This window comes from Pseudomonas defluvii (assembly GCF_001695625.1).
Lineage (GTDB): Bacteria > Pseudomonadota > Gammaproteobacteria > Pseudomonadales > Pseudomonadaceae > Aquipseudomonas > Aquipseudomonas defluvii.
The window spans coordinates 1-57,671 of record NZ_MBPN01000015.1 but is presented as its reverse complement, the minus strand read 5'-3'; the positions used below and the strand labels follow the sequence as shown (position 1 = coordinate 57,671).

Annotated in this window: 47 protein-coding genes and 4 tRNA genes (1 of these 51 running past the window's edge); 21 read left to right on the top strand and 30 right to left on the bottom strand. The window is 61.5% G+C overall.

From position 1 onward, the window contains the following. Window positions 1–2,439, bottom strand: partial view of an NAD-glutamate dehydrogenase gene (locus EKA13_RS06595; protein ID WP_065758601.1) — the 5' portion only. It extends 2,418 nt beyond the left edge of the window; the window shows 2,439 of its 4,857 coding nt (coding positions 1–2,439); its start codon is at window positions 2,437–2,439; the stop codon falls past the left edge of the window. Between the two features lie 328 nt (window positions 2,440–2,767). Between EKA13_RS06595 and EKA13_RS06590 the strand changes: the two genes are divergently transcribed. From EKA13_RS06590 to EKA13_RS06510, 17 genes are all read left to right on the top strand, one after another. Then, window positions 2,768–3,121, top strand: a complete 354-nt coding sequence (locus tag EKA13_RS06590; protein ID WP_065758600.1) for a hypothetical protein — start codon at window positions 2,768–2,770, stop codon at window positions 3,119–3,121. Window positions 3,122–3,220: 99 nt separating this feature from the next. Next, window positions 3,221–4,180 (top strand): AAA family ATPase, encoded by a 960-nt coding sequence (locus EKA13_RS06585; protein ID WP_065758599.1) that lies wholly within the window; start codon window positions 3,221–3,223, stop codon window positions 4,178–4,180. A 4-nt stretch (window positions 4,181–4,184) separates the two neighbouring features. After that, entirely contained in the window at window positions 4,185–5,129 is a 945-nt protein-coding gene (locus tag EKA13_RS06580; RefSeq protein WP_065758598.1) for a DUF58 domain-containing protein, read from the top strand. Continuing rightward, window positions 5,126–5,620 (top strand): DUF4381 domain-containing protein, encoded by a 495-nt coding sequence (locus EKA13_RS06575; protein ID WP_065758597.1) that lies wholly within the window; start codon window positions 5,126–5,128, stop codon window positions 5,618–5,620. Before EKA13_RS06580 ends, EKA13_RS06575 begins: the two co-directional genes overlap by 4 nt. Continuing rightward, window positions 5,613–6,689 (top strand): vWA domain-containing protein, encoded by a 1,077-nt coding sequence (locus EKA13_RS06570; RefSeq protein WP_065758596.1) that lies wholly within the window; start codon window positions 5,613–5,615, stop codon window positions 6,687–6,689. Before EKA13_RS06575 ends, EKA13_RS06570 begins: the two co-directional genes overlap by 8 nt. After that, window positions 6,686–8,413 carry a vWA domain-containing protein gene (locus EKA13_RS06565; protein WP_065758595.1) on the top strand — a complete coding sequence of 576 codons (1,728 nt, stop codon included), beginning with the start codon at window positions 6,686–6,688 and terminating at the stop codon, window positions 8,411–8,413. The genes EKA13_RS06570 and EKA13_RS06565 overlap by 4 nt, the downstream gene beginning before the upstream one ends. Further along, a complete protein-coding gene (locus EKA13_RS06560; protein ID WP_065758594.1) occupies window positions 8,413–10,035 on the top strand; it encodes a BatD family protein in 1,623 nt (540 codons plus the stop codon). Before EKA13_RS06565 ends, EKA13_RS06560 begins: the two co-directional genes overlap by 1 nt. A gap of 85 nt (window positions 10,036–10,120) precedes the next feature. Continuing rightward, on the top strand, window positions 10,121–10,807 hold the full coding sequence (locus EKA13_RS06555) for a thermostable hemolysin (RefSeq protein ID WP_065758593.1): 687 nt from the start codon (window positions 10,121–10,123) through the stop codon (window positions 10,805–10,807). Beyond that, window positions 10,797–12,278 carry an AMP-binding protein gene (locus EKA13_RS06550; protein WP_065758592.1) on the top strand — a complete coding sequence of 494 codons (1,482 nt, stop codon included), beginning with the start codon at window positions 10,797–10,799 and terminating at the stop codon, window positions 12,276–12,278. The genes EKA13_RS06555 and EKA13_RS06550 overlap by 11 nt, the downstream gene beginning before the upstream one ends. Then, window positions 12,275–12,967 (top strand): iron-containing redox enzyme family protein, encoded by a 693-nt coding sequence (locus EKA13_RS06545; protein WP_065758591.1) that lies wholly within the window; start codon window positions 12,275–12,277, stop codon window positions 12,965–12,967. The genes EKA13_RS06550 and EKA13_RS06545 overlap by 4 nt, the downstream gene beginning before the upstream one ends. Continuing rightward, window positions 12,954–13,763 carry an SDR family oxidoreductase gene (locus EKA13_RS06540; RefSeq protein ID WP_065758590.1) on the top strand — a complete coding sequence of 270 codons (810 nt, stop codon included), beginning with the start codon at window positions 12,954–12,956 and terminating at the stop codon, window positions 13,761–13,763. Before EKA13_RS06545 ends, EKA13_RS06540 begins: the two co-directional genes overlap by 14 nt. After that, window positions 13,760–14,404, top strand: a complete 645-nt coding sequence (locus tag EKA13_RS06535) for a hypothetical protein (protein ID WP_065758589.1) — start codon at window positions 13,760–13,762, stop codon at window positions 14,402–14,404. Before EKA13_RS06540 ends, EKA13_RS06535 begins: the two co-directional genes overlap by 4 nt. Window positions 14,405–14,417: 13 nt before the next feature. Then, window positions 14,418–15,080 carry a response regulator gene (locus tag EKA13_RS06530; RefSeq protein ID WP_065758588.1) on the top strand — a complete coding sequence of 221 codons (663 nt, stop codon included), beginning with the start codon at window positions 14,418–14,420 and terminating at the stop codon, window positions 15,078–15,080. Beyond that, window positions 15,077–16,450, top strand: a complete 1,374-nt coding sequence (locus tag EKA13_RS06525; protein ID WP_065758587.1) for an ATP-binding protein — start codon at window positions 15,077–15,079, stop codon at window positions 16,448–16,450. The genes EKA13_RS06530 and EKA13_RS06525 overlap by 4 nt, the downstream gene beginning before the upstream one ends. Window positions 16,451–16,591: 141 nt before the next feature. Next, on the top strand, window positions 16,592–17,830 hold the full coding sequence (locus EKA13_RS06520) for an exonuclease SbcCD subunit D C-terminal domain-containing protein (RefSeq protein WP_065758586.1): 1,239 nt from the start codon (window positions 16,592–16,594) through the stop codon (window positions 17,828–17,830). Next, window positions 17,827–21,474: an AAA family ATPase gene (locus tag EKA13_RS06515; protein WP_065758585.1), complete on the top strand. Its 3,648-nt coding sequence runs from the start codon at window positions 17,827–17,829 to the stop codon at window positions 21,472–21,474. The genes EKA13_RS06520 and EKA13_RS06515 overlap by 4 nt, the downstream gene beginning before the upstream one ends. Next, window positions 21,471–22,064: a glutathione S-transferase gene (locus EKA13_RS06510; protein ID WP_065758584.1), complete on the top strand. Its 594-nt coding sequence runs from the start codon at window positions 21,471–21,473 to the stop codon at window positions 22,062–22,064. The genes EKA13_RS06515 and EKA13_RS06510 overlap by 4 nt, the downstream gene beginning before the upstream one ends. Window positions 22,065–22,389: 325 nt before the next feature. Here EKA13_RS06510 and EKA13_RS06505 read toward each other — a convergent pair whose 3' ends face one another. The 10 genes from EKA13_RS06505 to EKA13_RS06460 form a co-directional block, all read right to left on the bottom strand. Further along, window positions 22,390–23,529, bottom strand: coding sequence for a lactonase family protein (locus EKA13_RS06505; RefSeq protein WP_065758583.1), 1,140 nt, complete (start codon window positions 23,527–23,529; stop codon window positions 22,390–22,392). Next, window positions 23,495–23,785 carry a DUF5629 family protein gene (locus EKA13_RS06500; protein WP_065758582.1) on the bottom strand — a complete coding sequence of 97 codons (291 nt, stop codon included), beginning with the start codon at window positions 23,783–23,785 and terminating at the stop codon, window positions 23,495–23,497. The genes EKA13_RS06505 and EKA13_RS06500 overlap by 35 nt, the downstream gene beginning before the upstream one ends. Window positions 23,786–23,890: 105 nt before the next feature. Next, window positions 23,891–26,290: an efflux RND transporter permease subunit gene (locus tag EKA13_RS06495; RefSeq protein ID WP_065758581.1), complete on the bottom strand. Its 2,400-nt coding sequence runs from the start codon at window positions 26,288–26,290 to the stop codon at window positions 23,891–23,893. Continuing rightward, complete coding sequence (locus tag EKA13_RS06490; RefSeq protein ID WP_083199756.1) at window positions 26,287–27,357, bottom strand: WD40/YVTN/BNR-like repeat-containing protein; 1,071 nt, start codon at window positions 27,355–27,357, stop codon at window positions 26,287–26,289. Before EKA13_RS06490 ends, EKA13_RS06495 begins: the two co-directional genes overlap by 4 nt. A gap of 293 nt (window positions 27,358–27,650) precedes the next feature. Beyond that, window positions 27,651–30,308, bottom strand: a complete 2,658-nt coding sequence (gene pepN / locus EKA13_RS06485) for an aminopeptidase N (protein ID WP_065758580.1) — start codon at window positions 30,306–30,308, stop codon at window positions 27,651–27,653. Window positions 30,309–30,320: 12 nt separating this feature from the next. Further along, window positions 30,321–31,151, bottom strand: a complete 831-nt coding sequence (locus tag EKA13_RS06480) for a DUF2797 domain-containing protein (protein ID WP_065758579.1) — start codon at window positions 31,149–31,151, stop codon at window positions 30,321–30,323. Next, entirely contained in the window at window positions 31,148–31,408 is a 261-nt protein-coding gene (locus tag EKA13_RS06475) for a YeaC family protein (RefSeq protein WP_065758578.1), read from the bottom strand. The genes EKA13_RS06480 and EKA13_RS06475 overlap by 4 nt, the downstream gene beginning before the upstream one ends. A 14-nt stretch (window positions 31,409–31,422) precedes the next feature. Then, window positions 31,423–32,292, bottom strand: coding sequence for a rhomboid family intramembrane serine protease (locus EKA13_RS06470; RefSeq protein WP_065758612.1), 870 nt, complete (start codon window positions 32,290–32,292; stop codon window positions 31,423–31,425). A gap of 5 nt (window positions 32,293–32,297) precedes the next feature. Further along, window positions 32,298–33,269 carry a metallophosphoesterase gene (locus EKA13_RS06465; RefSeq protein WP_065758577.1) on the bottom strand — a complete coding sequence of 324 codons (972 nt, stop codon included), beginning with the start codon at window positions 33,267–33,269 and terminating at the stop codon, window positions 32,298–32,300. After that, window positions 33,269–34,159 carry an NAD(+) kinase gene (locus EKA13_RS06460; RefSeq protein ID WP_065758576.1) on the bottom strand — a complete coding sequence of 297 codons (891 nt, stop codon included), beginning with the start codon at window positions 34,157–34,159 and terminating at the stop codon, window positions 33,269–33,271. Before EKA13_RS06460 ends, EKA13_RS06465 begins: the two co-directional genes overlap by 1 nt. Before the next feature lie 135 nt (window positions 34,160–34,294). On the opposite strand from EKA13_RS06460, the gene EKA13_RS06455 reads away from it, so the two are divergent. Continuing rightward, window positions 34,295–35,239, top strand: coding sequence for a DUF1853 family protein (locus EKA13_RS06455; protein ID WP_065758575.1), 945 nt, complete (start codon window positions 34,295–34,297; stop codon window positions 35,237–35,239). A 17-nt stretch (window positions 35,240–35,256) separates the two neighbouring features. Here EKA13_RS06455 and EKA13_RS06450 read toward each other — a convergent pair whose 3' ends face one another. Beyond that, entirely contained in the window at window positions 35,257–36,543 is a 1,287-nt protein-coding gene (locus EKA13_RS06450; protein ID WP_065758574.1) for an arsenic transporter, read from the bottom strand. 177 nt (window positions 36,544–36,720) lie between these two features. Between EKA13_RS06450 and EKA13_RS06445 the strand changes: the two genes are divergently transcribed. Continuing rightward, window positions 36,721–37,269, top strand: coding sequence for a cytochrome b (locus EKA13_RS06445; RefSeq protein WP_065758573.1), 549 nt, complete (start codon window positions 36,721–36,723; stop codon window positions 37,267–37,269). Here the strand turns inward: EKA13_RS06445 and EKA13_RS06440 are convergent. Next, entirely contained in the window at window positions 37,266–38,162 is an 897-nt protein-coding gene (locus tag EKA13_RS06440) for a 1-aminocyclopropane-1-carboxylate deaminase/D-cysteine desulfhydrase (protein WP_065758572.1), read from the bottom strand. The genes EKA13_RS06445 and EKA13_RS06440 overlap by 4 nt on opposite strands. 64 nt (window positions 38,163–38,226) lie before the next feature. Continuing rightward, the gene (locus tag EKA13_RS06435) at window positions 38,227–40,263 is read right to left on the bottom strand and encodes an NADPH-dependent 2,4-dienoyl-CoA reductase (RefSeq protein WP_065758571.1); all 2,037 of its coding nucleotides are present in this window, start codon (window positions 40,261–40,263) and stop codon (window positions 38,227–38,229) included. A 192-nt stretch (window positions 40,264–40,455) separates the two neighbouring features. On the opposite strand from EKA13_RS06435, the gene EKA13_RS06430 reads away from it, so the two are divergent. Continuing rightward, window positions 40,456–41,574 carry a carbon-nitrogen hydrolase family protein gene (locus tag EKA13_RS06430; RefSeq protein WP_065758570.1) on the top strand — a complete coding sequence of 373 codons (1,119 nt, stop codon included), beginning with the start codon at window positions 40,456–40,458 and terminating at the stop codon, window positions 41,572–41,574. A gap of 4 nt (window positions 41,575–41,578) precedes the next feature. Beyond that, window positions 41,579–42,619, top strand: coding sequence for an AraC family transcriptional regulator (locus EKA13_RS06425; RefSeq protein ID WP_065758569.1), 1,041 nt, complete (start codon window positions 41,579–41,581; stop codon window positions 42,617–42,619). Window positions 42,620–42,831: 212 nt separating this feature from the next. Here EKA13_RS06425 and EKA13_RS06420 read toward each other — a convergent pair whose 3' ends face one another. From EKA13_RS06420 to EKA13_RS06345, 16 genes are all read right to left on the bottom strand, one after another. Continuing rightward, on the bottom strand, window positions 42,832–43,743 hold the full coding sequence (locus EKA13_RS06420) for a DUF2242 domain-containing protein (RefSeq protein WP_065758568.1): 912 nt from the start codon (window positions 43,741–43,743) through the stop codon (window positions 42,832–42,834). A gap of 193 nt (window positions 43,744–43,936) precedes the next feature. Next, a tRNA-Asp gene (locus EKA13_RS06415) sits at window positions 43,937–44,013 on the bottom strand. A 99-nt stretch (window positions 44,014–44,112) separates the two neighbouring features. Continuing rightward, window positions 44,113–44,189, bottom strand: a tRNA-Asp gene (locus EKA13_RS06410). A 99-nt stretch (window positions 44,190–44,288) separates the two neighbouring features. Further along, window positions 44,289–44,365 (bottom strand) — tRNA-Asp (locus EKA13_RS06405). A gap of 78 nt (window positions 44,366–44,443) precedes the next feature. Next, window positions 44,444–44,519: transfer RNA gene (locus EKA13_RS06400), tRNA-Val, on the bottom strand. Window positions 44,520–44,688: 169 nt separating this feature from the next. Further along, window positions 44,689–45,462, bottom strand: coding sequence for an SDR family oxidoreductase (locus EKA13_RS06395; protein WP_065758567.1), 774 nt, complete (start codon window positions 45,460–45,462; stop codon window positions 44,689–44,691). Continuing rightward, entirely contained in the window at window positions 45,459–46,670 is a 1,212-nt protein-coding gene (locus EKA13_RS06390; RefSeq protein WP_065758566.1) for an O-succinylhomoserine sulfhydrylase, read from the bottom strand. Before EKA13_RS06390 ends, EKA13_RS06395 begins: the two co-directional genes overlap by 4 nt. Window positions 46,671–46,684: 14 nt before the next feature. Beyond that, on the bottom strand, window positions 46,685–48,190 hold the full coding sequence (gene purF / locus EKA13_RS06385; RefSeq protein WP_065758565.1) for an amidophosphoribosyltransferase: 1,506 nt from the start codon (window positions 48,188–48,190) through the stop codon (window positions 46,685–46,687). Between the two features lie 41 nt (window positions 48,191–48,231). Continuing rightward, window positions 48,232–48,786: a CvpA family protein gene (locus EKA13_RS06380; RefSeq protein WP_065758564.1), complete on the bottom strand. Its 555-nt coding sequence runs from the start codon at window positions 48,784–48,786 to the stop codon at window positions 48,232–48,234. Window positions 48,787–48,884: 98 nt separating this feature from the next. Beyond that, window positions 48,885–49,577: an SPOR domain-containing protein gene (locus tag EKA13_RS06375; protein WP_065758563.1), complete on the bottom strand. Its 693-nt coding sequence runs from the start codon at window positions 49,575–49,577 to the stop codon at window positions 48,885–48,887. Next, complete coding sequence (gene folC, locus EKA13_RS06370) at window positions 49,561–50,868, bottom strand: bifunctional tetrahydrofolate synthase/dihydrofolate synthase (RefSeq protein ID WP_065758562.1); 1,308 nt, start codon at window positions 50,866–50,868, stop codon at window positions 49,561–49,563. The genes EKA13_RS06375 and folC overlap by 17 nt, the downstream gene beginning before the upstream one ends. Beyond that, the gene (accD, locus tag EKA13_RS06365; RefSeq protein WP_065758561.1) at window positions 50,865–51,785 is read right to left on the bottom strand and encodes an acetyl-CoA carboxylase, carboxyltransferase subunit beta; all 921 of its coding nucleotides are present in this window, start codon (window positions 51,783–51,785) and stop codon (window positions 50,865–50,867) included. The genes folC and accD overlap by 4 nt, the downstream gene beginning before the upstream one ends. Window positions 51,786–52,040: 255 nt before the next feature. Next, on the bottom strand, window positions 52,041–52,661 hold the full coding sequence (locus tag EKA13_RS06360) for a phosphoribosylanthranilate isomerase (RefSeq protein WP_065758560.1): 621 nt from the start codon (window positions 52,659–52,661) through the stop codon (window positions 52,041–52,043). A gap of 39 nt (window positions 52,662–52,700) precedes the next feature. Further along, the gene (gene truA, locus EKA13_RS06355) at window positions 52,701–53,582 is read right to left on the bottom strand and encodes a tRNA pseudouridine(38-40) synthase TruA (RefSeq protein ID WP_065758611.1); all 882 of its coding nucleotides are present in this window, start codon (window positions 53,580–53,582) and stop codon (window positions 52,701–52,703) included. Between the two features lie 83 nt (window positions 53,583–53,665). Beyond that, window positions 53,666–56,347, bottom strand: a complete 2,682-nt coding sequence (locus EKA13_RS06350; RefSeq protein ID WP_065758559.1) for a motility hub landmark protein FimV — start codon at window positions 56,345–56,347, stop codon at window positions 53,666–53,668. Between the two features lie 174 nt (window positions 56,348–56,521). Further along, window positions 56,522–57,532: an aspartate-semialdehyde dehydrogenase gene (locus EKA13_RS06345; RefSeq protein ID WP_065758558.1), complete on the bottom strand. Its 1,011-nt coding sequence runs from the start codon at window positions 57,530–57,532 to the stop codon at window positions 56,522–56,524. Window positions 57,533–57,671 lie beyond the last annotated feature (139 nt).

The window sequence follows — 57,671 nt, the reverse complement described above, 5'->3', positions numbered from 1 at the left end:
GTTGCCGAAACGCAGGTGCACACCCTCGACCCGTGGCGAATAGACGAATATCTCGAACTTCGGCACTGGTTTTGGCAGTTCCGGGATCAGCTTCGGATTGAACTTGAAGCTGAAGTAGGACTTGTTATGGCCATTGGCATCGGGCTGGTAGAAGTTGGTCCGCAGGGTGGCCTTGATCAGGTCCAGGTAGCGTCGCAGGATGCGGTCTTCGTTGAGCACCTGAACGTCGTCCAGGGCACTGAGGATCGCCTGCTCCAACCGTTGCTGCTTGTCGTCCAGGTCTTCAACGTTGAGTTTGCGCGCCAGGTAGAAGCGGGTCTTGAACAGTCGCACCAGCTCGCGGGCAATATCCGTGTGGTTGTTCAAGGTGCTGGCGATGTAGCCCAGATCGAAGCCCAGGCGAATTTGCTTGAGGTAGCGGGCATAGGCTCGCAGCAGCGCAACATCGCGCCATGGCAGGCCGGCAGTCAGTACCAGGCGGTTGAACGCATCGTTCTCCGCATCGCCATTGACGATGTGGACAAAGGCATCCTGCAAGGTGTCGTTCAGTTGCTGGATGTCCAGGTTCAGGCCTTCGCTGTAGGTGAAGGCGAAGTCATGGATCCAGAACTCACGACCATTGGCATGACGCAGGCGATACGGGAACTCGCCCAGTACGCGCAGGCCAAGGTTTTCCAGGATCGGCAGCACGTCAGACAGCGCCAACGGCGTATCGGCGTGGTACAGCTTGCAAAACAGTTGATGCTTACCGGTCTGGGTCAGCGGCTGATAAAAACTCATTACCAGCGGCTTGTGCTCGGACAGCGCCAGCAGGTGCTGCATGTCGACCACCGCCGAATGGGCGGCAAAGCGCTCGCGGTAACCGGCCGGGAAGCCTTTCGGGAAGTCCGCCAGGACATTGGTACCCTGAGCTTCACCAAAGCTTTCTACGGTCAGGCTGACGTAGTCGTCCTGCCACGAACGGCAGGCCTGAATGACTTCGTTTTCCAGCTGCTGCGGATCGATTTCGATGCGGTTCTTCGGGTCAACCCGCAAAATCAGCTGCACACGTGCCAGCACAGACTCGGAGAAGAAGGTCCAGAACTCGCAATCGGTGGCTTTCAGGCGATCCATCAGAACCTGCTGGATCTTCTGCCGCACTTCGGTGGAGTAGATGTCACGCGGCACATAGGCCAGGCAGTAGCAGAAGCGACCGTAAGGATCCTTGCGCAGGAAGACGCGGATCTTGTTGCGCTCCTGGATCTGCACAATCGACATGACGGTGCTGAACAACTCGTCGACCGGCGTCTGGAACAGGTCGTCGCGGGGCAGTACTTCCAGCACCTGCGCCAGCTCCTTGCCCAGGTGTGCCTTGGGGTCGAAGAGCGAACGACGCTCGATTTCGGCGACCTTGCCACGAATATAAGGAATTGCCCGCACGCTCTCCCCGTACACCGTCGAGGTGTAGAGGCCCATGAAACGGCATTCCTTGATTACCTTGCCGTCAGCGTCCAACTGGCGAATCGACACGTAATCCGGGTAGGCCGGACGGTGCACCCGGCTCGGATGAGCCGCCTTGGCAAAGGACAGCAGCAACGGTTCCTTGAGGTAGTTGACCGCATAGTCTTCAATGCGCAATTCATCGACGGTCAGGCCAGTGCGCAGCAAGCGGGCCAAGCCCAGGAAGGACTGCTCGTCGTACTGCAGATGAGCGCCTTGGGCATCATTACCAACCACGAACTCCTCGTAGCCAAGGAAGGTGAAGTGGTTGCCCAACAGCCACTCGAGGAAACCCTTGACCTCGGCCTTTTCAGCCTCGGCCGGGGCATAGGCGGTCTGCTCGACCAGCGCGAGCATTTCTCGCACCTTGGCTTTCATCGGCTCGAAATCGGCGACGGCAACCCGCACTTCAGCCAGCACCTGCTCCAACTCGCGGGTCAGCAGGTTCAGCTCGGCAGCGTTGGCGCAGCGATCAATCTCCAGGTACATCAGCGATTCTTGCAGAACGCCCTCTGCCTGGGTGCCCTTGGGCAGAATGTCCAGCAGTTCGCCCTTGGCGCCGCGGCGGACACTCAATACGGTGGTCTGCAGCGTGTGGATGCTGTAGCCGCGCCGGTTAAGCTCGGTGCGTACCGAGTCGACCAGAAACGGCAGATCATGGTGCAGCACTTCGACAGCGGTATGCGTCGACTGCCAGCCATGACGTTCGTAGTCGGGGTTGTAGACACGAACCTGCGGCTGGGCGTGATCGAACCGCTCCAGCATGCGCCAGGCTGAAAGGGTGCAGCCCGCCAGGTCGGAAAGGCGACGCTGGGTCAGTTCGTCCAGAGAGATGATGCCGAAGAATTGCTCGGCGAACAGCGCCACTTGTGGCAGTGCCTGTTCGCTGATGTGCTGCGCCAGGGCCGCTTGCAGTTGATGCTGGAAGTCGGCTTTGCTGGCTGCGGTGAAGAACGCCATCTGTGGTACTCCGCTTGGGCTTTATTATTGAGAGAAGCGTCGTGCGTGTGCGCCTGATACGGGTCAACGATAGCCAACCCTGAGCAGGAAGACGGTAAAACCATTGGTCACATTCACCAACTCCACGGATGAGCATCTGCAAAAACGACTGCCGCTCCAGAGCAAGGCTGTGTCTTTACGGGTGACCATCGACAACGCAGCTTAACGAGGCCCGGGAGGCGCCTGCTTGCGCCGCTGCGACATATTCGGTCATTGACGTGCAGGCTGACGTTTATCCGCCAGCTGAACACTGGCAGAATCATGCCTCACCTTATTGATCGAGCCTTTCATGCAACTGACCACCGCCCAATTGATGGCCACCCCGTGCGACGACGAAGAAGACAACATGGCGACGCTGTGTTGCATCAGTGACAAGGGCGAAATGTTCCTGATGACCCGTTACCCGGATGAAGACGAGGTGGAAATCACCCTCGACGACGAGCCTTCGACCCTCGACGGCCTGAAGATCACCCTCGGCCCGCAACGCCTGTTGATCGAGGTTGCGCCTGGCGACGCGGATGCACTGGGCGGTGACGATCACCTGGAAATCACTCACAGCACGCCGGACAGCGACCTGGCTGAAGTCGAAGAAACCCTGCAGAACATCCTCAAGGGCACCGGCACCTACGTCAGCGAACTGTAAGGAGGTTAGTCGCCGGGCCCCTGGATAGATTAAAGTATCAACCCCTGCCGACGGCTTTTTCAGACTGCACCTCGGCTCTTTATCCAGGAACCCTCGACGATGGAACATCGTGAAGCGCTGATCGCGCTGCGCACCTTTCTTTCAACCCAGATTCTTGGCCAGGAAAAACTGGTCGAGCGCTTGCTGATCGTGCTCCTTGCCGATGGCCATATGCTGGTGGAAGGCGCGCCGGGCCTGGCCAAGACCAAGGCGATCAAGGAACTCGCCGAGGGCATCGAAGCCGAGTTCCACCGGATCCAGTTCACCCCGGACCTGCTGCCGGCCGACATTACCGGCACCGAGATCTACCGTCCGGAAACCGGCAGTTTTGTCTTCCAGCAAGGCCCCATCTTTCACAACCTGGTGTTGGCCGATGAAATCAACCGGGCACCGGCCAAGGTACAGTCGGCCTTGCTTGAAGCCATGGCCGAGCGTCAGGTCAGCGTCGGGCGCAGCACCTATGAGCTCTCACCCCTGTTCCTGGTGATGGCCACCCAGAACCCGATCGAACAGGAAGGCACTTACCCGCTGCCTGAAGCACAGCTCGACCGATTCCTGATGCACGTGAAAATCGGTTTCCCGGATGCCGCCGTCGAGCGACGCATTCTTCAACAGGCTCGTGGCGAAGCCCTCAACGGCGAAACCAAGCCGGAACGTCGCGTCAGTCAGCAGGCCATTTTTGCCGCACGCAAGGAAATCCTCGGCCTGTACATGGCCGATGCGGTGGAGGAATACCTGGTACAACTGGTCATGGCCACCCGCACTCCAGCCAAATTCGACACCGAGATGGCCGACTGGGTCGCCTATGGCGCCAGCCCTCGTGGCTCCATCGCCCTGGACCGTTGCGCACGGGCTCACGCCTGGTTGGCGGGCCGAGACTTTGTCAGCCCCGAAGACATTCAGGCGGTACTGTTCGACGTACTGCGCCACCGCATCATTCTCTCCTTTGAAGCCGAAGCCGCCGGTATTGACCAGGACCGGGTGATCCAGCGCATCCTCGACGTCGTTGCCGTGGCCTGATCCCATGCCCTCTCAACTGCTGGCGGCCCCAGGGATTCGCATCGGTCTTTCAGAACTGATCGAAATGCGGCATCGCGTGCGCGAGGTGCAGCTGTTTGCCGCCCCCGGCCAACGCAGCCCGCTGATCGGCTTGCACCATTCGAAGCTGCGCGGACGTGGCGTGGACTTCGATCAGGTGCGGGTCTATCAAGCCGGAGACGATGTGCGCAATATCGATTGGCGAGTGACGGCACGCACCCAGGAGCCGCACACCAAACTGTTCCACGAAGAGCGCGAGCGCCCCATCTACATCCTGGTGGAGCAGAGCCAGCGGCTGTTCTTCGGCTCCGGCCTGATGTTCAAGTCGGTACTTGCCGCCCAGGCTGCGGCACTGATTGGCTGGGCGGCGCTGGGCCACAATGATCGTATCGGTGGCCTGGTGTTCGGCGACAACGCCTATTACGAGATCAAGCCGCGGCGCAGCAAGCAAAGCCTGCTGCAGTTGCTCAACCGACTGGCCCGCGCCAACCAGGCGTTGCACACCGAAGCGCAACCGCAAGGCGATACCCTGGGCATGGCCTTGCGCCGCGCGCGGGAGGTTCTGCGCCCCGGCAGCCTGGCCATCGTCATCTGTGACGAGCGGGCGCTGAGCACCAGTGTCGAACAACAACTGAGCCTGCTCTCACGCCATTGCGACCTGCTGCTGTTGCCGCTTTCCGATCCACTGGATCATGCCCTGCCGGCAGCCGGTTTGTTGCGCTTCGCCCAACGGGGGGCGCAACTGGAGCTGGACACCCTCGACGCCAACCTGCGCCAGAGCTACCGCAGCCAGGGCGAGGCGCGCATCGAGCGCTGGGAGCTGCTGGCACAGAAGCTGAGGGTGGTACTCATGCCCTTGAGCACCCAGAGTGAAATGATCGAGCAACTGCGCGAGTACCTCAATCCGCAACGTCCAGGGCAAAAACGATGAACGGCCTGGAACAGTTGCAGCCCTTGATCGCGCCGGAGCCGATTGGTCTGTGGCCACCCGCACCTGGCTGGTGGGCCTTGCTCCTGCTCCTGCCGCTGCTCGGCTGGGGCGCCTGGCACCTGCGTCACTGGCGGCCGGGGAAAAAACCCATCGTGCGTGCCGAGCTGCCGCTTGACCCCATACGCCTTGAGGCCCTGGCCGAATTGGCGCGTCTGACCAAACCCTACGACGGCGCGCCTGCCGGTGCCTGGTTGCAGCAGATCAATGCGCTGCTCAAACGGCTCTGCCGCAATCATTACCCAGGCAGCCATAGCCACACCCTCAATGGTCGGCAATGGCTGGCATTTCTCGACAATCGCTGCCCGGCTGCGGGCCTGACGCGTTGGATGGTGCTGGTCGAAGGTGCCTACAAACCCGAGTGCAAGCTCGATGACAAAGCAATCGCCGGGCTGACCCAGGCGGTTGAGATCTGGATCCGCAAACATGTTTGAGCTGGCATGGCCGTGGGTCTTCGCCCTTTTTCCGCTACCCTGGCTGGCGCGCTGGCTGCTGCCCGCCGCCGACAGCGGCGAACCGGTGCTCAAGGTTGCCTTCCTCGATGAACTGGAAGGACTGGCCGGACGCCGCGCCCGGCTGAACCTGCCCACGTGGCGGCAACAGACGCCGTTTATCGTCGTCTGGCTGTTGCTGTTACTGGCCGCCGCGCGGCCCCAATGGCTCGGTGAGCCTGTGCCCGTGGCTGCCAGCGGCCGTGATCTTATGGTCGCCGTGGATGTTTCCGGCTCGATGGACTTTCCCGACATGCGCTGGCAGGACGACGACGTCAGCCGCCTGACCCTGGTAAAGCAGCTATTGGGCGATTTTCTCCAGGCCCGTCAGGGTGACCGAATCGGCCTGATCCTGTTCGGCAGCCAGGCCTACCTTCAGGCCCCCCTGACGTTCGACCGGCGCACCGTGCATACCTTCCTCAATGAAGCGCAGATTGGCATCGCCGGCAAGAACACCGCCATCGGTGATGCCATCGGCCTTGCCGTCAAGCGCTTGCGGCTGCGCCCGGCACAAAGCCGGGTGCTGATTCTGGTCACCGACGGCGCCAACAATGGCGGGCAGATCCATCCGCTGACCGCAGCACGCCTGGCGGCTCAGGAGAGCGTGAAAATCTACACCATCGGCATCGGCGCAGACCCCGAACAGAGCGGTACTGCTGGCCTGCTTGGCATCAACCCAAGCCTGGACCTGGATGAAGCCTCGCTCAAGGAGATTGCCGAGTTGACCCATGGCGCCTATTTCCGCGCGCGCGACGGCAAGGAATTGACGGCTATCGGCGAAACACTCGACCGCCTGGAACCCGTCGCCCAACAACCGACGCAGGCCCGCACCGCCGAGGCGTTGTACAGCTGGCCACTGGCACTGGCGCTGTTGCTGAGCGTGTTGCTGGTGGTGCGTGAGCGCTGGCACGACAATCCACTGCAACGCCTGCTCAGCAACCGACGCTTCCTGCAACCGCACCCTGAATGGCGCGAACGCCTCAAGCGTCTGCGCCTGCGGAGGCGTCGATGATCGAATTCTGGCCACAATGGCTACGCCCTGCCTGGCTGCTGGTACTACCGCTGCTAGGCTGGTTGCTGTGGAAGCTCTGGCATCGCCAAAAGCGTGCCGGTCGCTGGCAGATGATCTTGCCTCCGGCATTCCACGCTGTACTGTTGGGTGGTGGCAGCGGTCGCGACAGCAAGTTGCCGTGGGTGGCATTGGGGGTGGCGTGGCTCGTGACGGTCATCGCCTTGCTTGGACCAAGCTGGCAGCGCCTGGAGGAAACCCGACAGCGCCCAGCCGATCCTCTGGTGGTATTGCTGGAGCTGACACCGCAAATGCTTGCGACTGACAGCCCACCCAATCGCCTGGAGCAGGCACGACGAAAACTGCTCGACCTGCTCGAGCATCGCCGCGACAGCCAGACCGCGATCATCGTCTATGCCGGCAGCGCACATACACTGGTGCCGCTGTCCGACGACCTGGACACCAGCCGCAACCTGCTTGAAGCCCTGGACCCCTCGATCATGCCGCAAACCGGGCAGCGCGCTGACCTGGCCGTACGCAAAGGCCTGGCCCTGCTGTCACAAGCTGGCCTTGGCCAAGGCCGTTTGCTGCTGATTGGCTCCTCGTTGAGCACCGAGGAACGGCAAGGCATCGTCCAGGCGCTGGGCCGCAAGGGACCAAAGCTGCTGATGCTGGGTATTGGCAGCGCAGAAGGCGCACCGGTAAAACAGAGTAATGGGGAATTCCTCAAGGATGCCGAGGGCACGATTCTCATGCCCCGCCTGGACAGCGCAAGCCTGAGGGAGTTTGTCATGGAAACCGGCGGCAAGTACCGCCATGCCCGAATCGACGACCTGGACCTGCGCGGCCTCGGCCTGTTCGCCCCGCCCCGGGCATTGCATGACGATGGCCAGACGGTGCAGTTGGACAGTTGGGCCGATCAGGGCTACTGGCTGCTGCTGCCGCTCTTGTTGCTGGCGGCCTGTGCGGGCCGGCGCGGCTGGCTGTTCTGCCTGCCGTTGCTGTGGGTGCTGCCACAACCCAGCCATGCCTTTGAACTTGATGACCTGTGGCTACGCCCGGACCAACAAGGCCAGCGCCTGCTTGAACAACAACGCCCCGCCGAGGCAGCACAACGCTTCCAGAACCCGCAATGGAAAGCCCTGGCACTGTACGAGGCCGGTGACTATGCCGGCGCGGTGCGCCTGTTCGCTGAAGGCAACACGGCGGCTGCCCACTACAATCGCGGTAACGCCCTCGCACGCAGCGGAGAGTTGGAGGCTGCCGTGGATGCTTATGAACAGGCGCTGGAGCGCCAACCGGAACTTCAGCCGGCCATTACGAACAAAGCACTGGTCGAGCAGCTGCTGCGCCAGCAAAAAGCTGCCGAACAGGAACAGGCGGCGGCCACTGAAACGGAAACCGAACAGAACGCGCCCGGCACAACGACTGACAGCAACACGGATAGCCGCAGTACCGCCGCGGCTGACAGCGAGCAAGACACTCAAAGCGCGCAGGAACAGCAAGGCCAGAACCCGTCGTCGGGAGCAGAACAAACGCCGCAAGGGAACAGCGGCGACCAGGATGATGAAACCACTCATCCGCCGCAACGGCCAAGCGACGCAAGCCTTGGCGCCGAACAGCGCCAGGCCCTTGAGCAGTGGTTGCGGCAGATCCCGGACAACCCTGCCGAACTGCTGCGCCGAAAATTTTGGTATGAACAGCAACAACACCAGGAAACTCATTGATGAGACGCGCCTGCGCCCTCGTTTTCAGCCTTGCCCTCAGCCTGCAGGTACAGGCCGCCGCGTTGCTTGCCAGCGTAGACCGCACACGCCTGAACGCCGGTGAAACGCTCGAATTGACCCTTCAAACGCAGGACATCACCCAGTTTGGCAAGCCAGACCTGGAGCCCCTGCAGGCCAATTTTGAGGTTCGCGACACTCGCCAGGTGAACAACCTGACCACCCTCAATGGCGAAACCCAAGCCAGTACACGCTGGATCATCACCCTGCTTCCGCGCCAAAGTGGCAGCCTGCAAATACCCGCGCTGCAGCTGGGCGAGGTCAGCAGCCAGCCGATTGAGCTTCAGGTGCTGCAAGCACAGGATAACGTGGTCGAGAACCTGGCTCCGGTGTTCATCGAAGCCAGCCTCGACCAGGACAGCATTTATGTGCAGGCCCAAGCCGTTCTGACCCTGAGGATCTACCACTCGGTAGCCCTGTACGATGACAGTAGCCTGAGCCGGCTCCAGCTGGAGGGCGCGAAGGTAGAACCACTGGGCGAATCACGGACCTACGAGAAGGAAATCAACGGTGTACGCCATGGCGTGATCGAAATGCGCTATGCGATCTACCCACAGCAAAGCGGCAACGTGACCATTCCGTCCCTGACCTTCAGTGCCACCACCGTAGAACCGGCGACAGATCAAGACAGCGCCCCGCGCAGTGGCAAACAGACCCACGTGAGCTCTGCACCGATTACCTTGTTGGCCAACCCCATACCAGCCACTTACCCCGCCAACACGCCTTGGCTACCGGCGCGCAACCTGACCCTGGAAGAACACTGGAGCCCGGACCCGACGCAAGCCTCAACCCAGATTGGCGACTCCCTGACCCGTACAGTGACCATCAAGGCCGAAGGCCTGTCCAGCACACAGATACCACCGCTGGCGAACACTGAGGTCATAGGCCTGCGCCACTACCCTGACCAACCGCAACTGCGTAACGAGATCAACGACCGCGGCCTGCTCGGTAGTCGCGAAGAGCGCGAGGCGCTGGTGCCAACGCACGCGGGCACACTGGAGCTGCCCAACCAGGAGGTCATTTGGTGGAACACCCGAGAAGACCATCTGGAACGAAGCAGTCTGCCCGCGCGAACCTTGCAGATTCAGGACAACCCGGCACTCAGCGCTGAAACGCCGAGCACGTCGATCCCCCTTGAAAACGGCCCGCTCTGGCCCTGGCAACTCAGCACACTGATACTGGCCCTGACCACCTTGAGTGGCTTTGCCCTCTGGTGGCGGGCCCGCTCACAACCGGCCGTGCTGCGTGCGGCTCAAAGCGGCCCGAGCCCGCGCACCCTGCTCGACGACCTCAAACGCGCCTGCCAGGCCAACGACCCGCAGGCCACCCGGCAGGCCCTCGACGCCTGGGCGCGCCAGCAACCCGAAACCCTTGCCGAAATGGCGGCTCGCTTCGTTCCATTGTCCGATGCCCTGGATGGTCTGAACGGCGCGCTTTACAGCGAAACCGGACAATACTGGCAAGGCGAAGAGCTGTGGCGGGCCATTGGCACTATCCCAACCGCTGAACAGACTCAACCGACACCCGGCGAAAGTAGTAGCCTGCCACCCCTCTATCCCAAGTAATCAGCCGCTCTAGCCTGCGCACCTTCAGGCTTCCTTAAGAAAACTCGTCGACACTTGCTCCCAACGATATACAGGAGCAAGCACGATGCCTGAGCCCACCGACACCATTTGGCCCTTCGCTTTACCGCTTCGGCTGGCACCTGAGAACAGCGCGATGTTGAGCCTGGCGCACGCATTGCCCAACAGCGATGAGCGCCCACTGTTCGAGGACTTCATCCGCCAGCGTTTTCACTTGGTACATGGCGCCGACATACGTCACTTCATGCCTGAGCTGTTTGGCCTGAAAGACCAGAACAATGCCTTGTGTGCCGTCGCAGGCCTTCGCCGCGCCAGCACCTCACGGTTGTTTCTGGAACAGTATCTGGATGCGCCAATCGAGCACTACATCCCGTCAGAGAACGAGCAACCGACGCAGCGCGACTGCATTGTCGAAGTCGGCAATCTGGCCGCCAGCGATACCGGCAGCGCCCGCCTGAGCATCATCACCATGACCTGGCTGCTAGGTGCTGCAGGCTTTCAGTGGGTCTCGTTTACCGGCAGTACCGGCCTGGTCAACAGTTTCCATCGCCTCGGTTTGAAACCTACCACCCTGTGCGCAGCAGATCCTCAGCGCCTGGGCGATGAGCGCCACACGTGGGGCCAGTATTACGACAGCCGCCCGAGTGTCCACATCGGCAACATCTGCAGTGGTTTCCAACACTTGGCCAAGGCCGGGCTGTTCAAACGACTTGGCCTGCCGCCCGTCGACCGGGAGACCTGCAATGTCGCCTGAACTGAGCCTGTTTGAAAATCAACTGCAACGCCATGCACAGGAGCGCCCTTTTGCTCTGGCCCTATGGGGTGACGAACTGCGCCTGGACTATGAAGCGCTGTGGTCAGAGGTCAATTATCGCCGCCGGTTACTCAGCGAGCAGCCTGAAGGCTGTGTAGTGCTCGCGCTGGACAACAGCCCCGAGGCGATGCTGTGGGACCTGGCCGTGCTCTTTGAAGAGCGCCCATGCCTTACCCTGCCACCCTTTTTCAGCCCTGCGCAACGCCTGCACTGCCTGGAGCAATGCCAGGCACCGCTGGTCGTCGCTGAGACCAGCATGGCAAGCGAACTCGAAGCGGCAGGCTACCGCTTCCAGGGCACCCTGTGGAGCAAGGCCGCGGTCTCAGCCGTAGTACTGCCAGAGGGAACCGCGAAGATCACCTTCACATCGGGCACAACCGGCGCCCCAAAAGGCGTGTGCCTCAGTGCCGACAGTTTCCTGCGGGTGGCCCGAGAGCTGGCGGCGGCCAGTGAGCCTGTAAAGCCTGATCATCACCTGGCACTGCTGCCCTTGGCGATCCTGCTGGAAAACCTCGGTTGCTATGCCGCCCTCTTTGCAGGTGCGGTGCTAAGCCTGCCTAGCCAGGCCCGCCTGGGTATTCGTGGCGCCAGCGGCGTCGATACCCCCACCTTCCTGCGCTGCCTGGCAGAACGCCGCCCACACAGCCTGATTCTGGTCCCCCAATTGCTGCAACTGCTGGTCGGCGCCACGCAAGCGCAGGCATTCGATCCTTCCTGCCTGCGCTTTGCCGCGGTAGGCGGTGCGCGGGTATCCCCAGGCCTGCTTCAAGGTGCACACCAACTCGGCATACCGGCCTATGAAGGCTACGGCTTGTCCGAGTGCGCCTCGGTGGTGTGCTTGAACGTACCTGGCGCTATCAGGCCGGGAAGCGTTGGGCGGCCATTGCCCCATGTAGAGGTCAAGCTGGCTGATGACGGCGAAGTACTGATTCAAGGCTCGACCATGCTCGGCTACCTGGGCAACCCGGCCCAACCGGCAACGTGGCTGGCCAGTGGCGACATCGGTGAGTTCGATGACGAAGGCTTTCTGTACATCAAGGGCCGCAAGAAGCATCAGTTCGTCACCAGCTACGGCCGTAACGTCAATCCCGAGTGGGTGGAAGCAGAACTCACCCAAGGCGGGGTCATTGCCCAGGCATTCGTGCATGGCGAAGCCCTGCCCTACAACGCAGCCCTGCTCTGGCCTCATGACCCGAGCTGCAGCGACCAGGCCCTTGCCGATGCCGTAGCCAAGGCCAATACAGCCCTGCCCGACTACGCACGCGTTCATCACTGGCTGCGTTTGCCTCAACCCTTTACCCCTGCCAATGGCTTGCTGACCGCCAATGGCCGACCACGCCGCGATGCCATCCTTGAGCAATACCACGCGGCACTGGACTCCTTTAATCGTTCTGAGGAACTGTCGTCATGAGTTTTTTTGAAACCCTGCAAGCTGCAACCGCCCAGGAACGCAGCGCGCTGTTTGAAGTGCCGGTCATCCGCAAGGCACTGGCCGGTGAGGTCACACTGGAGAGCTATCGGGCCTTCCTGATTCAGGCCTACTACCATGTTCGCCATACCGTACCGCTGATGATGGCCTGCGGTGCACGCCTGCCCGAGCGACTGGAGTGGTTGCGCCACGCAGTATGCGAATACATCGAAGACGAGTACGGCCATGAGCAGTGGGTACTGAACGATATCGTAGCCTGCGGCGGCGACCGTGAAGCGGTGCGCACCGGCCAACCCGATCAACCCATCGAGCTGATGGTTGCGTTTCTCTATGACCTGATCGCACGTGGCAACCCGGTGGGCCTGTTCGGGATGGTCAACGTGCTTGAAGGCACCAGCATCGCCCTGGCAACCCATGCCGCCGAACGCATTCGCGACCGCCTGGCACTGCCTGAGGAGGCCTTCAGCTACCTGAACTCCCATGGCGCGCTGGATATCGGGCACATGCAGACCTACCGCAAGCTGATGGATCGTCTCGACGACCCAGCTGATCAGGCCGCCGTCATTCATGCCTCGAAAGTGGTCTACCGGTTGTACGCGGACATGTTCCGGGCACTGCCGCAAAACACCCAGGCGCCAACCCTGCTGGAGAGCAATCATGCGGCTCAATGAAGCCCGAGTCGTGCTCACCGGTGCCAGTGGTGGCATTGGTCTGGCAATCACCAATGCGCTGCTCGCCAGCGGCGCTCAGGTACTGGCGGTGTCTCGCCATGAAGACGCCTTGCGCCCAAGCATGACGCGTTACCCCAGCCAGCTGCGCTGGGTGTCGGCAGACCTGACCAGCGCCACAGACCGGCATAAAGTGCAGAATGCCGCCCAGGCCATGGGCGGCATCAACCTGCTGATCAACGCCGCCGGGGTAAACCAGTTCGCCATGCTTGAGCAACTGGAAGACAGCGACATCAGCCACATGCTGGACCTGAACATCATCGCCCCGATTTCGCTGACACGCTTGCTTTTGCCACTTCTCAGAGAGGCCCCAGCAGCAATGGTGGTCAATGTCGGTTCAACCTATGGTTCGATCGGCTACCCCGGGTACTCCCCCTACTGCGCCAGCAAATTCGCCTTGCGCGGCTTTTCCGAAGCACTGCGTCGAGAGCTGGCCGATACCCGGGTGAACGTACTTTATGTGGCCCCTCGAGCGACCCAGACACGCATGAACAGCGCGGCTGCACAGGCGCTCAATGACGCCCTGAAAGCCAATACCGACGACCCGGAAATGGTCGCCAACGCCGTGATCCACGCCATTGCCGGTGACCGCCGCGACCTTTACCTGGGCTGGCCTGAGCGTTTTTTTGTAAGCCTCAATAACCTGCTGCCAAGCCTGGTAGACCGCGCCCTGCGCAAGCAGCTGCCGTTGATCAGACGCTTCAGCCATATTGGCTCCACGGAGAAAAACAAACCATGAAAAAACTGCTGATCGCCCTGCTGGCCACCGTATCAAGCACCTCACTGTGGGCCATGGACGCCACCGACCAACAACGCCTGAGCGATATTCAACAGCAATGGGCAAAAATCCAGTACGAAACACCCGAGGGTAAATGCGCCGATGCCTTCGAGCAGTTGGCCGCCAAGGCCAATGCCTTCTCCAAGGAGCGCCCAACCGCAGCCGAGGCCTGGATCTGGTCTGGCATCGTCACCAGCAGTTGGGCAGGCGCCCAAGGCGGGCTCGGTGCCTTGGGCAAGGTCAAAGAGGCGCGCAGCGACCTGGAAAAAGCCTTGTCGATCGACCCGACGGCGCTGCAGGGTTCCGCCTACGCCAGCCTCGCTGCACTGTATGATCGAGTGCCTGGCTGGCCAGTCGGCTTCGGTGATAGTGACAAGGCCGATACGCTGCTCAAACAAGCACTGCAGATTAACCCCAACGGTATAGACAACCTGTACTTCTGGGGCGACCATCTCTACCGCCAGAAGCACTACGCTGAAGCCAAGGCTGCCTTGCTCAAGGCACAACAGGCTCCTGCTCGTCCGGGTCGAGAAAGCGCCGATAAAGGGCGACACAAGGACATACAGGCGCTGCTGGTTGAAATAGACAAAAAACTCAACTGACCAAGGAGCCGGCATGCGACTGCTGCTGATTGAGGACGATGTTTCGCTGGGTGAAGGTATCTACCAGGCACTGAGCCGCGACGGCTATACCACCGACTGGATCAAAGACGGTAGCAGCGCGTTGCACTCGTTACTGAGTGAAACCTTCGACCTGGCCATCCTCGATCTTGGCCTGCCGCGCATGGACGGGCTGGAGGTGTTGCGGCGTCTGCGCAGCAGCGGCTCGAACCTGCCCGTGCTGATCCTGACCGCGCGTGATGCCACCGAAGACCGCATTGCCGGCCTTGATGCCGGTGCCGACGACTACCTGGTCAAACCTTTCGACCTGGCCGAACTCAAGGCGCGCCTGCGCGCCTTGATGCGACGCAGTGCCGGGCGGGCCCAACTGCGCATCGAACATGCTGGAATCAGCCTGGACCCTGTCAGCCATCAGGTCACCTATCTGGGGCAGCTAGTTTCATTGACCCCCAAAGAGTACCAACTGCTGTACGAGCTGCTGTCCCCCCCCGGCCGGGTCATGACCCGCGAACGGCTGACCCAGTTGCTCTACGGCTGGAACGACGAAGCAGAAAGCAACACGCTTGAGGTGCATATCCACCACTTGCGCAAGAAGCTCTCCAGTGACTTGATCCGGACCATTCGCGGTGTTGGCTACCTGGTGCAAGAAGCACGATGAAATCCATCCGGCGGCGAACCCTGACCCTGATCATTGGCCTGTTGATCGGCGGCCTGATGACCCTGTCTGTGCTCAACCTGCATGACAGCAACCACGAAATTGCCGAAGTCTATGACGCCCAGCTGGCACAAAATGCCCGCTTGCTGCAGGGCATCATGCGCATGCCAATGCACAGCAGCGATCACAGCGAACTGTACCGTGCGTTCAACGAGGCGCTGGGTCAGGCATCCCCTAAGGTCGATGGGCACCCTTACGAAAGCAAAATGGCCTTTCAGGTCTGGAACCTCGATGGCCAGTTACTGGTGCATACCGCCAGTGCACCTAGCTTCACTGCACCGCCGAGCGATGCCGGCTTCAATGATGTGGTCGACCTGAAGAACCAGCAATGGCGTACCTTCGTGCTGGTCGACACCGAGCATTCCCTGCGCATCTGGGTTGGCGAGCGCGACGATGTGCGTAACGACCTGGTCAACCGCATCGTCCGCCACACCCTTGGGCCCAACCTGATTGGCAGCCTGCTGTTAGCGACGATGATCTGGTTTGCCATTGGCTGGGGGCTCAAACCACTGGCCAATATGGCCACGACACTGCGCGCCCGCCACCCCGGGTCGCTGGAGCCCATACAACTGTCACCATTGCCCAATGAGCTGGAGCCGATGCAAGCCGCACTCAATCGGCTGCTGGGACAGATTCAGGAAGTCCTTGGCCGGGAGCGACGTTTCATCGCCGATGCGGCCCACGAGTTGCGTACCCCGCTGGCAGTGCTAAGGGTACACGCGCAGAATCTGCAGGAAGCGCGCAACGACGCGGAACGCCAACAGTCCCTGCACAACCTGATTGCCGGTGTGGACCGAACCTCGCGCCTGGTCAATCAACTCTTGACCATGGCACGCCTGGAGCCACGGCTTGGCAGCGCACCACTACAGCCCATCGACCTGACTGCCAGTGTGCGTGACTCATTGGCACAACTGACCCCCTGGCTGCTCGACAGGGGCCTTGAGGTGAGCCTGGAAGCGCCTGAGGCACCCCTGCGGATACTGGGCGATAGCGCAACCCTCGATATTGCCTTGAACAACCTGGTCACCAATGCCGCGAATTTCTCACCCAAAGGCGGGCTGATCACCGTGCGCCTGGAGGAGACCGCCAGCGAAGTGCTGCTGAGCGTCGAAGACCAAGGCCCTGGCATCGACCCTGAACACCGTGATCGCCTGTTCGAGCGCTTCTTCAGCCGTGGCAACGACCAAGGCGCCGGCCTCGGCCTGGCCATTGTACAAACCATCGCCAAGCGCCTCGGCGCAAAAGTCAGCCTGGACAACCTGCCGCAGGGTGGCCTGTGTGCAAGCGTGCACTTCCCCCAGGCGCATGCCTGAAGTTCGCATGCCGCCGGTTGTCTCGGCCCTGCTGATCCCGGAAACTGGCAACCCCTGGGCGTAGTCGCGCTACCATAGCCGACCGCCCCTGCTGGCCAACGCTGCCCAGAGCGACCCGGTTTCCTCTGCACAGGACTTTCAATGCGTCTGTTTCACACCTCCGACTGGCACCTGGGGCAAACCCTCCACAGCCAGGAACGTGACTTCGAACATGCCTGCTTTCTCGACTGGCTGCTCGGCCAACTGGCCCTGCGTCAACCCGATGCCCTGCTGATTGCCGGCGACATCTTCGATACAGTCAACCCTCCGGTCAAAGCCCAGGAACGCCTGTACGACTTCATCGTCCGCGCTCACGAACAGCAGCCTGCGCTGGATATCGTGATCATTGCCGGCAACCATGACTCCGGTGCCCGTATCGAACTGCCGGCACCGTTGATGCGTCGCCTGCGCACCCATGCCCTGGGCCGTGTGCAGTGGCTGGATGACGGCCAGCTCGACAGTGATCGCTTGCTGATCCCGCTGACCGATGCCAAGGGCAAAACCCGCGCCTGGTGCCTGGCGCTGCCCTTCCTGCGCCCGGCCGAAGTGACCGGCGCACACGTGGGTGACGATTACCTGCACGGCATCACCCAGGTACATGAACGCCTGATCGCTGCCGCTGAAAGCCGACGCAAACCGGGGCAGGCGCTGGTCGCCATCAGCCATGCGCACATGGCTGGCGGGTCGATTTCGGAAGACTCCGAGCGCAGCCTGATCATCGGCAACGCCGAAGCACTGTCGGCCAAGCTGTTCAGCGACTCGGTGGCGTATGTCGCCCTGGGCCACCTGCACAAACCGCAGCGGGTCAACGGCGAGGAACGCATTCGCTACAGCGGCTCGCCGCTGCCGTTGTCGTTCTCGGAAATTGGCTATCAACACCAGATACTCGAGGTGGAACTGGACGGCGCGGCACTGCGCAGCGTCGAGCCACGGCTGGTACCGCGGGCAGTGCACCTGCAACGCCTGGGCCCTGCCTCCCTGAACGAGGTGCTGGAACACCTGGCAGCGCTGCCCGAAGTCGACCTGCTGGCTGACCTGCAACGCCAGCCCTGGCTGGAAGTGCGCGTGCGTCTGGATGAACCACAACCGGACCTGCGCCAGCAAATCGAACTCGCGCTGAACGGCAAGGCCGTGCGCCTGGTACGGATCGCCGTCGAGTATGCCGGCGCTCAACAGGATGACGACGACAGTAGCCCCTTGATTGAACTTGGCCAACTCAGCCCGCAAGACCTGTTCAGCCGCGCCTGGGAGCAGGCCTATGGCAATGCCGTGGACGAGCAGACACTGGCCGACTTCGCCCAACTGCTGCAGGACGTGCAACAGGAGGAGGAGCACCCATGAAAATTCTCGCCATTCGCCTGAAAAACCTTGCGTCCCTGGCCGGCCCTTGCGAAATCGACTTCACCGCCGAGCCCTTGGCCAGTGCTGGCCTGTTTGCGATCACCGGCCCCACCGGCGCGGGCAAGAGCACCTTGCTCGATGCCTTGTGCCTGGCACTGTTCGGCGCTGTACCACGCCTGAACAGCATTGGCCGGGAAACCAAACTGCCAGAAGTCGACAGCGAGATCCTTACCAGCGACCCGCGCACGCTGCTACGCCGGGGCACCGGCAGCGGCTTTGCCGAAGTTGATTTCGTCGGTATCGACGGCCACCGTTACCGGGCACGCTGGGAGACCAACCGCGCCCGCGATAAAGCCAACGGCAAGCTGCAAGGCAGCCGTCAGAGCCTGCATGACCTGGACGGCAACCAGTTACTGAGCAGCCAGAGCAAAAGCGAGTACAAACAGCTGATCGAGGCCAAGCTGGGGCTCAACTTCGAACAGTTCACCCGTGCGGTCATGCTGGCCCAAAGCGAGTTCAGCGCCTTCCTCAAGGCCGACGACAAGGACCGCAGCGAACTGCTGGAAAAACTCACCAACACAGCGATCTACAGCCAGTTGGGCCGACGTGCCTACAGCAAGAGCAAAGAAGCCGAAGATATCCACAAGGCCTTGCAACAACAGGCCAGTGGTATCACCCCGCTCAGCCCGGAGGCACGCGCTGAACTCGACCAGCGTGTTGAACAGGCACAACGCCAACTCAAGACCGAACAGGCGCAACTGCGCCAGTTCGAGCAGCAGCGCAGTTGGCTGACAGAGCTAGGCAACCTACAGGCGCAACAACGTGCCGCCGCCGAGGACGCCCACAGTGCCCAGCAGCACTGGGAGCAACTGGCCACAGAACGCCTGAACCTGGAGCGGCTGGAGCAGTTGGCGCCGCAGCGCCATCAGTTTGCCCGACAACTGGAGCTGACCGGCCAGCGCTCGCCACTGACCGTTGCCATTGAACAACAGCGCCAGCAACAGGTTGAGTTGCAGACCGCCCAGCAACAACTGGAACAACACCTGCACCACGCACGCGAGGCACTGAACCAGGCACTGGCTCAGCAGGCGCAAAACGCACCGTTGCTACGCCAGGCCTTCGCCGAGCAAGACACCCTAGCGCGCCTGGAACAGGAACTGGCCGACAGCCTTGCCCTGCACCAACAGGCCGAGCAGGCCTCCCGCGAGGGCCAGCAGCAGCTACACACCCTGATCGAACAACAGCAGCGTAATAGCGAGCGTCTGCAGCAACTCGACGAGCAACTCGCACACAGCGCGCACCTGTCCGGCCTGGGCGACGCCTGGAGCGCCTACCGGGGCCAACTGCAGCAACTGATGCTCATTGGCAACCGGCTCAACAAAGGTCGCGAGGAACTGCCCGCCCTGCAGCAACGCGCCACGGATGCGGCCCGCCAACTGGAAGAACAGCGCACTCACCTGGCGCAGATCTACCACGAAGCCGGCGCTGAACCCGAGGCCCTGGTAGAGCAGATCAGCCTGCTGGGAACGCTGCTGCAAGACAACCGCAAGCAACAGCGTGCGGTCGAAGAACTGACCCGGCTCTGGAACAGCCAGCAGGATCTGGACAAACAAATCCACGCCTTGCGTGAACGCCAGCAGGCCGCGCAGCAGCAACGCGAACAGTTGATCAGCGAGGGGCTGCAAGGCAAACAAGAGCTGATTGCCGCCGAGCAGGCACTGAACCTCACACGACAGCTGCTTGAGCGTCAGCGTCTGGCCCGCAGTGCCAGCGTCGAAGAGCTCCGAGCGCAGCTACAGGACGACCAGCCCTGCCCCGTCTGCGGCAGCCAGGAACACCCGTACCACCAGCCCGAAGCGCTGTTGCAAAGCCTTGGCCGACATGACCAGGATGAAGAAGCCAACGCCCAGCGCCTGGTCGACGGGCTGAAAGAAAAACTGGATGAACTGCGAGCGAAACTGGCCGGCGTCAATAGCCAGATCAAGGAATACCTGCACCAGCACGAGCACCTTGTCACTCAACAGCAGGCGTTGGCCCCCAGCCTCGATGCTCACCCGCTCTACGCCCAGTTGGCCCATCAGGACAGCAACGCCTGCTCGGCCTGGCTGGAGCTTCAACTGCGCCGCCTGAACGATGACATCAACCGGGACGAGCAACGCCAGCACACACTGCTCACGCTTCAGCAGGACGCCGCCCGCCTGCAGCAACAACTGCAGGTGGCCGTCGAGGCCCGCCAGCAGGCAACGCTGCACGTGAGCCAGCAACAGCAGGCGCTGAGTGACGACGAGGAACGCCTGGAACAGGCACTGGCAAGCTTCGCCGGCCTGCTGCCCGCCGACATCCTGCAAGCACTGCGTCAGGAACCGTCAGCCGCCTTCCTGCAACTCGACCAGCAACTGGCGCAGCGCCTGGAACTGGTAGACCGGCAAAAAGACGAGCAACAGGACTACAACGACCGCCAGCAGCAACTGGAAAAGGCCAGCCTGCAACAACAGGCACGGGTACAGAAGCTGGAGGAGCTGCAGCAGCAGGTCGTTGCCCGGCAAACCCAACAGCAGCAGGCAAAAGCAACGCTAGACGGCCTGCTTGGCGAGCACGAAAACGCCCAGCACTGGCAACAGCAACTGGAGCAGGCCGTTGAACAGGCGCGCAGCGTCGAAGCGACCACCCAGCAGCAACTGCAGGATAGCCGCGCCCGCTCGATCGAGCTGACAGCCGAGCTCAAGGCCAAAGCGCAACAGCGAGATGCCCTGGAAGAGGAATGCCGTCAACTGGAGGCCGTCATCGGCCAATGGCGACACGCCCATCCTGAATTGGACGATGCCGGCCTGACACAATTGCTGGCGTTCGATGACGAACAGATCAGCCAGTTGCGTCAGCGCCTGCAAAACGCCAGAAAAACCATCGAGCACACTCAGGTCCTGGTGCAAGAGCGCGAACAGCGCCTTCAGCAACATCAGGCCCAAGCCAACGGGGAACTGCCAGCCGATCAGCTGGAACAAGCCATGGCCGCGTTGCAGCAACAGCTGCACACCCGCGAGCAACAGTGTGCCGAACTGCGCGCCGAGCAAGCCGACGACCAGCGCCGCCAACAGGCCAACCAAGCGCTGGCAGAACAGATTGCCCAGGCCTATACCGAGTGGCAACGCTGGGCGCGCCTGAACGCCCTGATCGGTTCTGCCACTGGCGATACCTTCCGCAAGATCGCCCAGGGCTACAACCTCGACCTGCTGGTGCACCATGCCAACGCACAACTGCGTCAATTGGCCCGCCGCTACCGGCTCAAGCGCGGCGGCAGCCTGTTGGGCCTGCTGGTGCAGGATACCGAGATGGGGGATGAACTGCGCTCGGTGCACTCCTTGTCCGGGGGCGAAACCTTCCTGGTCTCGCTGGCGCTGGCCCTGGGGCTGGCGTCGATGGCCTCGAGCACGTTGAAGATCGAGTCGCTGTTCATCGACGAAGGCTTCGGCAGCCTCGACCCCGAATCGCTGCAACTGGCCATGGATGCACTGGACGGTTTGCAGGCTCAAGGGCGCAAGGTCGCGGTGATTTCTCATGTGCAGGAAATGCACGAGCGGATTCCGGTACAGATCCAGGTTCGTCGCCAAGGCAATGGCCTGAGTACCCTGGAGGTCAGTGGATGATCCTCTATTCGTTTCGGCGCTGCCCTTACGCCATGCGTGCACGCATGGCCTTGCGCTACAGCCAATGCCCGGTGGAGATCCGCGAGGTCAGCCTCAAGGAAAAACCGGCCGACATGCTCGCCTTGTCGCCCAAAGGTACGGTGCCGGTGTTGAGTGTCGAGGGCAAGGTGCTGGAAGAAAGCCTGGACATCATGCGCTGGGCCTTGGCCCGGCATGACCCGCAAGACTGGCTGCTGAGTACCGACTCACAGGCTGCGCAACAGGCCAACGCACTGATAGCGCGTAACGACAGCCTGTTTAAAGTCAGGCTCAACCACTACAAGTATGCCGAGCGCTACCCGGCGCATTCGCGTGAGGAATACCGACAGCTGGCCTGTGAAATCCTTGATGACCTGGAGGCACACCTGGCGCAGCACGACTACCTCCTCACCTCGCACCCAAGCCTGGCGGATGTGGCCCTGATGCCGTTCATTCGCCAGTTCGCCGGGGTTGAACCAGACTGGTTTGCCCAAGCCCCCTACCCCAGGCTGCGAGCTTGGCTGCAGGGTTGGCTGGACTCGGCGCTATTCAAGGCAATCATGGCCCGCTGAAACCACCCGCCCTGTTGTTGCAGGCTGGCCTGCGATGGCGCCGGTGGGGTGTCAGTGGGTTAGCGGCGTCTGCATCGCAGGCAAGACCTGCTCCTACAACTTTGGACTGCCCACCAAGGGTTGGATTTGTGTCCAACTTCTTGGGGGCAGTTCACCTGTGGGAGCGGGCTTGCCCGCGATGGGGGCCGTGGTGTATCAGCAGGTGCGCGGCGCCCGCATCGCAGGCAAGACCTGCTCCTACAACTTGGACTGCCCACCAAGGGTTGGATTTGTGTCCAACTTCTTGGGGGCAGTTCACCTGTGGGAGCGGGCTTGCCCGCGATGGTCAATTGACGAACTTCAGGTCCGAAGGCGCATCCTGGGCAAGCTTCTGCACAGTCTTGCCCAGCAGGCCGGTGTGTCGGTCGCGCTGGATGACCACGATCTGGTTGCTCTTCTGGTTGGCAACCAGCACATAGCCACCGCTCGGGTCGAGGCTGAACTCGCGAGGATGATCACCTTCCACCGAGCGCCGTTGCAGCGGCGTCAGCGTCCCCAGGGCCGAGTCGATTGCGAACACCAACAGCTGGTTGGCGGTACCGCGATTACTCACGTACAGGAAGCGCCCGTCCGGCGAGAGGTGCAAGGCCCCCGCCGCTTTGCTGGTCGGCGCCTGAGAGTCGCTCAAGGGCAGCCGTTGACGCTCGATGAGTACGCCATCCTGTACATCGAACACCACCACTTCAGCACTCATCTCCAGGGTCAGGTAAGCCTGTTTGCCAGTGGCTGCGAACACCAGATGGCGTGGCCCACTGCCCGGCGGCAGGTTGACCGCCGCAGGGCGGGCCGGGCTCAAGGGGCGCTCGGGGTTGGCGCTGTCGTAGCGATAGATGAACACCTTGTCGGCGCCCAGATCGCAGGCATACAGGTAGCGCCCATCCGGCGACGACACCGCCGCATGCACATGGGAGCCGGACTGGCGCTCCGGGTTGACGTAGCTGGGCGGATGGCGTTCTTGCTGCACCACCGGCAACAAGCGCCCGTCTGCCGCCACGGGCAGCACCGACAGGCTCCCGCCCGGGGTTGGCTGCACCGCATAGTTGGCAACGAACAGGTAGCGGCCGTCATTACTGAGGCTGGCGTGGGTCGGCTCGTCACCCAGGCTGTCGAGCCGGCTCAGCGGGCTTATCGCACCGCTGCCGGGGGCAAGCGCAAAGCTGCTGACCTGGCCATGCCCGGCGCCGTTCTCGTTGACCGCAAACAACAGGCGACGGTCACTGGACACGACCAGCCAGGACGGGTTGACACTCTGCACCACCTGCAGCGGCTCTGGCTCGATCTGCCCGCTCTGGCTGTCAAAGCGGTAGCGATAGATCCCCTCGCTGCTGCCCTGGGTGTAGCTGCCGACCAGCAGTTCGTGGCCTTGCGCCGTAGCCGTCATGGCAACAGCACTATTGATCAATAGACACGTCAGCAGACGTTTCATCGTCATCCTCTTCCGAGGCGCGCAAGGCACTCATGCACACCAGACGGTGCTCGACACCGTCGGCCGCGATCAACCAGTCGCCGCTGTCCGCGCGGGCTGCATTGATCTGCTCAATGCTGAACTGCCAGCGTTTGAGTGCACGGCCATCCATGCATTCAACCTGCAGACCGGTCTCATCGAAGGTGAAATCAAAGGCATGCAGGCCGTCGATCAACAGCATGTCGCTGGCTTGCAGGGCGTGGGAAAGGGTCGTCATGAGAGAGGTATCATCGTGCGGAAAAGCACAATGATACTCCAATGCAAACAACATCGCCGGCACCCCAGCCCCCGTAGGGGCCGGCGTTGCGCTCAACCGAGGCGATCAATGGGCGAAAATCGACCCACCCTCCTTGCCCACCAGTTTCTCCGGCTTGATCAGGAAACGTGCCAGTGCCGGCAACAACCACAATGCGCCGAACATGTTCCAGAGCAACATGAAGGTCAGCATCAAGCCCATGTCAGCCTGGAACTTGATTGCCGAGAAGATCCAGGTCGCAACGCCAATGGCCAGGCACAAACCGGTGAACAGCACCGCCTTGCCGGTGGACTTGAGGGTTTGATAGTAGGCCTCCTGCAGCGGCAGCCCGGCGCGCAGGAAACTCTCCAGGCGACTGTAGATGTAAATGCCGTAGTCCACACCGATACCCACCCCCAGCGCCACCACAGGCAGGGTCGCCACCTTCACACCGATGCCCATGAAGGCCATCAGCGCATTACCCAGCACCGAAGTCAGCACCAGCGGCAGCACGATGCACAAGGTCGCGGCAAACGAGCGGAAGGTGATCATGCACATCACGGCCACACAGATGTACACTAGGATCAGGATGGTCAGCTCGGCCGACTTGATCACGTCGTTGGTCGCGGCCTCGATCCCGGCATTACCCGCTGCCAGCAGGAACTCCAGGCCGTCCTTGTTGTGTTCATCGGCGAAGGTCTGGGCCGCCTTGATCACGCGATCAAGGGTCTCGGCCTTGTGATCGTTGAGGAACACCAGCACCGGGGCCAGCGAACAGTCGCTGTTGTACAAGCCATCGGCACGGGAGATCGAACTGTTCAGCACATCCGGGTTACGCGACAAGGTCTCCCATTTCAGGTTGCCCTCGTTCATGCCCTTGATGACCTGCTTGGACACCGTTACCAGTGAAATCGCCGATTGCACGCCCGGGGTGTTTTCCATGGTCCACATCAACTCATCGACCGGCGCCATGGTCGAATAGACCGAGCAGCCTTCGGATGGCGTCTTGACCATGATCACCAGCACATCCGAGCTGGTCGAGTAGTTACTGATGATGAAACGGTTGTCCAGGTTATAGCGCGAGTCAGGACGTAGTTCAGGCGCTCCCTGGTCGAGATCACCGATCTTCAGGTTCTGGCTGTACCAGAGGCCACCACCGAACGCGAACAGCGCCAGCACCACTGACACAGGCGCAACCTTGGCACTGGCAAAGCCGGACAGCAGCCGCCAGAACGGGTGCTCACGCGTGGCATCGCGCTTGCTGCGCTCGATAGCCTTCTTGCTGATGCCGACATAGGAGATCGCCACCGGCAGCAGGATCAGGTTGGTAAAGACGATCACCGCCACACCGATGGAGGCGCCAATGGCCAACTCGCGGATCACCCCGATATCGATGATCAGCAGGGTGATGAAGCCCACCGCGTCGGCCAGGATGGCAATCATCCCCGGCAAGAACAGTTGGCGGAAGGTTCGCCGTGCAGCGGTCAGGGCATTGTCGGCATCGCTGGACTGCAAGGCGATACCGTTGATCTTCTGCACCCCATGGGAAATGCCGATGGCGAAGATCAGAAACGGCACCAGCATCGAGTACGGATCCAGGCCAAAGCCCACTGCGTGCATCAAGCCCAACTGCCAGACCACCGCCACCAGGGTGGTGATCAGCACGGCGATGGTGCTACGGATACACCAGGTAAACCAGTACAGCAGCACCCAGGTGATGGCCAGGGCGATGCCGAAGAACATCGCGACCATCATCAGGCCATCGATCAGGTCGCCAACCTTCTTGGCGAAACCGACGATGTGGATTTTTACATTGGGGTTCTGTGCCTGGAACTTGTCGCGGATCTTCTCTTCCAGCTGATGGGAGAACTGCTGGTAATCCAGCTTGATCTGCTTTCCCTGGTCCTGCGGGTCGGGGTAGGACTCCAGCAGCGGTACATCGACAATGCTGGACTTGAAGTTGTTGGCCACCAGACGGCCTATCTGCCCGGACTTGAGCACGTTGCTGCGCAGTTCATCCAGGCTGTCGGCGGAACCATCGTAGGTCTTCGGAATGACCTCGCCACCGGCAAAACCTTCTTCGGTCACCTCGGTCCAGCGAACGTTCGGGCTCCACAACGACTTGAGCGCAGAACGATCGACACCGGGAATGTAGAACACCTCATCATGGATCTGACGCAGGGTTTCCATGTAGTGCTTGTCGAAGATATCGCCATCGACTGCCTCCACCGAGATACGCACCGTATTGCCAAGGTTGGCCAGGTCGTTACGGTGCTCAAGCATTTTCTCGATAAACGGATGCTCAAGCGGGATCATTTTCTCGAAGCTGGTCGAGGGGCGGATCAAGGTGGCCTGCCAGAACAGGAACAGGCTGACGACCAGGCAGATGAAGATGACAGCAGGCCGGTTGTTGAAAATCAGGCGTTCAAGAACCGACGCCTTGTCGTGATGGTGCTGGTGGGTGCCGAACGATTCCCGACTGGTCATGGTTGTACCCTCTCAGCGCCAGATGACGTGGCAACATGGACGCCGCCCTGGCCTACCAGAATCAGCTTGCCATCCGTGACTGCGCTGGCAGCCGCCAGCGCGATACGATCGGCCCGGTTATAGACACTGAAGCTTGCACCATCGTCGGTGCTGCGCAGGACGCTACCGCCATTACCGACCAGCACCAGGCTGCCATCGTCCAGAAGCGTCGCGCTGGACAAGCCGAACTCCAACTGCCCGCGTTCGGCATGCAGGGGAATGGTTTGCCAGGTGTCGCCAAAGTCGGTGGAGCGGAACAGGTTGCCGCGCAAGCCATAGGCCAGCAGCGTGCGTGCTTGCGCCGTACCGACCACACCGAACAACGAGCCCTGGTAGGGCCCTTCCACCCGGTTCCAGGTTTGCCCAGCGTCGGCTGAGCGGAACATCACGCCCTGCTCTCCAACGATGAACAGCCCTGCATCCTTCACCGCCGCGATGCCATTGAGGTGCAGTTGATCTTCGTTATCCAGACGGTCGCTGACCTCTTGCCAGGCTGCGCCGCCATCAACGGTTTCAAGCAGAGCCCCATAAGCCCCCACAGCAAAACCGTGCTGCGCGTCCTGGAACCACACATCCAGCAAGGGCGCTTCACGCTTGAGGTCTTCGAATTGCTTGCTCCAGGTCGCGCCGCCGTCACTGCTGGCGAGGATCTGCGCATCATGGCCTACCGCCCAGCCATGGCGGGCATCGGCAAAGTAAACCGCAGTGAGCATCTGCCGGGTGGGCACCCGTGCCTGGGTCCAGGTCTGCCCCTGGTCATCGGAGAAAAGGATGTGGCCACGGTCACCAACCGCTACCAGCCGGGCGCCGGCCTTGGTGACGTCAAGCAACAGACTGCGAGCGGCCTTATCGGACTCAATGGCGTAGACCGTTGCCGAGGCTGCAGACTCCTGCGCCTGCGCCGCCTCGATAGTATTGGCAAACATGCCCAGGGCCAACGCCAGAAGGCTGCTGCCAACCAACACGGTCGGCCCCCTGCGCCCTTGTCCTGCACCATACCCGGTGCGCGCCATGACGGGCTCACCCATAGATCTCTCCCCCGATTTAATTGTTATTTGGGTCAAATCCAGTTGCGGGCACAGCCAAAAACCCTGTTCCAGAGCCCCGCAATAGCTGAGAACCATCCTATCGGGGTTTAGAAAGGGCTGACAACGAACAAGACGTTATCTTTTGTTAAGCGCGGGAAAGGAGGCTGCGGGCGCGTGGCGCCTGCATCGTTGGCAAGTTGGCGCCCACAGGGCCTTGTGTAGCCCTGTGGGCGCCAACTTGCCGGCGACGGCATCAGCGAAAGCAGACGCCGACAAGCGTGTCAAAAACCCGATCAAGCCAGGCTTTTGCTGACCACTTCATAGACATCACTGGACAGCGCGCCGGAGGCAAGAATGCGCTCCAGCTCACCCTTCATCAGCGCCTGACGCGCAGCGTCGTACTTGCGCCAGCGAGTCAGCGGTGCCAGTTGCCGCGAGGCGATCTGCGGGTTGAGTGCATTGAGCTCAATCACCAGGTCCGCCAGGAAGCGGTAGCCGGAACCGTCTGCCGCATGGAAGTTGACCAGGTTCTGCCCGGCAAACGCACCAATCAGGGCGCGCACCTTGTTCGGATTCTTCATCGTGAAGGCCGGATGCTGCATCAGTGCTTTGACTCGCGCCAAACCGCCCCGCAAGGTGCTGGCCGCCTGGACGCTGAACCACTGGTCCATCACCAACGGGTTGTCCTTGAAGTGGTCGGCGAACGTCTCCAGCGCCTTGGCCCGCTCGGCCTCGAACGACGAGTTGACCAACACGGCCAGCGCGGTCAAACGCTCCGTCATGTTGTCGCACGCATCGAACTGCTCCAGGGTCGCTTCCAGCACCTGTGGTTTGCCACTGAGCATCAAGTAGGACAACACGATGTTCTGCAGGCTGCGACGGGCAAAATGCTCGGCTTCGGCCACATACGCGGTGGTGCGCGACACCGCGCGATTGGCCTGATAACGGGCCCACAGTGCGTCGAACAACTGCTCGGACAGTTGTTTGCGGGCGAATTCGCGGGCCGCATGGATAGCATCGACATCCGCCACTTCACAGATTTCAGTGAGGTAGGCCTCGCTGGGCAGCGAAAGCATTTCAGCGACCATCGCCTGATCCAGTTGATCATTGCTCAGGACGCTGCCCAGTGCGGTTACCAGGCGCGGGTCGAGTACCAGCTTGGCGCCCTGCTTGTGCTGTTCGATCAGCTCTTGCAGGATCTGCACAGACAACTGCTGGCCGGCTTCCCAACGGTTGAAGCCGTCGCTGTCATGCTGCATCAGGAACATCAATTGGTCGCGGTCATAGGGGAAGCTCAGCTTGACCGGTGCGCTGAAGCCACGCAGCAATGACGGCAGTGGCTTGGCCGCCACATCGACAAAGGTGAAGGTTTGTTCAGCCTCGGTCACTGACAGTACGCGGGTAGTGCCCTCGGCCGCCGCCTCACCGAGCAGACGCAGTGGCAAGTCATTGCCCTGCGCATCAAGCAGGCCCAGCTCTACAGGAATGACGAAGGGCTGCTTTTCCTGTTTGTCCGGGGTTTGTGGATAACTCTGCCGGAAGGTCAGGCTGTAGGTCTGCGCGACGCTGTCATAGGCATCGCTGACCGCCAGGCGTGGCGTGCCAGCCTGGCTGTACCAGCGTTTGAACTGGCTCAGGTCGACGCCGTTGGCATCTTCCATGGCCTTGATGAAGTCGTCACAGGTGACCGCCTGGCCGTCATGACGCTCGAAGTACAGGTCACTGCCCTTGCGGAAGCCTTCAACGCCCAACAGGGTACGCACCATGCGCACCACTTCCGAGCCCTTCTCGTACACGGTCAGGGTGTAGAAGTTGGAAATTTCGATGAAGCTGTCCGGGCGCACGGCGTGAGCCATGGGGCCGGCATCTTCGGCAAACTGGTGGGTACGCAGGTAGGCCACGTCTTCGATACGCTTTACCGTACGCGAGTTCATGTCAGCCGAGAACTCGGCATCACGGAACACCGTGAAGCCTTCCTTGAGCGACAACTGGAACCAGTCACGGCAGGTCACGCGGTTGCCCGACCAGTTGTGGAAGTATTCGTGGGCGACCACCGCCTCGACACGCTGGTGCGCAGCGTCGGTGGCGGTTTCGGCGCGGGCCAGTACGCAACTGGAGTTGAAGATGTTCAGGCCCTTGTTTTCCATGGCGCCCATGTTGAAGTCGTTGACCGCAACGATCATGAAGATGTCCAGGTCGTACTCACGCCCATAGACCTCTTCATCCCAGCGCATGGACTTCTTCAGGCTGGTCATGGCGTGCTGACACTTGTCGATGTTTTCCGGCTCGACATAGATACGCAGGGTGACGTCACGTCCCGACTGGCGAGTGAACGTGTCTTCGACACACCACAGGTCGCCCGCCACCAGCGCAAACAGGTAGGCCGGTTTCATGAACGGGTCTTCCCAGGTCGCCCAATGCCGGCCGTCTTCGCCAGGCCCGGTGCCGACCGGGTTACCGTTGGACAGCAGCACCGGGTAGCGATGCTGCTCGGCAATCACCGTGGTGGTGAATTTGCTCATGACGTCCGGACGGTCGAGGTAATAGGTGATCTTGCGAAAGCCCTCGGCTTCGCATTGGGTGCAGAACATGCCGCTCGACTTGTACAGGCCTTCCAGCGCGGTGTTGCTTTCCGGATGGATCTTGACCGAGGTGTCGAGGGTGAAGAGCGCCGCCGTTGGCTGCAGTGTCAGGTGACTGTCGCTCAGCTCATACTCGGTAGCGCTCAGTTCGCGGTCGTCGAGCTGTACCGACAGCAGTTCCAACTGCTGGCCATCCAGCACCAACGGTGGCAAGCCAGCGCCCCGCGCCGGGTTACGGCGCATGACCAACTGCGCGTGGACCAATGTGTGGTCCTCGAACAACTCGAAGGTCAGGTGGGTCTCGTCGATCAGGTATTCGGGAGCCTGATAGTCCTTGAGGTAAATCACTTGCGGCTGTTCGGTACGCATGTGGCGATCCTTTTACTGATGCACGGCGAGTTGATAGGCCGTGTATTTGCGAATATTGATCACGCCGGTGTCGAAGATCAGGTACTGGCCCTTGATGCCCAGCAGCGTGCCTTCAGCCAGGGGATTCTTGTCCAGGTTGAAGCTGACGATCTTGCTCGGATAGGCCTCGACCGGATAGCGAATGTCGACGGTTTGAGCATCTGACAACGGTTGAATGGCCTGCAGGCCAAAACGTGCGTGCAGTGCCTGGAGGCCCTCGGCGCACTGCTCGAACAGCTGGTCGCGCACAGCGACCAGGTCCACCGCCTCGGCATCGCCCTTGAGCAACGCACGCCAGTTGGTGCGGTCCGGTACATGGGCGCGGAACAGGTCCTCGACCAACCCCGACTGTTGCCGCGTGGCCACACGCATGATCGGCAGCGCCTGGCTGGCGCCCTGATCGAGCCAGCGGGTGGGCAACTGGCTGGCTCGGGTGATGCCGACCTTGAGCCCGGACGAGTTGGCCAGGTAGACGATATGATCCGTCATGCAGAACTGTTCGCCCCATGCCGGCTCGCGGCAGGTGCCCTGGTCGTAGTGACACTTCTCCGGGGCCATGATGCAGACGTCGCACTGGGCCAGCTTGCTCATGCAGGGGTAACAGTAACCCTGGCTGAAACTGGTCTTGGTCTTGCGCCCGCAATGGATGCAGTGAATTGCCCCCAGGTACTCGAGGCGCACGGTGGTTCCCAACAAGGGGTTGACCGGTACTTCGCTGTCGCCAAGACGAAACGCGTACTGAACCAGGGGCGTCTCAAGACGCGCCGACATTTTGCTGATGGATCCGCGACCGAGCTCGATCAATGGAGCGCATCCGACTTGAACAGAATGTTCGGCACCGGTGCCGACTTCGACGCGCATTCCTGCGGGCCCATGTAGCCGGTGCGCTGCTCTTCCGGCAGGTTCTGCATTTCCCAGGCAATGACGGCCTGCAACGACAGTTCTTTCTGCTCGGCGGTGAGCTTGCGCCCGTCGGACCATTTACCGATTTCCACGGCGAGCTTCAGGCTCTCGTAGATTTCCGGGGTAATGTTTTCGATCATTTGCGAAAAAGTGGACATAGCGTCTCCCAAAATCAAGTCGTCAGTTTACGCCGGGCCAGCGCCCCGCCCAAGAGCCCGCTCAGACAACCGACCAATAACCCACCGACATGGGCGGCGTTGGCGATCTGGCCGAAGCCGAGCAAACTGACAAGGCCGGACAGGCACAGCAACAGCCAGATCAACATCATGACCAACACCCCGCGCGGCATGCGATAGAGCGGGTTGGGCGCGAGCCACTGGTACAACCAGATATACCCCAGCAGGCCGTAAAGCACCCCGGACAAACCGCCAAACAGGCTCGGCCCGCCGAACAGGTACTGCGCAGCGTTGGACACCACGCCAAACAACAGCGTCAGGCCGAGCATGACCCAAGCGCCCTGGCGCCACTCGATACGGCGGCCCAGCTCCCAAAACCACATACCGTTCATGGCCAGGTGCAATAGGCCGAAATGCACCAGCATCGGTGTTGCCAGGCGCCACCATTGGCCAGCGGCCAGGCTCTCGGCCAGCGGCGTGAAGTACAGGTAGTCACCGTGTACGGTGAAATCGAGAAACGTCAGCCAGCTCAAGGTCGAGAGGTTGTCACCCAGGCCGGTCAAGCCCGCCACCACCAGGCACAGCAGCAAGATCGCCGTTGTCGCCTTGCTTGCGCGAAGCTGATCGATAAAGCCGGGGCGTGTCGGTTCACTGTTCGGTAGCGGCTCGGCGGCAAACTCAGCATTGCCTTCAGGGAAGCGCTGATACAACGCCAGCACCTCGCCCGCCAGCGGCTCGCTGACCCATAACACCTGCTCGCCGCCCTCCTCACTGACCCGGTGAGGCACCTGAAGGCGCCTCAGCAGGCCGATGAACCCGCTCAGGTCGATGCTCAACGGCAAGCGCAGCACCTCGACCACATTCACCACGCTCATGCATTGGCCTCCGGCCGCTCGACATCGACCCAGACGAACTTGTGCGGATCGAGCCGGGTTTCATTGTCCAGCCGATAGGCCACCAGCTTGCCGTACAGTACGGCGCTGTAGTCCAGGCAAGCCAGGTTGGGGCGAATCGGCGCGGGCTTGCCGCTGCGCCAGTAATGGCCGACGAACAGCATAGGCTCGTCCTCACCGTAGCGCAGCAGGTTACTTTTCTGCGTGTGGGTCAGTGGCGTGCTGGCAACCTGCTCGGGCAAGGCATCGGGTTGGAAAACGATGTCGCCGTAGGTCTGCGGGTCTTCTTCCCAGAACTTGGTCCGGAAAAATGCTCGGGTCAGGCCATCGCCACCGGTCAGGGTCAAGCCGCCCGGCAAGCGCATGTCGGTACCCCGCAACAGGCGATTGCATACGACAGAGGCAAAGCTGTCGGACACCGCCGACGCCTGGACAAAACGCTCGTCGATACAACCGTTCGGACGCTCCTGGCGCAGCGGCTCGATCAGGTTGGCGTCCCAACAGGCGTGAACCAGGCGGAAACGCCCGGCATCGAGGAACAACGGCAGCTCATAGAACCAACCGAGGAAATCGTGCCAGTCACCAGGATGCTGGGCGAACTGGGTGAGTGTTGCGTCAATCAGGTGGGCATGACGTGGGGTGTGTTCACGCACATAGGTCTTGCCACTGCCCGGCAAGGCCGGCGTGCTCCAGCCCAGCGCGCTGAATTCGTGGTTGCCCATGATGCACCGGGCCTGACCGGCCTCGACCATGTCATGAACAAGGTGCAGCGCCTCGCGGATCCGTGGCCCACGGTCAATGATGTCGCCCAGAAACAGTGCCTGACGCTGCGAATGCCGCCAGACACCTCCCAGGCGTCTGTAGCCAAGGGTTTCCAACAGGTGTTCAAGGGTTTGGGCGCACCCATGTACATCACCGATCAGATCGTAACTGCGCGCGGGATCGAGCATCAGTCGCCTCCACCGCCCAAACGGCTGCCCCAGCCGAGCTTGGTTCTGCACACCTCGTAGTAATTGTGGTCCAGCGGATGAATCAAGCGCAGCTTTTGCGGCTTTTTGTTCACCGTGATGGTGTCGCCTGGGGCGCAGGTAAAGTGGTTCTGGCCGTCACAGGAAACCTGCGGGTAAATCTGCAGGTCCTTGGACACGACGATCTTCAGCTCGCTGTTGCCATCGACCACGATCGGTCGCCCGGACAGCGTGTGCGGGTACATCGGCACAATGACGATAGCGTCGAGCTTGGGGTGCATGATCGGCCCGCCTGCCGACAGCGCATAAGCGGTCGAGCCGGTCGGGGTGGCCACGATCAGGCCGTCGGCCTTCTGGCTGCAGACAAACTGGCCATCGATGTAGATCTCGAACTCGATCATGCGTGTCGACTTGCCCGGATGCAGCACCACGTCGTTCAGTGCATCGCCCTGGCCAATGGCCTCGCCATGCCGACGGACTTCAGCCTGAAGCAGGAAGCGGTTTTCCACCAGGTAATGGCCATCAAGTACTTCGGCGACCTTCACCTCCAGCTCATCGGGCCGGATATCGGTGAGAAAACCCAGGCTGCCGCGGTTGATCCCCAATACCGGAATGTTGTGACGGGCCAAGGCCCGGGCAGCACCCAGCAGGCTGCCATCGCCACCGACCACGATGACCATGTCGCAGACTTCGCCAAGCAGCTTGCGCGACGAAGTTTGCAGGCCATGCCCTGGCAGCACTTCGGCGATGGTGTCCTCAAGGATGACGTGCAGATGCCGCGCCAACAGGAATTTTTTCAGTCGGCGAATGGTATCGAGTACCTGGGAACTGCCAAGGCGACCGATGATACCGATATTGCGAAAATGCTCCATGGGGCTCCTGCAAGGCTCTGCGGCGGGTGAAATGGCCAGTGGGCGAAAGACACCGATTATGGGCGAAAGCGCTGTGCAGCGGCAAACGCTGGCGTTTTTTCGCACTGCAGCGGGCATCAGGGCTATGCTCGCAGAATGAACCCATTTCATGACCTGACCGACCTGCCCCGTCACCTGCGCCAAGCGCAGGTGCGTGATCTGGCCTGGGTCATCCTGGCCCCGCCCATGCTCAGCGCCACGCCGTGGCCTCAACGCCACCCGCTGCAGGGCAGTGACTGGGTACAGCAACCGGCGCACCTGAGCCAATGGCTGCAGCGCCTGGACCAGGACAGCAGCGCATTGCTGCTTTGGCTGGCACAGGCCGCCAACCGGCGACTGGGCCTGTACTACGAACGCCTATGGCAGTTTGCCCTGCATCACGCACCCGGGATCGAACTGCTGGCCGCCAACCTGCCGATCCGTGACGGTGGGCACACGCTGGGCGAACTGGATATCCTCCTGCGTGACCGCGACGGGGTACATCACCTAGAGTTGGCGATCAAACTCTACCTGGGACCACAGGCAGGTGATGGCAGCGATCCGGCGCAGTGGCTTGGCCCCGGCTGTCATGACCGCCTTGATCTTAAATTGGCCCATCTGGCCCAGCACCAGCTTCCCATCTCGGCCCGCGCCGAAAGCCGCGAAGCCTTGGCGGCGCTGGACATCGCGCAGCTCAACGCACACCTATGGCTGGGCGGTTACCTGCTCTACCCGTGGCCGGGTCATGCCGCATCACCACACGGGGCCCACCCCGAGCACCTCAAGGGCCGCTGGCTGCACCAACGCGACTGGCCGGCGTTCTTTGCGCAGAGCCCGACCGGCCGCTGGCAACACCTGCCGCGCCATGCCTGGCTGGCACCGGCGCGCTACCCGACTGAACAGACCTGGACGGCCGAGCACCTGCAGGCCTGGCTAAGCGCCCTCGATCCAATGGCCCCTGCGCAACTCATGGTAAGGCTGGTGGAAACCGGGCCCGGCGATTGGGAAGAAGCCGAGCGCGTGTTTCTGGTGGCGGATACCTGGCCGAATCTGCCCGGCTGACACACCCCTGGCGCCGTCTAGACAACCGTCAAACGCAGTGCCAGAGCCATCAGGGTGAGTAGCAGCACCGGCACGGTGAGCACGATGCCGACCTTGAAGTAGTAGCCCCAGCCAATGTGCACCCCTTTACGCTCCAGCACATGCAGCCAGAGCAGGGTCGCCAGGCTGCCGATCGGGGTAATTTTCGGCCCCAGGTCACTGCCAATCACATTGGCATAGACCATCGCTTCCTTGACGACCCCTGTGGCCTGGCTGGCGTCGATGGACAAGGCGCCAATCAGTACGGTCGGCAAGTTGTTCATGATCGACGACAGGACGGCGCTGAGCAGCCCGGTACCCAGTGCCGCCCCCCAGACGCCGGAGCGGGCGAACGTGTCGAGCCAGGTGGCCAGTTGCCCGGTCAACCCGGCATTACGCAAGCCATACACCACCAGGTACATGCCCAGCGAGAAGATCACGATATGCCACGGGGCTTCCTTGAGGACCTTGCGTGTGGAAATGGTGTGGCCGCGGGCGGCGACCAGCAGCAAGACAGCCGCACACACCGCCGAGATCGCGCTGATGGGAATGCCGAGCGGCTCCAGGGCAAAACACCCCAGCAGCAAGATCAACAACACCAGCCAGCCGGCCACAAAGGTGGCCGGGTCTTGAATCGCACTGCGTGGCCGATCCAGTTGCAACGGGTCGTAATCGCGCGGAATGTCACGTCGAAAGAACCACATCAGGATACCCAGGGTGGCCGCCACGCTGACCAGGTTCACCGGCAACATGACGGCGGCATAACGGTTGAAGCCGATGCCGAAGAAATCCGCAGAAACGATGTTCACCAGGTTAGACACGACCAATGGCAAGCTGGCGGTGTCGGCCACGAAGCCCGCAGCCATGACGAATGCCAGAGTCGCCGCTGGCGAGAAACGCAAGGCCAGTAACATGGCAACGACGATAGGTGTAAGGATCAGCGCTGCGCCGTCGTTGGCAAACAGTGCCGACACCAGCGCCCCCAGCAACACGATGTAAGCGAACAGCCGCCGCCCGCTGCCACGCCCCCAACGCGCCACATGCAGGGCCGCCCAGGCGAAGAACCCCGCTGCATCAAGGAGCAGGCTGATGATGATCAACGCAATGAAGGTACCGGTAGCGTTCCAGATGATCTGCCAGACCACCGGAATATCGCTCCAGTGCACCACACCGCTGATCAGCGCCAACAACGCCCCGAACGTCGCGCTCCAGCCGACACCGAGGCCCTTGGGTTGCCAGATCACCAAGGTGATAGTCAGCAGGAAGATCAATGACGCCATCAGCATGAGACAACAGCCTTGCAGAAAGTCGAGGGGAAAAGACGGCGGATTTTAACGAGTGTTTGTTTGGTCACTAACGAAATTTTGCTGCTATTTCTCCTATGATCTCTGAAACAAACAATTACAGTTAATGCCCAGCGCCAAGCAAGAGCGCGAAATACGACCTGATAACGAGGAGCTCATATGACGCTAACCAACACCCGGGACCGCTACGGCAGTCTGTCGATTGCCCTTCACTGGCTGATGCTGATACTGCTGGCAGCGGTGTACGCCTGTATCGAGCTACGGGGTATGTTCCCCAAGGACAGCGCCGAGCGCGCCCTGATGAAAGACCTGCACTTCATGCTCGGCCTGAGTGTCTTTGTGCTGGTCTGGCTGCGCCTGTTGCTGCGCGTCATCAGCCCGACACCCCGTATCGAACCTAACCCTCCGGCCTGGCAGCGCGGCCTGGCCACACTGATGCATTGGGCGCTGTACGCGATGATGATCGGCTTGCCTGTGGCCGGCTGGCTGATTCTCAGCGCCAGCGACAAACCGATCCCCTTCTATGGCTTCAACCTGCCCGCCTTGATTGCGCCAGATCCAGACCTGGGCAAGCAGATCAAGGGCTGGCATGAGCTGATTGCCTCGCTGGGCTACTGGCTGATCGGCCTGCACGCCCTGGCTGGGCTGTATCACCACTATGTCAGCCGCGACAACACGCTGCGGCGCATGCTGCCAAAAGCCGACTAAACCAGCCCCCGGCGGCCTTGCAGGCCGCCGGTGTGCAGGAAAATCAGCCGCGTGCCGGGCGCGAAGGCGCCCTGTTCCACCTGCTCGCGCAAGGCGAGCAGGGCTTTCCCCGTGTACAGCGGCTCAAGGGGAAGGCCCGACTGCACTTCGCTCGCCTCAATGAACGCCAACAGTTCTGCATCGACCCTGGCAAAACCTGCGCGGCTGGCGTCGTGCAGCACGTAACCTGCCCGGCCTGCTCCCAGCAGCCCATCGACCTGTGCGGCAACACCATGATCCCCGGGCACCGCCAAAGCACCCTGCACCCAGTGCGCGCCTGTTTCAGCCGCCACCAGACCGGCCAATGTGGTACCGGTCCCGACCGCCAACCACCAGCCATCGTAGTCAGGCCAACCCAGTGCCGAAAGCTGACATCGCGCCTGCTCTACAATCTGCGCGCACCCTTTGACCCCCAACGCACCACCGCCACCTTCCGGTACACAATGCCAACCAGGGTAGCGGGCGTGCCAAGGCGCCCAGAAGCCCGGTTCATGCCGCGCCCGATAGCCGCCATAACCCAGCCAGTGCAGCTCCATGCCGAAGGCGCGCAGGTCACGTACCGTTGGTGTGTCCTGCGGATGACCGCGCAGCAACCCGACAGTAGCGAAACCAAAGCGCAGGCCTGCCGCCGCGAGTGCATGAAGGTGATTGGAGTACGCGCCACCGAGGCTGATGACGCCAGGAGCCCCTGCCGCACGGGCCTCACGCAGGTGCTCCAGCAGTTTGAACCACTTGTTGCCGCTGATCAGTGGGTCGATGAGGTCAAGGCGCAGCACCGCCGCTTCAACACCGGCACGGCTCAACCAGGGCAGTGACAGCGGCTGGAGTGGGGCCAAGGGAAGTGAATCGAACATTCCGACAACAAACTCGGTACAGGGCGGGAAGCGCAGTCTAGCGCACCCCGCCGTACCTGCCGCATCAGAGTTCGGCAGCCAGCCGTGAGCCCTGATTGATTGCGCGCTTGGCATCCAGCTCGGCCGCAACATCGGCACCACCGATCAGGTGCACCGACTGACCGGCGGCGTGCAAGCCATCGTACAGCTCACGCAGCGGATCCTGGCCGGCACAGATAACCACGTTATCGACTGGCAGAACCTGCGGCTCGCCCGCGCCAATACGGATATGCAGCCCTTCATCGTCGATGCTCAGGTATTCGACACTGTTGAGCATCTGCACCTGCTTGTTTTTCAAACCCGTGCGATGAATCCAGCCGGTGGTCTTGCCCAGACCGTCACCCACCTTGGATTTCTTGCGCTGCAACAGAAACACCTGACGGGCCGGCGCATGCGGTTGCGGATGTATCCCGGCAACGCCACCACGGGCCTGCAAGGTGGTATCAATGCCCCACTCTTTCCAGAAAGCCTCACGGTCCTGACTGGTCGCTACCCCCTGGTGAACCAGATACTCGGACACATCAAAGCCGATCCCACCGGCACCAATGACCGCCACGCGCTGGCCTACCGGCTTGCGCGCCAGCAAGACGTCCAGATAGCTCAACACCTTAGGGTGCCCGATACCGGGAATAGCCGGCAGACGCGGTGCGATACCGGTAGCGAGAATGACCTCATCGTAGCCGCCCTTGAGCAGTTGCTCGACACTCATGCGCTGCTCAAGGCAAACCTCGACACCGGTGGTCTGCAGCTTGCGCTTGAAGTAGCGCAGGGTCTCATAGAACTCTTCCTTGCCCGGCACACGCTTGGCCACATTGAACTGCCCGCCAATTTCACTGGCCGAGTCGAACAGGGTGACCTGATGCCCCCGCTCTGCAGCCACCGTGGCAGCCGCCAGGCCCGCCGGACCTGCACCGACCACCGCAATTTTCTTCAACAGACGGGTCGGCAGGTAGTTGAGCTCTGTTTCATGACAGGCACGCGGGTTGACCAGGCAACTGGTCAGCTTGCCGCCAAAGGTGTGATCCAGACACGCCTGGTTGCAGCCAATGCAGGTGTTGATTTCGTCAGCACGACCGGCAGCGGCCTTGTTGACGAACTCCGGGTCCGCCAGGAACGGACGCGCCATGGAGACCATGTCGGCATCGCCCTCAGCGAGGATCTGCTCAGCGATTTCCGGGGTATTGATACGGTTGGTGGTGATCAGCGGAATCTTCACCGAACCGCGCAACTTGGCGGTGACCTTGCTGAAGGCGGCACGCGGCACCTTGGTGGCAATGGTCGGAATACGCGCTTCGTGCCAACCGATACCGGTGTTGATCAGCGTGGCGCCAGCCTGCTCGATGGCTTTGGCCAACTGCACGATTTCGTCCCAATCGCTGCCCCCCTCGATCAGGTCGAGCATCGACAGGCGGAAGATGATGATGAAGTTCGGCCCGACCGCTTCACGCACCCGACGAACGATCTCCACCGCCAGACGCATGCGGTTCTCGTAACTGCCACCCCAGCGGTCAGTACGATGGTTGGTATGGGCGGCGAGGAACTGGTTGATGAAATAACCTTCCGAGCCCATGATCTCGACGCCATCGTAGTCGGCGCTCTGTGCCAGCATCGCACAGGTTACGAAGTCCCGGATCTGTTTCTCGATCCCCTCCTCGTCCAGCTCCTTGGGCTTGAACGGGTTGATCGGTGCCTGAATGGCACTGGGTGCGACCTGCTTGGGGCTGTAGGCATAACGCCCGGCATGAAGGATCTGCAGGCAGATCTTGCCACCGGCTTCATGCACCGCCTGAGTCACGATACGGTGCTTCTGGGCTTCCTCCGGCGTGCTCAGCTTGGCCGCACCGGCATACACGCCCCCTTCTTCGTTCGGGCCAATACCGCCGGTCACCATCAGCCCCACCCCACCCCGGGCGCGCTCGGCAAAATAGGCCGCCATGCGCTCAAAACCACCCGGTCTTTCTTCAAGGCCGGTGTGCATCGAGCCCATCAGGGTGCGGTTGCGCAACGTGGTGAACCCCAGGTCCAGCGGAGCCAACAGATGCGGGTATTGGGCAGCGGCCATAACGTACTCCACAACAAGCGTTAATCACGGAATGCAGGCCTCTCACCCGGAGGTGGAACCCGTCAGTTATCTGAGGTCGACATTAAAGAGCTGTTACCCGTCGCTCAATGACCGAAAGTGACAACTTATTGATCCAACCGCGCAGCACGACTACCCTAACGGCTTAAATCCTTAGTCGGCCTTGCCCGCCTCATGCAAAAACTCCTGCTCGGGGCTCTCGCCCTGGTTGTCATCACCATGCTTTGCGGCTACGGGCTATGGACAGAACAACGTCCCGCCGGCCATTACCTGTCCGACCTGCGTGTCGAACTGACACTGAACCAGGGCATCCCCGCGAACCAGGGCAACCTGCTCGGTATCGAGCCTGAGCTGTTCCCCGGTGACTACCAAAGCCTGCAACGCTTGCACCTGAAGCTGGCGGCTTACTTGCAGCACGCACGTGAGCAGGGCCTGATCAGCCGTAAAACCGTTGTCATCCTGCCCGAACACATCGGCACCTGGCTTTGGGCGCTTGGCGAAAAGAGCGAGATGTACCAGGTCACCCACCTTGATCAGGCCCGGCAGTGGCTGGAGTTGAGCAACCCGTTGCGCTATGGGCTGGCGATGCTTGGCGCCACAGGGGATGACCGCCGCGCTGACGCACACTTGCGCATGAAGGCGGCCCAGATGGCGAGCGACTACCAGCAACTGTTCGGCGGCCTGGCACGCGAGTTCGACATCACCCTCGTAGCAGGTTCCATCGTCCTGCCCGAGCCGTATGTAGACGGCGGCACTCTGCGGGTGGGCTCAGGTGCCCTGTACAACAGCAGCCTGGTGTTCGCCAATGACGGCTCAATACTGGGCCAACCAGTACGCCAAAAACACCCGGACAACGGCGTACGCCGCTTCATTCATGCTGGCGCACAACCCTTGCAAGTACTCGAGACGCCGGCAGGACGCCTGGGCGTCCTGGTGGGCAGTGACAGCTGGTACCCGGACAACTACCGCCAGCTTGAGCAACAGGCGGTGCAGGTGATCGCCAACCCGGCCTTCATCGGCGTCAAGCATGGCTGGCGCGCGCCCTGGCGTGGCAACCGCCATCAGCCGCTGGCGACACAACTGCCACTCAAACCCGGTGAAGTGAGCGAGGGCGAAGCCTGGCAGCGTCTGATACTTGCCAACAAAGGCCGCGAACAGGCGAGCATGAGCGTGTTCCTGCAGGGGCGCTTCTGGGAAGTCAGCGCCGACGGCGAGGGCTTTGCCAGCCGTAACGGCCAGAACTTTAGTGTCAGCGCCAAACCCGGCGCGCGCCTGCTCAACCTCTGGCTGTAAGACGATGCCTCGTCCACGGGTACGCCTGGGAGATCTTTCGGTAGGGTTCGTACAGAGCCTGGAGGAAACCGTCCGCTACCTCGGCCACGACCCCGCGCCTCTGCTTGCGCACTATGGCCTGGAGCCGGCGCGCCTGGCCGAGCCATGTGCCCGGCTGTCGATACCGCGCTACATGCACCTGGGCCATGCCGCCATCACCCTCACGGGCAACCCGGCCCTGGGCCTGCACATGGGCCGCCTGAGCCGCCTGAGCCAGACAGGCCTTGCCGGGGTGACCGCAGCCCAGGCGCCCACCGTCGGCGAAGCCGCTCGCACCCTGCTGCGCTTTGAACCCCTGTATGCCGCCAACTACCGCGGTCAGTCGACGTTTCATGAAGACCCGCAAGGTGCCTGGCTGCGCTTCTACTCGATCAGCCCATACAACGCCTACAACCGCTTCGTGGTCGACTCACTCCTGGCGGGCTGGCTGGCGCAACTGTCGAGCGTGGCGGGCATGCCGCTACACGCCGAACGTATCGATATCGAATTCGAGGCCCCAGCTTATGCCGAGCAGTATCAGGGGTTGTGCCTGACGCCGGTTCATTTTGCTGCCGAGACCAACCAGCTACGCCTGAACCGTAACCAGTTGGAGTTGCGCAACAGCACCCACTGCCCCAGCACCTGGCAGCACCTGTTGCAGTTGTGCGAACTTGAACTGGAACAGCGCACGCGCATTCGCAGCCTCAGCGAGCGCATCGTGCAACTGCTGGGGCCGCTGCTCAGCGGTGGGCATGAGCCGGACCTGGAAGAAATCGCCAACCGTCTGCAGCTTCCGACCTGGACGCTACGACGCAAACTGGCTGAAGAAGGCACGCAGTTCCGAACGATTCTGAACGACACGCGGCGCGACCTGGCGATGGCCTACATCCGCGATACGGAGCTGGCCTTTGGCGAGATCGCCTACCTGTTGGGATTTGCTTCGGCAGAGGCCTTCCAGCGTGCATTCAAGCGTTGGAGCGGCGTTACCCCTGGCGACTTCCGTCGCAGTCAGCGGCGCACTGCCTAGAGCTCTGTAGCGTCATCTGCAGGCTCTGGCAGATCGAGTTCGTAGGCGTTGTAGTCGAGAAGCTCTTCTTGATAGTCGTCCATTGTCTGCTCCGTTTTTCTCATTCATCTCATTGATTCGTCATTCACCTTAAAGTTGCGCAGTGACGAAAAAATGACAAGACCGCTGTTTGAAATAAACGTAGCAGACGCCGGACGATTTATCCGCGCCGCCTACTGAACCGGTTGCTCCGCACTCACCGTAGGGTTGACCGCAGGTGTCGGCTCACTGAGTGCAGGCGCGAGCGGAGCGGCAGGCACCTCCTGAACCGTGATTGGCGCGGCCTCAACCGGAGGGGCAACAGGCTTCGAAGCTGCACCGTCATCGACTACCGGCGTGGCAGATGGCGCGGCGGGCGGCGCAGCGGGTGCAGGCGCCAAGGGAGCAGGCTCAGGCACGCTGGCTGCAGCTGGCGGTGTCGGGGCCTGAGTCGGGGCCGGCGCCGGGTTGCTTTCCGGCACACCCAGTTCAACGGCTGGCGCAGCCGCAGGCGCCGGCTCTGGTGCGTGCTCTGGCGCCTTCTCTGGCTCAGTCGCCTTCTTCTGTGGCTTCTTCTGCTCTTTGGGCAAGAAGCTCTCAACCAGCGCGAAGTAGCGCTCATAGAACTTGGCCGAGGTTACGGTCTCGCTGGCCACCTTGACCATCGAGTCGTCGGTAGAGCCAATCGGCATCGACACCGAACCCAGCACACCGACACCAAGGCTGGCCGAGGTATTGGATTTTTTCAGCGCATAGCGGTCTTGCAGGGCGTTGGCGAACATGGTTGAGCGCTTGGCGCTGCTGTTGTCAGCCGCACAGACCACGTTGAAGCTGATCTGCATATGAGTGTCGCCAGTCTGCTGGAAACTCTTGTTACCCGTGACCTGACCAGCACTGCTGGTAGTGATGATGTAGCCCTGACTGAGCAAGGCACGCCGCGCAGCTTCGCACGAACCGGCCTCGCTCACCGGAAAGCTGCGCGAGAAGGTGCCCGAATCGTCGAAATTCTCGTGTTCGTAAATGGCGGCTTTTTTCGAGGAGCAGCCGGAAACACCCGCCAGCACTAGGGCCAGCCCGAGCGCACCAAAGACGGTTGACTTTGACATTGCAAATCCTGGGGAGAACGTTCGGCGCCTATTGTGCTACACATCGGCGCATCACTGAAGTGTCGAGGCAAGATTGGGCGGTAAATTGCCCGGAGACGCCTTTCGAGATTGAAGCAGTGACCCAAACAAAAAAAGCGACCCTAAGGTCGCTTTCTCTGTTGCTTCGAGGAGTTCAAGGGCCTCGAAGCGGATATGGCGCAGCGGACGGGACTCGAACCCGCGACCCCCGGCGTGACAGGCCGGTATTCTAACCGACTGAACTACCGCTGCGTATCGCACAGACTTTCGTCCGTTTGAAACTGGGATCTGGCCTGAAGGTTTCGGTACCTTCCGACCTCAAACCGGCTGTTAAACCGATCTGGAGAAAAGTGGCGCAGCGGACGGGACTCGAACCCGCGACCCCCGGCGTGACAGGCCGGTATTCTAACCGACTGAACTACCGCTGCGTATCGCACAGACTTTCGTCCGTTTGAAACTGGGATCTGGCCTGAAGGTTTCGGTACCTTCCGACCTCAAACCGGCTGTTAAACCGATCTGGAGAAAAGTGGCGCAGCGGACGGGACTCGAACCCGCGACCCCCGGCGTGACAGGCCGGTATTCTAACCGACTGAACTACCGCTGCGCATATGGACTTGCGTCCTGTTCCTCTCAATTAGGTGCCTTCTTTCAAAAGCGCCTGGGTCAGGAACATCTCAGGAAGTGGTGGGTGATGACGGGATCGAACCGCCGACCCTCTGCTTGTAAGGCAGATGCTCTCCCGGCTGAGCTAATCACCCGTGTGCTTCGCTGAGGTGGCGAAATTTACGCAGGTATCGAACCTAAGTCAATACCCCTGTTGAAGTTTTTTTAAAAAACCGCAAAAAAGTTGCTTCACCCTTAAGCGACAAGCTGCCCGCAAAAGCAGAAACCGCCGTGTACCTCATGAAGCGCCCAGCGTAAAACCTGTTACTGGTAAATCATCTTCTTGGTCATGCCACCGTCGACCACGAACTCCTGCCCAGTAACAAAGCCGGAATTCTTCGACAACAGCCAGGCCACCATAGCCGCCACATCCTCTACCGTCCCTACCCTGCCCGCCGGGTGCTGAGCATGGTCGGATTCCGTCAGCGGTTCGGCGCGGCGCTGGGAGGGGTCACGGGCATCGATCCAGCCCGGGCTGACGGCATTGACCCGGATCTCCGGGCCAAGGCTCACCGCCAGGGCGTGGGTCAAGGCCAGCAAACCGCCCTTGCTCGCGGCATAGGCTTCGGTATCAGGCTCGGACTGCGCCGCCCGGGTCGAAGCCAGGTTCACGATAGCGCCACAATGCGCACGCAGGTAAGGCGCACAATGCTTGGCCAGCAGCATCGGCCCACCCAGGTTGACCGCCAGCACACGGTTCCAGTGTGCAAGGCTGAGGCTTTCCAGGGTCGTGTTGTGAGGGTCGGCAATGGCGGCATTGCACACCAGTGCATCAAGCCGGCCGAACTGGCCCAGCACCTCGGCCACACCGACGGCGACCTGGGCCTCATCGGCGACATCCATGGCAACGAACCAGGCATTGTCACCCAGCACTTTGGCGGCCATGGAGCCACGCGCACGGTCAAGGTCGGTCAGCACCACCTGCCAGCCTTCACAGATCAGCCAGGCAGCAATGCCAAGGCCAATCCCCCGTGCCGCACCGGTGACCAGTGCGACACGACCGTTATGGCTGCTTTCGGGGGTTGACCAGTCGATCACAGCGCCGCCAACCCGCGGGCCAGATCGGCCTTGAGGTCAGCCACATCTTCCAGGCCGACCGCAACACGGATCAGACTGTCGCGGATACCGGCCGCCTCACGCTCCTGCGGCGACAGACGACCGTGCGAGGTGGTGCCCGGGTGCGTGATGGTGGTCTTGCTGTCGCCCAGGTTCGCGGTGATCGAAATCAAGCGGGTGGCATCGATGAAGCGCCAGGCTCCTTCCTTGCCGCCCTTGACCTCAAAGCTCACCACCGCGCCGAAGCCCTTCATCTGACGCTCGGCCAGCTCATGCTGCGGATGGCTCTTGAGCCCGGCATAGTGAACCTTCTCGATGCCATCCTGCTGCTCCAGCCATTCGGCCAGTGCCTGTGCGTTGGCACAATGGGCACGCATCCGCAGGTTGAGGGTTTCCAGGCCCTTGAGGAAGATCCAGGCATTGAAGGGGCTCAGCGACGGGCCTGCCGTACGCAGAAAACCCACCACTTCCTTCATCTGCTCGGCGCGACCTGCAACCACACCGCCCATGCAACGACCCTGGCCGTCGATGAACTTGGTCGCCGAGTGCACGACAATGTCGGCGCCCAGCTTCAGCGGCTGCTGCAAGGCCGGCGTGCTGAAGCAGTTGTCGACCACCAGTTGCGCGCCCTTGGCATGGGCCACGCTGGCCAACGCGGCGATATCCACCAACTCGGCCAGCGGGTTAGACGGCGACTCGACGAACAGCAGCTTGGTATTGGCCTTGATCGCCGATTCCCAGGCAGCCAGATCCGTCAACGGCACATAGTCAACCTGCACACCGAAGCGCTTGAAGTACTTCTCGAACAGGCTGATGGTCGAACCGAACACACTCTGCGACACCAGCACATGATCGCCAGCGCTGCACAGGGCCATCACCGTCGAGAGAATGGCCGACATACCCGTCGACGTCGCAACCGCCTGCTCGGCGCCTTCAAGGGCGGCGATGCGCTCCTCGAAAGCCCGAACGGTCGGGTTGGTGTAGCGCGAATAGACGTTGCCCGGCACATCACCCGCGAACCGCGCGGCGGCATCAGCCGCCGTACGGAACACATAGCTGGAGGTGAAGAACAGCGGGTCGCTGTGTTCACCTTCCGGCGTGCGATGCTGACCGGCACGTACGGCCAGGGTATCGAACGCAACCCCTTCAAGGTCGCTGTCGAGGCGCCCGGCATCCCATTCCTGTGTCATGCCGCTGCTCCCACTCAGTTGTTGTAGAGGTCGATGATCGCGCTGACCGCTTGATTCTTGACCTTGGAGGCGTCGTTACGCGCCTGCTCGATCTTCTCGAGGTAGGCTTCGTCGATATCGCCGGTCACGTACTGGCCATCGAACACCGCGCAGTCGAAATTCTCGATCTTGATCTTGCCGCCGCCCACTGCGTCGATCAGGTCCGACAGGTCCTGGTAGACCAGCCAGTCGGCGCCGATCAGGTCAGCGACGTCCTGAGTGGTGCGGTTGTGTGCGATCAACTCATGAGCGCTCGGCATGTCGATGCCGTAGACGTTAGGGTAACGTACCGCTGGCGCCGCCGAGCAGAAGTAGACATTCTTCGCACCCGCTTCACGGGCCATCTGAATGATCTGCTTGCAGGTGGTGCCGCGCACGATCGAGTCATCGACCAGCATGACGTTCTTGCCACGGAACTCGAGCTCGATGGCGTTGAGCTTCTGCCGAACCGACTTCTTGCGCGCGGCCTGGCCGGGCATGATGAAGGTACGACCGATGTAGCGGTTCTTGACGAAACCTTCGCGGAACTTGACGCCCAGGTGGTTGGCCAGTTCCAGCGCAGCGGTACGGCTGGTGTCGGGAATCGGGATGACCACATCGATGTCGTGATTCGGGCGCTCGCGCTGGATCTTCTCGGCGAGCTTCTCACCCATGCGTAGGCGAGCCTTGTAGACCGAAACGCCGTCGATGATCGAGTCAGGACGCGCCAGGTAAACGTGCTCGAAAATGCACGGCGAGTATTTCGGATTGGTCGCGCACTGACGGGTGTGCAACTGGCCATCTTCGGTGATGTATACCGCTTCGCCCGGCGCCAGGTCACGAATCAGTGTGAAACCCAGTACGTCCAGCGAAACGCTTTCGGAGGCGATCATGTACTCGACGCCTTCGTCGGTATGACGCTGACCGAAGACGATCGGACGGATGGCGTTCGGGTCGCGGAAGCCGACAATCCCGTAACCGGTGATCATGGCCACTACGGCGTAGCCACCACGGCAGCGATTGTGAACATCGGTGACGGCAGCGAAGACATCTTCTTCAGTCGGCTGCAACTTGCCACGCACCGCCAACTCATGAGCGAAGACGTTCAGCAGCACTTCCGAATCGGAACTGGTGTTGACATGACGCAGATCGGATTCGTAGATTTCCTTGGCCAACTGTTCGACGTTGGTCAGGTTACCGTTGTGCGCCAGCGTAATGCCGTAAGGCGAGTTGACATAGAACGGCTGAGCCTCGGCCGAGGTCGAGCTGCCCGCAGTCGGGTAGCGCACATGACCAATACCCATATGCCCCACCAGGCGCTGCATGTGGCGCTGCTGGAACACATCACGCACCAGGCCATTGTCCTTGCGCAGAAATAACCGGCCATCATGGCTGGTCACAATACCGGCAGCGTCCTGGCCGCGGTGCTGGAGGACGGTTAGCGCGTCATACAGCGCCTGATTGACGTTCGACTTACCGACGATACCGACGATGCCACACATGCGACGCAACCCCTACTTAATGAAACTGGACTGAACAGCACTCAAGGCGTCTTGGGCCCCAGGAGCTGCTCCTTGAACGGGAGATCAACCGGTGCGCTGATCCCGCTGGCGAGCCACTGGCTGGTAAACCCCAGAATAAGGTTTTTCGACCAGTCAGCGACCAATAGAAATTGTGGCAAAAGCCGGGACTCCTGCCACCACGGATCCTGTTGTACCGGCCCCAGGCTCAGCAGCCCGACCGCCACGACAACCAGCAAGCCACCCCGCGCGGCGCCGAAGGCCATGCCGAGGAAACGATCGGTCCCGGACAACCCGGTGACACGAATCAGCTCGCCGATAATAAAGTTGATCATTGCCCCCACCAGCAAGGTGGCGACGAAAAGAATGGAGCAGCCGGCGATGACGCGGGCCGACGGCGTCTGGATGTAGCTTTCCAGGTATTGCGATACACCGCCGCCAAACATCCAGGCCACAGCCCCGGCGATGATCCAGGTAAGCAGCGACAAGGCTTCTTTGACAAAGCCGCGCTTCAAACTGATCAGCGAGGAAATGGCGATAATCGCGATGATCGCCCAGTCGACCCAGGTAAATGCCACGGTGCTGCCTGCAAACGGATAAGGCGGCGCATTTTACCAGAGCGATGAGCTATCGGTAAGCGGTGATTTGCCGTCCGGTAACGACCGGACGGCAAGGCTTAGCTGCGTTCTGGCTGAAAACGAACGACAAAGCCCTTGAGCTTGTGCTGACGCCCCAGCAGATCACGCAAGCGCTCAGCCTCGGCACGTTCGATCAACGGCCCGACAAACACCCGATTCATGCCGTCAGAGGAACGAATATAGGCGTTGTAGCCCTGGCTACGAAGGGTTTTCTGCAAGGTATCGGCACTGGCACGGTTGGACAGGCTGGCCAACTGCACCGACCAACTGACCGGCAGGCCGTTGACATCGACCTTGCTCGGCGCAACCGGCTTGGCCGCTGCAACAGCCGCAACCGGAGCAGGCGCAGGTGCCGGCTTACTCACCGGCGGCGCCGCTGGCGCGACCGACTTGGGCGCTGTGGGCACCGGCACGGGCGTAGAGGCCGGCGCGGGAGCAGGCGCTGGCACAGGCGTCGATACCTGTGCGACCGGCGTACTCGGGGCCGATAACGCAGGCACCTGTTGCACTGCAACCGGCTCATCAGGCAACGGTTGTGGCTCAGGCACCTGCACCGGTTCAACCTGAACCTGCGGCAAATTCGGCATGCCAGGCGCTTCCGGCGCCTCGACCTGCACCTGACGCAACTCATCCTCACGCGAGAACAACATGGGCAGGAAGATCACCGCCAGCGCAACCAACACCAATGCGCCGACCATACGTTGCTTGACGACCTTATCCAGCGACGCCATCTACCTCGTCCTCCTTGGCCTGCCGAGCGAGCCACTCAAGGGCTTCACCGACACAGAAAAATGATCCGAACAGCAGGATTTCATCATCTGCCGTTGCGTGCGCACACTGCCCTTCAAGGGCCGCTGCGACACTTGGATAAGACTGCACGTTCGCACCAAGATTCTCTAGCGCTACCTGCAACTCGACAGCCGGTCGGCTACGGGCGCTCTGCAGCGGCGCCACCGCCCAGCCGTGAACCTGCTTGCACAACGGTTCGATAACGCCCGCCAGGTCTTTGTCACTGAGCAGGCCAAACACCGCCAGGCGCTTGCCTTCAGGTGCTCGCGCCGCCAGGCGCTGAGCCAGGTATTGCGCTGCATGAGGGTTGTGCCCCACGTCCAGCAGAATACTCAGACGCTTGCCCTGCCAGGTAAACTGCCGACGGTCCAGACGACCGACGATCCGGGTAGCCTTCAAGGCAGCGATGATCTGCCCGGCATTCCATGGCAAATCCAGCAACAGGTAAGCCTGCAAGGCCAGCGCCGCGTTTTCCATCGGCAGGTCAAGCAACGGCAAGTCCTGCAACTCGACTGCATTGCCGCGCGCATCAACGCCGCGCCACTGCCAATACAGGTCAGTACTGGACAGATCGAAGTCACGACCACGCAGGAAAAACGGACAGGCCAACTCACGCGCCTTATCCAGCAAGGGCTGTGGCGGATTGAGATCACCACACAAGGCCGGCTTGCCCTGGCGGAAGATCCCGGCCTTTTCAAAGGCGACCGATTCGCGGGTATCGCCCAGCCAGTCGGCATGATCGACACCAATACTGGTGACAACAGCAAGGTCGGCATCGACCAGATTGACAGCATCCAGCCGACCGCCCAACCCGACTTCCAGCACAACGGCATCCAGCGCCGACTGCCGGAACAGCCAGAACGCCGCCAGCGTACCCATCTCGAAGTAGGTCAGGGAAATGTCGCCACGGGCGGCCTCGACCGCCACGAACGCCTCGCACAACTGCGCATCGCTGGCCTCGACACCGTCGATCTGCACGCGCTCGTTGTAACGCAGCAGGTGCGGCGAGCTGTAGACACCCACCTTGAGCCCCTGCGCCTGCAACAGTGCCGCCACGAAGGCGCAGGTCGAACCCTTGCCGTTGGTGCCGGTCACGGTGATTACCCGTGGCGCCGGCTTGCCCAACCCGAGCCGCGCCGCAACCTGTTGCGAGCGCTCCAGGCCCATGTCGATGGCCGACGGATGCAACTGCTCCAGGTAGGCAAGCCAGTCGCCAAGGGTACGCGAGGTCATACCGTGGCTGGCGCCGGCGGAACAACCACAGGCTCGGCAACCGCAGCAACGATCTTCGGCGTCGGCAGCCCCATCATCTGGGCCAGCAGCGTGCCCAGACGTGCACGCAACTCCTGACGCGGAATGATCATGTCGATGGCGCCGTGCTCAAGGAGGAACTCGCTGCGCTGGAAGCCTTCTGGCAGCTTCTCACGTACGGTTTGCTCGATGACACGCGGGCCGGCGAAACCGATCAGCGCCTTGGGCTCACCAACGATCACATCCCCCAGCATTGCCAGGCTGGCAGAGACGCCGCCATACACCGGGTCGGTCAGCACCGAAATGAACGGAATGCCTTCTTCACGCAGACGCGCCAGCACGGCCGAGGTCTTGGCCATCTGCATCAGCGAGATCAGCGCTTCCTGCATGCGCGCACCACCGGAAGCCGAGAAGCAGACCATTGGGCAACGGTTTTCCAGGGCATAGTTGGCCGCACGAACAAAACGCTCACCGACGATGGCACCCATCGAGCCACCCATGAAGGAGAACTCGAAAGCACTGACCACAATCGGCATGCCAAACAGGGTGCCGCTCATGGAGATCAGCGCGTCTTTTTCGCCAGTCTGCTTCTGCGCACCGCTCAGGCGGTCCTTGTACTTCTTGCCATCACGGAACTTCAGACGGTCCACCGGCTCCAGGTCGGCGCCCAGCTCGGCACGGCCTTCGGCGTCGAGGAAAATGTCCAGGCGCGCCCGCGCACCGATACGCATGTGGTGATTACACTTCGGGCAGACATCCAGGGTCTTTTCCAGCTCCGGACGATAAAGCACCGCTTCGCAGGATGGGCACTTGTGCCACAGCCCTTCAGGCACGGAACTTTTCTTCACCTCGGAACGCATGATCGAAGGGATCAGTTTGTCTACCAACCAGTTGCTCATGCTTTCTTTCTCCAGTAGCGGCGACCGCAGACAGCGCACTGTCGGGTCACGCGTATGCCCTTGAGCCAATTCGTGTTTATAAGAAGGTGGCGCGGACCCGCGAGGTCTCGCGTCGATCCCGCACCCCATTCACTCTTTACAGGCGATGCCACAGGCACCACCCGGTAATTTCGACCGGCCTTGCGGCACAGCCAGGCAGCATCAGGCTGCGATAGCTATGGACGATGGCCCGCCGCCAACCGTCACATCCGCGTATCACGCCTGACGCACCGCACGTAAAAACGCTTCGATACGGGCCGGGTCCTTGATCCCCTTGGCCTGCTCGACCCCGCCACTGACATCCACCGCATAAGGCCGAACCTGGGCAATGGCCGATGCCACGTTGTCTGCCGTCAGGCCGCCGGCCAGGATCACCGGCTTGCTCAATTTCGCCGGCACCAACGACCAGTCGAAAGACTCACCCGTACCACCCGGTACGCCCGCCACGTAGGTATCAAGCAGAACCCCGCTAGCGTTGTGATACCGGCGGCAACTGGCTTCCAGGTCGTCCCCCGGGCGCACCCGCAGTGCCTTGATCCAGGGCCGATTGAATCCCTCGCACTGCTCAGGCGTTTCATCACCATGAAACTGCAACAGGTCCAGCGGTACGGCGTCGAGAATTTCGTTGAGTTCACAGCGGCTGGCGTTGACGAACAAGCCCACCGTGGTAACAAACGGTGGCAACGCGGCAATGATCGCTCGCGCCTGATGCACATCAACCGCCCGCGGACTCTTCGCGTAAAAGACCAGCCCAATGGCGTCAGCGCCCGCCTCGGCCGCTGCCAGCGCATCTTCTACACGGGTAATCCCGCAGATTTTGCTGCGAACTGCTGACATACTCGGTAAAACCTCAGCTGAACCGGAAAGCACCGGATGTTAGCAAATGACTTGCCGGTCGTCAGCCGCCAATGCTTCGAAGCCGGTCAGGAAGTGCGGACCGATAAAACGCTCAGGCAAGGCGAACTCTTCGGGGTACTCGACCTGTACCAGGTACAACCCGTAAGGATGGGCCGTAACGCCCGCACTACGGCGGTCACGACTTTCCAGCACGTCTCGCGCCCAGGCCACCGGGCGTTCGCCCGCGCCAATGGTCATCAGCACGCCTGCAATATTCCGAACCATATGGTGCAGGAAGGCACTGGCGCGAATATCCAGCACAATCATCTTGCCGTGACGGGTCACGCGCAAATGATGGATTTCCTTGATCGGCGACTTGGCTTGGCACTGCCCCGCACGAAACGCGCTGAAGTCATGCGTCCCGACCAGGTACGCAGCCGCCTCGGCCATACGCTGAACATCCAGCGGACGATGGTTCCAGGTCACTTCCTGCCCCAGGTGGGCCGGACGGATCTGATCGTTGTAGATCACATAGCGATAGCGCCGGGCCGTGGCCTTGAAGCGCGCATGAAAATGCGCCGGCATCTCCTGCGACCAGGCAACGCTGATGTCATGGGGCAAGTTGATGTTGGCGCCCATGACCCAGGCCTTGCTACTGCGCACGACCTGAGTGTCGAAGTGCACAACCTGGCCGCAACCATGTACGCCGGCATCGGTACGTCCTGCACAGACCAGGGAAACCGATGAGTCCGCCACCTTCGACAGGGCTTCCTCAAGCGTTTGCTGCACGCTCAATACGCCGCTTCGCTGACGCTGCCAGCCGTGATAGCGCGAGCCTTTGTACTCGACGCCCAGGGCAATTCTGAAAAAGCCTTCGGCCGCTGCTTCGGCGGCCGCGTTATCAATGATGTCCAAGGGGATACAACCTGTCGATTTACGCAATGGCGGGGAGTATAACGACAACGGCAGCCACCAGGGCTGCCGTTGGACTTGCAGGAAAAGACTCAGGCCAGTCGCGAACGCATTTCGCTGGCTTCGCGGCGCTGCTCCTGATCACCCTCCTTGACCACTTCATCAAGAATATCGCGAGCACCTTCATTGTCGCCCATGTCGATATACGCCCGAGCCAGATCCAGCTTGGTCGCTACCTCATCGGTGCCAGCCAGGTAGTCGAACTCGGGTTCGTCATTCAGACTGGCGGCATCTTCAGCGGTAAACCGCGGCGCGACCGGCGGCAGCTCGAAACCCTGCGACAGCTTGTCGAGCTCGGCATTGACGTCCTCCAGCTCGGACGCAAAGCTGGCGGAAGCCGCATCCGAATCCCCCGACACGCTCAGGTCGAAATCATCAGGGAAGTCCAGATCACCCAAGCCTGAAAGCTCTGGCAGGTCGGCTTCAAGCCCTAGCGACTCATCAAATGCCGCCAGTTCAGCCTCGATATCCCGAGGCGCCTGGGCGACCGAAGGCGATGGCTGATCACCCACATCCAGGTCGAAATCAGCCAGGTCATCCAGTGGCTCGGGCTCGGGTTCAGCTTCGACAACCACTTCAGGCACTGCTGCAGGCTCCGGCTCAGGCTGCGGCGTTGGTTCAGGTACCTGCGGTGCGGCCACCTGCTCCTGCAGCACCGAATCAAAGCTCAGATCATCTTCAGTGTGCGCAGCTACCTGCTCGGTCAACTCCGGCACAACGGCCTCTTCGACACCCGTGGCATCCGCCAGGTCCAACCCCTCCAGATCATCCAGGCTCAGGTCAAAGGCATCACCCAGGTCATCCTCAGGCACCTGCGGCGCAACCTCGGCCGGTGACTCATCCTGGAGCAGTTCCTTGACGTACTGTGCGTCCAGTTCTGCAGCAAGGGCAGCCGCACCACCTGCAAGGGCGACCATCGCCGGGAAGCGGCTCTTCAGCGCTTCAACATCGGCGTGATTCTGCCCCGTGGCGATCAGTTGACGCTCATGACCGGTAAAGGCATCGCGATCACCTTGGCGCGCGTAGACCTCCATCAACTTCAAACGCAGATCGCTGCGCTGCGGCGCTTGTTCAACCGCTGGTTCAAGCAACTCGGCAGCATGGTTCAAACGACCACGCGCAATGCTCAAGTCAACCTCAGCCAACAGGGGGTCTACTGGCTCAGCCACAATTTCGGGCTCAGCGACCAACTCTGGCTCATCCTCAACCACTGGAGCAGCCTTCACCACTGGCTTCGGCTCAACGGCTTTCGGCGCAGGCTCTACCGGCGCCTGTTCAGCGGCCGTGGCCGCCGCTGCGGATGCAGCCACCACGGCAGGAGCCAGCTTGACGCTTGGCGCCGACACTTCCAGCCCCTCGAAGCTGCTTTCCGGCAGGTCCAGGTCAGGCCCCAACTCGGACTCTTCAGCCAGTGCACGTGCCATGCGCAGGTGCTTTTCCGCCTCCTGCTGGGCCTTGCGCTTACGCGCCAACAACAGCAAAAGCAGTAGCAACACCAGCAACGCCGAGCCTGCGATCAGTGCCAGCAGCAGCGGATTGCCCAACAGATCATCCAGCGAAGTCTTGGCTGCCTGCGACTCTACCGGCGCGGGCGCGGCATCGGTCGTAGCGGGCGCAGGCGTGACGACAGGGTTGGTCGCCGCCGGCTGCAATTGTGCAGCAATCACCGGCTGCTCCGGCGCCGCATTCGCTGCAGGCTCTGGAGCGGCTGCGGCCTGAGCCTCAAGCCGAGCCAATTGATCATTTTTCAGCTGAATAAGGCGCTGAAGCTTGTCCAGCTGGCTTTGCAGGTCCGCCATGCGCTCTTTCAGCTCGGCGTTATCGCGGCGGCTGGTGTCGAGGCTTTCCTGAGTGGTTGCCAGCTTGTCAGCCAGCGCCTTGTTGCCCGAAGCCCCCTTGGCGCCAGGCGTCACCAGACGCAGGTTGTCCTGCTTGACGATACGGGCGGGTGCAGTCTGAGCCTTGACGCGGTGCGTGGCGTCCAGTTGACGCGCGCGCGGGCCCAGACGGCGCCCCTCACGCCAGGCCGCATACTGCTCGGCCACTTCCTTCACGGCCTGCGGCTGGGGTGTGCCCTGAATCTGCTGGGCGTCGGGCAGGCGCAACACCTGGCCCGTCTTGAGCTGATTGATGTTGCCATTGATGAACGCATCCGGGTTCAGGGCCTGGATAGCCAGCATGGTCTGCTGCACCGAACCGCCCTGACGCGCCTTGGCGGCAATTTCCCACAAGGTGTCACGGCGAACCGTGGTGTAGCGCGCCGGCGCGGTCACCGCAGGGGTCACTGCAGCCGCCTGCGCCGACTGGGGCGAGAACTTCGCCTGATCGATCAGTACGCTGTAGTCACGCAGCAAGCGCCCGTTGGGCCACATGACCTGAACAAGGAACTTGACCATCGGTGCCGGCAGCGGCTGACTGGAGGTCACCCGCAGCACACTTTTGCCGGCCGGATTGATCACCGGCGTGAACGTCAGGTCATTGAGGTAGCCCAGGCGCTCCACACCGGCCTTGGCGAACTCTTCGTTCGGTGCCAGGCTCGGCGCGATTTCGGCAGCGGTCAGGTCACGCACATCGAGCAATTCGATTTCGGCATACAGCGGTTGGTTCTGCGCCGACTTGAGGGTCAGCTCGCCCAAGCCAAGGGCATGCGCCATACCGGACGACAGCGCCGACGCGGCAGCTATTGCTAACACCAGTTTGCGAATTCGAAGCATGACCTCATCCTTTGTGTGAGCCTTCCCCGGCAACCGAGAAGAAGTGAAAAACTGCCCTTGGGCATCGACCGGCATTGAGCTGCGAGCCATGTTTGCAACCTGCCCCGCAAGCGCCCAGGGGCCGCTCACTTCCAGCAATCCAGAATCTTTATGCAAAGTGTTGCCAAGTATCTTTTACGCAAGGTCTTTTATCAACAATTCCGCCAGTTGCACTGCGTTCAAGGCCGCGCCTTTGCGCACATTGTCCGTAGTCAGCCACAGGTTGAGTTGCTCGGCTTCGTCGATACCTCCACGCACCCGCCCTACATAGACCACATCCTGCCCCACCGCGTCACCGACCGGCGTTGGATAGTCACCGGCATCGACCAGCTCCACGCCCTCTGCCGACTCCAATGCAGCATTGACCGCCGCCAGATCAACCGCCGTACGACTGTGCAACGACACACTGTAGCTATCGCCAAAAAACACCGGGACTTGAACGCAGGTCACGGAAATCTTGAGCAAAGGCAAATCCAGCAGCTCACGCAGCTCGGCCACCAGACGACGCTCCAGCACACCGTGCCCCGCATCATCACTGGCACCGACCTGAGCCAGTAGATTGAAGGCCATCTGCCGGTCGAAGAAGCGTGGCTCCAGTGGACGTGCATTGAGCAGCTCAGCCGTCTGGCGAGCCAGCTCGTTGACCGCCTCACGCCCTTGGGCCGAAACTGCCAGGCATGCGGTCAGTTGCACACGCTCCAGCTCCAGCAAACCTTTGAGCGGTGCCAATGCCACCGCCAGCGCCACCGCGGCGGCACTCGGGCTACGCAGTTGCTTGGGCGAGGCCAGGCCGGCAATCAGGGCGGCATTGGCTTCTGGCACGACGGCAGGCGCCTGCTCGGCCGACAAGGCGCCGGACAGGTCGATCACCGCACACCCGGCGGCCTGTGCTCGCGGCGCAAAACTCAGGGTCACGGTCGGGCTGGCGGCAAAGAACGCCAACTGGACCTGACTGAAATCAAACGCATCCACCTCGCGCACGCGCAGGTTCTTGCCACGGTAGGCCACCGAGCTGCCGGCCGACTCGATGCTCGCCAACAGGTGCAACGTACCCAGCGGAAAATCGCGCTCCTCAAGAATCTGCACAAGGGTTTCGCCGACCGTTCCGGTGGCGCCGATCACGGCAATATTGATGGGTTGGCTCATGAAAAATCCTCTGCGGGTACGGCGGGAGCGGCACTTTACTTGGATTCTGCCCCAAGGGACACCTCAAGCGGGCAGGAAGCAACCTCGACCAATGTGACTGAAAACAAAAAACCCGCGCTGTCAGACAGCGCGGGTTTCG

Coding starts and splice junctions, on each gene's coding strand:
- EKA13_RS06390 (WP_065758566.1), bottom strand. CDS start 46,670: ATGACACAGGAATGGGATGCCGGGCGCCTCGACAGCGACCTTGAAGGG.
- EKA13_RS06560 (WP_065758594.1), top strand. CDS start 8,413: ATGAGACGCGCCTGCGCCCTCGTTTTCAGCCTTGCCCTCAGCCTGCAG.
- EKA13_RS06590 (WP_065758600.1), top strand. CDS start 2,768: ATGCAACTGACCACCGCCCAATTGATGGCCACCCCGTGCGACGACGAA.
- EKA13_RS06525 (WP_065758587.1), top strand. CDS start 15,077: ATGAAATCCATCCGGCGGCGAACCCTGACCCTGATCATTGGCCTGTTG.
- folC (WP_065758562.1), bottom strand. CDS start 50,868: ATGACCTCGCGTACCCTTGGCGACTGGCTTGCCTACCTGGAGCAGTTG.
- EKA13_RS06420 (WP_065758568.1), bottom strand. CDS start 43,743: ATGTCAAAGTCAACCGTCTTTGGTGCGCTCGGGCTGGCCCTAGTGCTG.
- EKA13_RS06585 (WP_065758599.1), top strand. CDS start 3,221: ATGGAACATCGTGAAGCGCTGATCGCGCTGCGCACCTTTCTTTCAACC.
- EKA13_RS06530 (WP_065758588.1), top strand. CDS start 14,418: ATGCGACTGCTGCTGATTGAGGACGATGTTTCGCTGGGTGAAGGTATC.
- EKA13_RS06580 (WP_065758598.1), top strand. CDS start 4,185: ATGCCCTCTCAACTGCTGGCGGCCCCAGGGATTCGCATCGGTCTTTCA.
- EKA13_RS06440 (WP_065758572.1), bottom strand. CDS start 38,162: ATGTTCGATTCACTTCCCTTGGCCCCACTCCAGCCGCTGTCACTGCCC.
- EKA13_RS06540 (WP_065758590.1), top strand. CDS start 12,954: ATGCGGCTCAATGAAGCCCGAGTCGTGCTCACCGGTGCCAGTGGTGGC.
- EKA13_RS06345 (WP_065758558.1), bottom strand. CDS start 57,532: ATGAGCCAACCCATCAATATTGCCGTGATCGGCGCCACCGGAACGGTC.
- EKA13_RS06375 (WP_065758563.1), bottom strand. CDS start 49,577: ATGGCGTCGCTGGATAAGGTCGTCAAGCAACGTATGGTCGGCGCATTG.
- EKA13_RS06490 (WP_083199756.1), bottom strand. CDS start 27,357: ATGGGTGAGCCCGTCATGGCGCGCACCGGGTATGGTGCAGGACAAGGG.
- EKA13_RS06570 (WP_065758596.1), top strand. CDS start 5,613: ATGTTTGAGCTGGCATGGCCGTGGGTCTTCGCCCTTTTTCCGCTACCC.
- accD (WP_065758561.1), bottom strand. CDS start 51,785: ATGAGCAACTGGTTGGTAGACAAACTGATCCCTTCGATCATGCGTTCC.
- EKA13_RS06445 (WP_065758573.1), top strand. CDS start 36,721: ATGACGCTAACCAACACCCGGGACCGCTACGGCAGTCTGTCGATTGCC.
- pepN (WP_065758580.1), bottom strand. CDS start 30,308: ATGCGTACCGAACAGCCGCAAGTGATTTACCTCAAGGACTATCAGGCT.
- EKA13_RS06460 (WP_065758576.1), bottom strand. CDS start 34,159: ATGGAGCATTTTCGCAATATCGGTATCATCGGTCGCCTTGGCAGTTCC.
- EKA13_RS06430 (WP_065758570.1), top strand. CDS start 40,456: ATGCAAAAACTCCTGCTCGGGGCTCTCGCCCTGGTTGTCATCACCATG.
- EKA13_RS06575 (WP_065758597.1), top strand. CDS start 5,126: ATGAACGGCCTGGAACAGTTGCAGCCCTTGATCGCGCCGGAGCCGATT.
- EKA13_RS06545 (WP_065758591.1), top strand. CDS start 12,275: ATGAGTTTTTTTGAAACCCTGCAAGCTGCAACCGCCCAGGAACGCAGC.
- EKA13_RS06435 (WP_065758571.1), bottom strand. CDS start 40,263: ATGGCCGCTGCCCAATACCCGCATCTGTTGGCTCCGCTGGACCTGGGG.
- EKA13_RS06350 (WP_065758559.1), bottom strand. CDS start 56,347: ATGCTTCGAATTCGCAAACTGGTGTTAGCAATAGCTGCCGCGTCGGCG.
- EKA13_RS06500 (WP_065758582.1), bottom strand. CDS start 23,785: ATGACGACCCTTTCCCACGCCCTGCAAGCCAGCGACATGCTGTTGATC.
- EKA13_RS06475 (WP_065758578.1), bottom strand. CDS start 31,408: ATGTCCACTTTTTCGCAAATGATCGAAAACATTACCCCGGAAATCTAC.
- EKA13_RS06535 (WP_065758589.1), top strand. CDS start 13,760: ATGAAAAAACTGCTGATCGCCCTGCTGGCCACCGTATCAAGCACCTCA.
- EKA13_RS06450 (WP_065758574.1), bottom strand. CDS start 36,543: ATGCTGATGGCGTCATTGATCTTCCTGCTGACTATCACCTTGGTGATC.
- EKA13_RS06565 (WP_065758595.1), top strand. CDS start 6,686: ATGATCGAATTCTGGCCACAATGGCTACGCCCTGCCTGGCTGCTGGTA.
- EKA13_RS06505 (WP_065758583.1), bottom strand. CDS start 23,529: ATGAAACGTCTGCTGACGTGTCTATTGATCAATAGTGCTGTTGCCATG.
- EKA13_RS06455 (WP_065758575.1), top strand. CDS start 34,295: ATGAACCCATTTCATGACCTGACCGACCTGCCCCGTCACCTGCGCCAA.
- EKA13_RS06510 (WP_065758584.1), top strand. CDS start 21,471: ATGATCCTCTATTCGTTTCGGCGCTGCCCTTACGCCATGCGTGCACGC.
- EKA13_RS06550 (WP_065758592.1), top strand. CDS start 10,797: ATGTCGCCTGAACTGAGCCTGTTTGAAAATCAACTGCAACGCCATGCA.
- EKA13_RS06495 (WP_065758581.1), bottom strand. CDS start 26,290: ATGACCAGTCGGGAATCGTTCGGCACCCACCAGCACCATCACGACAAG.
- EKA13_RS06520 (WP_065758586.1), top strand. CDS start 16,592: ATGCGTCTGTTTCACACCTCCGACTGGCACCTGGGGCAAACCCTCCAC.
- EKA13_RS06360 (WP_065758560.1), bottom strand. CDS start 52,661: ATGTCAGCAGTTCGCAGCAAAATCTGCGGGATTACCCGTGTAGAAGAT.
- EKA13_RS06425 (WP_065758569.1), top strand. CDS start 41,579: ATGCCTCGTCCACGGGTACGCCTGGGAGATCTTTCGGTAGGGTTCGTA.
- EKA13_RS06465 (WP_065758577.1), bottom strand. CDS start 33,269: ATGCTCGATCCCGCGCGCAGTTACGATCTGATCGGTGATGTACATGGG.
- purF (WP_065758565.1), bottom strand. CDS start 48,190: ATGTGTGGCATCGTCGGTATCGTCGGTAAGTCGAACGTCAATCAGGCG.
- EKA13_RS06515 (WP_065758585.1), top strand. CDS start 17,827: ATGAAAATTCTCGCCATTCGCCTGAAAAACCTTGCGTCCCTGGCCGGC.
- EKA13_RS06555 (WP_065758593.1), top strand. CDS start 10,121: ATGCCTGAGCCCACCGACACCATTTGGCCCTTCGCTTTACCGCTTCGG.